Raw genomic sequence first — 57671 nt, forward strand, 5'->3', positions numbered from 1 at the left:
GGTCTCCTGTCGTGAGGCGGGCACGGACCGTCACCCTAGGGGCAACGCCCAGCCGGCTGCCAGGAGCCCTGTGGACGGAGCACTCAGCGCCGGGGCCGCCGGCCGACCGCCGGGGCCAGCACGGCCAGCGCGACGGCCGCCAGCAGGTGCCACAGGGCGTGGCCTGACGCGGGGGTTCCCCACCAGCCGCCTGCGGCGCACCACGGCATGCCCGGTTCTGACAGGCGACCCACGGCCGCGCCGACGGCGAGCAGGGTCAGCGCCATCAGGCTGCGGCGTCGGACCTCGGGCCGGGCGCGGACCCGCAGCAGGGTGACGACGACGGCCACCACCGCCGTGACCGCCTGCGCGGCGGCCGACGCCGGTACGGAGACGGCGGCGAGCCCGACGTCGGCGAGGGTGGGGGCGAGCCACCACCAGGTGCGCAGCGGCCGCCCGGTGAGGTCGGCGACGCCGTCCGCGGCGACGAGGGCGAGCGCGCCGAGCAGCGGCGGGTCGTGCACGAGCGGGTTCCACGCCGGGGCGGGGCCGTGCTGCACGACGGAGCCGGCGCCGATGAGCACGGTGAGCACACCGAGGGCGACGCGGGGCGCGCGACCGTCGTCGTCGGCGCGGGCCGCCCTGAGCAGCACCCATGCTCCCGCGAGCACGAACGCGAGGCTGGTGACGGTGCTGGCCGGCTCGGTCCACGGCCAGTCGCCGGCCGGTTCGCAGCCGGTGGTCGTGGGCGCGTTCGGGAGCACCGTTCCAGTCTCGCCGCGTCCAGAGGTTGACGCCGCCCGGTGTCCAGTGGTTCATTAGTCGAGTAACGAACCACTGAACCACTCAGGAGTCCCCGTGTTCGACGGCCCCGAGCCCATCTACCTCCAGATCGCGCAGATGATCCGGGGGCAGGTTCTCGCGGGCGATCTCGCGGAGGAGGAGCAGGTCATGTCCACCACCCAGCTCGCCACCACCTTCCGCATCAACCCCGCCACGGCGCAGAAGGCGTTCGGGCAGCTCGTCGACGAGGGCGTGCTCTACAAGAGGCGCGGCCTGGGCATGTTCGTCGCCCCCGGGGCCCGTACCCGCCTCCTCGACCAGCACCGCGCCGCGTTCTTCGACGACGTCCTCCGCCCCGCCCTGGCGCAGGCAGACGTCCTCGGCATCTCCGCGGACGAGATCGTCGCCTACGTCCGTGGAGACAGCGGAGACAGCGGAGGCAGCACCCCCCATCCCAGGAAGGACGGCTGAGATGCCCACCCCCGAACCCTTCGGCGCCCGCCTCGACGACGTGGTGGTGCGTTACGGCCGCGCGACGCCCGCGCAGGAACCGGCGCACGATCCCGGGCAGCGCGACGCGGCGACCGCCCTCGCCGGCGCCACCGTGGCCTTCCGCCCCGGCGTCATCACCGGCGTGCTCGGCCGCAACGGCGCCGGCAAGACGACGATGCTGCAGCTCCTGGCAGGGCTCACGCGCCCCACCAGCGGCACCGTCGTCGTCGGCCCCGAGGGCGCCCTGGGCGACCCGTGGGAGGACGCGCGGCTCACCAGCGGCACGCAGCTCGTCCGCGAGAGCGGCGACCTCATGGAGGACGAGAGGGTGCGCACCAGCCTCGGGTACTACGCCGCCGTGCGGCCGTGCTGGGACGAGGAGCTCGCAGGCCGGCTCCTCGACCGGTTCGAGGTGGACGTGCGAAAGAAGCCCACGGCCCTCTCGCGGGGGAAGCTCTCGGCCGTCGGCGCCACCGTCGCGCTCGCGTCCCGCGCACCGCTGACCATCTTCGACGAGGTGTACCTCGGCATGGACGCCCCCACGAGGTACGCGTTCTACGACGAGATCCTCGCCGACTACGCCGCCCACCCCCGCACGATCCTGCTGTCCAGCCATCTGGTCGAGGAGGCCGAGCGCCTCTTCGAGGACGTCGTCGTGATCGACCGCGGCCGGGTGCTGCTCGCCGAGAGCGCCGACGAGATGCGCTCGCGCGGGTTCTCGCTGACCGGCCCGGCCAGCGCGGTGGAGCGCGCCGCCGCCGGACGGCGCGTGCTGCACCGCCAACAGCTCGGCGGCACCGTCCAGCTCACGCTCGAGGGCACGCCCGACGACGGCGAGCTCGCCGCCGCACGCGCCGCGGGCGTGGAGGTCGGCGGGGTAGGGCTCCAGGATCTCTTCGTCCGTCTCACCGAGCCCCGCGCCGAGCACGTCGCCCCCAACTCGAAGGAGACGGTCCGATGACGGACACCGCCGCCCGCCAGATCGACCGCCGCGCGACCCGCGCCGCCCTCGACCACCTCTTCGGTGCCCAGCTCCTGTTCGGCGGTGCCTTCTGGCTCGTCTTCGCCCTCGTCATGGTCACGGTGCCAGTCCTCGTCAGCCGCTCCGGCGGCCAGATGGACACCGGCGTGCTCCACGCCACGGGCTACGCCGCCCGCTGGTTCGCCTTCGCGCTCGGCACCGCCGGTGTCGCCGCCGTGCTGACCATCCACCTGGCAGCCGGCGGCACCCGCCGTGCCCTGCACCGCGCGGCCGTGCTGTCCGCCCTCCTCGTGGTCGTGCTCTACGGCGCCCTGTTCGCCGTCGCACAGCTTGGCGAGCGCGCTCTGTGGGGAGGGCTCGGCTGGACGTGGGTCCGCCCGGGCGGGATCCCCGGCGACGGCGGCACCGGCATCGTGCTCGGTGCCGTGGGGGAGGGCCTGGCCTGCGCCACCTACGCTCTCGTGGGCTCCGCCGTCGCCGTGGCGTACCACCGGCTGCGGGCGCTGCGCGGCACGCTCGCCCTCCTCCCGTCCCTGGTGGTCCTCGCCCTGGCCGACATGGTCACCGGCACCGGGACCGGCGGAGAGACGCTCGGGAACCTCGTCGCCACCGGCGCCGACACCGCACCCGCGCTCGTGACCGGGCTGGCCGGCGGCACCGCCGTCGCCGTGCTCGCCGCCGCCTGGCTCCACCTCTTCCTGCGCCGCGCCCAGCTGCGACCCCGCACCTGAGCGCACCGCACTCACCTGACCGCACCCACCGGACACCGGCCTGACACCCGCCCGGCCGCACCCGCACCGACCGCACCAGAAGGAGCACACCGTGAGCACCTCACCGGTCGTGGAGGTCCACCACCTCCGCAAGCTGTACGGGGACCGGCCCGCCGCCCCGCCCGAGACGTCCCGCCCAGGCGCGGGGACGCGCGAGGGCCCCGGCGTGCACGACGTCTCGTTCACCGTGGCCGAGGGCGAGATCTTCGGCATCCTCGGCCCCAACGGAGCCGGCAAGACCACCACGGTAGAGCTCGTCGCCGGCATGCGCACCGCCGACGGCGGCACCGTCCGGGTGCTGGGCAACGACCCCCAGGCCCACCCGGAGGCTGTCCGCGAGGCCCTCGGCGTGCAGCTCCAGGAGTCCCAGCTCCACGCGAAGATCACCGTGGCCGAGGCGCTGCGCCTCTTCGCCTCGTTCTACCCCGCCCCGGCCGACACCGAGGAGCTGCTGCACGTCCTCGACCTCGCGGACCAGCGCGACACCCGGTTCGACCACCTCTCCGGCGGGCAGAAGCAGCGGCTGTCCATCGCGCTGGCGCTCGTGGGCAACCCCAAGGTCGCGATCCTCGACGAGCTGACCACCGGGCTCGACCCCGCCGCCCGCCGAGCCACCTGGGACTTCGTCGAACGGGTCCGCGACCGCGGCGTCACGATCCTGCTCGTCACCCACTTCATGGACGAGGCCGAGCGGCTGTGCGACCGTCTCGTCGTCATCGACGGCGGCCGGGTCGTCGCCGAGGGCACCCCCGCCGAGCTCGTGGACACCGGTGAGCGCACCGTCCGGCTCCGCGTCGCCGACCGCGACCACGACCGCGCGCTCGCCCTCCTCGTGCGCCTCGCCGACACCGACGACCACGTCTTCACCGTCACCGACGTGCGCACCGACCAGGGGCGCGCCGAGATCGAGGTGCTCGGCTCCCGGCGGGTCCTGTTCTCCGTCGTGCCGGCGCTCGCCGCCGCCGACCTCGTTCCCGACGACGTGCGCACCGTCCCCCGCACGCTCGAGGACGTCTTCGTCGACCTCACGGGGCGCACCTACGAGGAGGTCGGGTCATGACCGCGTCCACCACCACCGCCAGCACCCGCACCGCGCCGTCCCGGGCGCCCCGGGTCGTCGGCCTGCGCGGCTTCCCCACCCTGCTCGCCGTGGAGGCGCGCGTGTGGCTGAGGGAGGTCGGCACCGTGTTCTTCGCCCTCGCGTTCCCCACGGTGCTGCTCGTGGGCGTCGGGTTCGCCATCCCCGGCATGCGGGACGTGCTGCCCGCCGAGGCGTTCGGGCCGGAGTGGGAGGGCCGGCGCATGCTCGACGCGTACGTGCCCGCCGTGCTCGCGGTGGCGGTCGCCACCCCGGCCCTGACCACCATGCCCGTCGGCTTCGCGACGTTCCGCGAGCGCGGGGTGCTGCGCCGCCTGTCGACGACGCCGATGCGGCCGCAGGGCATCGTTCTCGCCCACCTGGTGATCAACCTGGCCGCGACCGTCGTGGCCACGCTGCTGGCGCTCGCCGTCGCGATCCCGCTGCTGGGCGTGGTCGCGCCCGCGAACGTGGCGGTGGTGCTGCTCGGGTTCCTCCTGGCCGTGGTGGCGATGTACGCGATCGGCACTCTCGTGGCCGCCCGTGCACCTCGGGCGGGCACGGCGTCGGCGATCGGCTCGCTCGTCTACTTCCCGATGATGTTCTTCGCGGGGCTGTGGACGCCGGGGCCGATCATGCCGGACACCGTGGAGCGGGTCGCCCAGCTCACGCCTCTCGGGGCGGCGGCGCAGATGATGGGGGCCGGCTGGCAGGGGGAGCCGTTCCCCGCCCTGCAGCTCGTCGTGCTGCTGCTGTGGACGGCCGTGTGCCTGCCGCTCGGCGTCCGGCTGTTCCGCTGGACCTGAGCCGACGCCGTGCTCCTGCCCGTCTCCTGTCCCTGGCGCTCACGGCCCGGGGGCGTCCGGGACAGCACGAGGCGCCCCGGCCCAGCACCGGCCCGGGGCGCTCCGTACGCTGACCGGATGAAGCCGTTCCTGCTGCTGGCCACGCGTGCCGAGGACGTCGCCGCCGACGGCGAGTACGAGGCGTTCTGCCGGTACGGCGGGCTGGTGCCCCAGCAGCTGCACCGGGTGCGGCTCGAGCGGGAGGCCATGCCGTCGGTGGACCTGGACGACTACGCGGGGATCATGGTGGGCGGCAGCCCTTTCAACGCGGCCGACCCGGAGGACACCAAGTCCGACGTGCAGCGGCGCGTGGAGAAGGAGATCGGTGCGCTGCTCGACGAGGTGGTCGAGCGGGACTTCCCGTTCCTGGGCGCCTGCTACGGGGTCGGCACGCTCGGCCGGCACCAGGGGGCCGTCGTCGACGACACCTACGCCGAGCCGATCGGTCCGGTCACCGTGGAGCTGACGCCCGACGGCGCGGCGGACCCGCTGCTGCACGGCCTGCCGTCGCGGTTCGAGGCGTACGTGGGGCACAAGGAGGCGGTGCGCGTGCTGCCGCCGGGTGCGGTGCTGCTGGCGACGTCGTCGGCCGCGCCGGTGCAGATGTTCCGGCTGAAGCAGAACCTGTACGCCACCCAGTTCCACCCGGAGCTGGATCTGGCGGGCATCACCGAGCGCATCGACGTGTACCGCACGTACGGGTACTTCCCGCCCGAGGACGCCGGCGCGGTGCTGGAGCGTGTCCGGTCCCGCGCCGTCACGGAGCCGATGCGGGTGCTGCGCAACTTCGTGCAGCGTTACGCCCGCTGACGCGGCTCGCCCCGGGACGACGACGGCCGGCCGCCCTCCGGGGAGGACGACCGGCCGCCGGGGCCGGTGGTCGCGACAGGCGCGACCGGACGGGTCAGCCCACGACCCGCCAGGGGCCGTACGCGTCACCGGGGGCCTGGTTGCGGGTCCACCACTGGGCCACGTACTTCGTGCCCGCGTGCTTGACGGTCTCGCCGCCGGTGTAGATCCGCGAGGGAGCCCACTCGGAGACGCCCTCGGCATCGGCCGGCTTGAGCTCCTGCCACGGGCCGTAGGGGTCACCGGGCGTCTGGCCCTGGGTCCACCAGGAGGCGAGCCAGGTGGCGCCCGCGTGGGTCACCGTGTCGCCGTTGGTGTAGACCTTCGAGGCGTCCCAGGCCGCGGCGGCCGGGGGCTCGGGAGCGGAGCCCCCGTTGACCTTGATGGTCATGGTGCCCTTGTTGACGTTCTGCTTGACGACCTCGACGCGGGTGCCCGTGCCGGCCACGATCACGGAGTTCTGCGGGTTGGCCGTGTCGTAGTAGGCGTAGGGGTCGGTGTCGTCGAACACGGAGACGGGGTCCTGCTTGCCCACCTTGAGGGTGGTCATGCCGGCCGCCGTCTCGCGGTGCAGGTTGAGCTTGTCGGCCTTCTTGAGGCCGAACGTCGCGTCGAAGGACTGGATGCGGTTGCGGGCCACGGTGCCGTCCGACCAGCGCAGCGCGCCGGGGCGGGCGTCGACAGGCAGGGCCTGACCGGCGCCCGGGTGCTGCGACACGTTGTTGTCTCCGTACAACGAGTTCACGTACCAGATCAGCAGCCCGTCCTGGTACGGGAAGTGCTCGACGGTGTCGGGCTTGCTGAGCGGCCAGCCGAAGTTGTACGGGCCGGTGGCCAGCGTGGAGTCGTACCCGCCGTACACCCGGTTCTCCACCAGGTAGTAGTGCTCGTACTCCTGGTCGTAGGCGCCGTCGGTCACCAGGACGAACCCGTTGCTCGCCCAGTCGCCCGTGCCCTGCTCGAAGTCCTCCACGAGGGCCTCGCCCACGGCGACGTCGTCGACCAGGAAGCCGAGCTCGTTGACACCGCCGTCGGACACGTAGCGGAAGCGGAGCTGCGCGGTGGCCCCGGCGTACGCCGAGAGGTCCGCCGTCAGGTCCACCCACTGCCCGTCGGTGGTGCCGTCGATGCCGTAGCCGGTGTTGCCGCTGCCGGGCGTGGCCGGGCCGGAGCGGTTGGTCTCCACCGCCGTCCACGTCTCGCCGCCGTCGGTCGAGACCTCGACGTAGGCGTAGTCGTAGCCGACCTCGATGGCGTAGTTGGCCTTCGCCGTCAGGGTGGCGGCGTCGGGCACCACGAAGGCGGGCGACGCGATGGTCGAGTCGAGGTTGTTCGCGGTGCCGGAGTACACGTACTTGCCGTCGTGCGGCGCGGCCACCTCGATGCTCTGGACGCCGGGCGGCAGGTTCACGACGGCGGCCTGCGCGCCGAGCGTGGAGGCGTGGAACGCCGGGCCCAGGTCCACCGTGGCGGACTCGCCCGCGTCGACGGTCTCGTAGTCGAGCCAGCCGAGGTACAGCTTCTCGTGGGCACCCATGTGGTTGGGCGTGGTACCGATGGTGCCCTCCCCGTGGCCGAGCCAGGAGCCGGAGCTCATGAGCGTCCAGTAGGCGGTGCCGTTCTCCCCGCCCCGGGTGTCGTAGTAGTCGGGCAGGCCGAGGTCGTGGCCGAACTCGTGCGCGAACACGCCGAGGCCGCCGTTCTCGGGCTCGGTGGTGTAGTCGCGGATCCAGATGTCGGTGTCACCGATCTGCACGCCGCCGAGCTTCTCGTAGCCGGACGGGCCGTCGACGCCGAGGCCGCCCTGGTTGACCGCCCAGCGGTGCGACCAGATGGCCCACGGCGGGGCGCCGGCCTCCTCGCCCTCGCCGGCGTGGATCGCCTGGAAGTGGTCGATGTAGCCGTCGGGCTCGTTGATGATGCCGTCGCCGTCGAGGTCGTAGCGGTCCCAGACGTCGAACGACTGGAGGTAGGCGACGATCTCGTCCTTGGTCTTGCCCTGGGCGAGCTGCTGCTCGTACCAGGCGTTGGCCGTGTCCTGGATGAACGCGGTCATGGAGGCCTGCGTCTCGTCGCCCGCGGCGGAGGCGCCGCCGTAGGTGGCCTGGTTGTAGGGCACCTGGACCCAGTCGGAGACGTCGCCCTGCAGGTCGAAGCGGCCCGAGGACATCTCCTTGTAGACACCCTTGAAGGACTCGCCGCCCTGGTCCTCCAGCCCGGTGAAGAACATCTCCATGTAGTGCTCGCGGGAGAAGTCCTCCTCCCAGTAGGTGGAGTTGTCCTCCGCGGAGGGCTCGGGGATCTCGTTGTGGAGCGGGCCGACGGGCGCGTCGGGGAAGTACGGGGAGGCGTTCTCGTCACCGAACTCCACGAGGATGCTGAAGAGCTGGGCCGTCTCCTGGACGCCGTACTCGACGAACTTGTCCGGGGCGATCTCGACGACCTTGGAGGCGTTCTTGCCGGTGCCCTTGGTCTGGACCTCGGCCTTGCCGGTCGCCACCATCTCGGCGGCCTGCATCTTGGCCTCGCGCTGCTTCGCGGCGAGGGTGTCGGGGCGGTCGTCCTCCTTGTGCGGCGCCGTCTGCGCCGGCGGGACGTCCTGGGTCGGCGCTGCGAACGCCGCACCCGGCGCGACGACGGCGCCCGCGAGCAGCACGGCCGCGGCACCGAAGGCGCATGTCATGCGTGACTTCACTGTTCCTCCGAGGGTTCGATCCCCGTCTCTCGGTGGGCGGGGCCCGGATGGACACCGGTGTGTCCGGCGTCACCGTAAGGTCACGAACTTTTCACCCGCGTTACGAAAGGGCAGCCGTTACCGATACGTAAGGGAAAGGCGGAAAGCCGCCACGACATGTCGCTATCGCGACATCAACCCTCGATCGGCTGCTCTCGGACGAAGACCGCTGCGCCCGAGCCGGCCTCCTCGAAGCGCCGCAGCAGTCCCAGACGCTCCACGGTGGACGGGCTCACGTCGTCGGGCAGTGCGTCCGGGGAGAACCAGCCGACGGCGAGGCTCTCGTCGTCGGCCACGTGCGCCGCCGCCGCGGCGTCCGGTGAGGTGGGCCGGGCCGTGAACAGCAGGTCCAGGTAGGTGGACCGGTCACCGTTCGGGTAGACGACCTCTCCGGTGGTGGAGACTGCGGCCAGCGCCTCGACGACGACGGTCACGCCCGTCTCCTCCAGCACCTCCCGGGCCGCCGCGAGGCCAGGCTCCTCACCCGGGTCCACGATCCCGCTCACCAGCGCCCACCGGTGGTTGTCCGCACGCTGCGTGAGCAGGATGCGGCCCGCGTCGTCGCGCACCACCACGGTCACCCCCGGCAGCCACAGCAGGTCGGTGCCGACGTGGCGGCGCAGGTCACGGACGAACGGAGGGATCGGCATGAGGCCGACGCTATCGCCACCCCTCTGCGCGCCGAGGGCGAAGAAGGAACCCACATCGTGGACTCGGCTGGACGCGTGCCGCGGCGCGACGTACCTTCGTCGTCGTGAACACCCGTTGGTATTGGCGCTTTACGCCGGCTCCGTGCGCGATGCGTGCGGCTCGGCGGGCCAGCGCCTGACCGACCCAGCATCCACCGGAGCCAGCACAGGGCCTTCGACGCCGAGCGTCGGGGCCCTTCGTCGTCGGACGAGGCGCTCCGGTCGCCGCTCGGGAGGTGTCCCGGGGTCATGGAGCCGTCGGTGCGGCGACGGCCGTCGCCCCGCCCGAGCCCGCAGAACCCAGGAGCCACGAGATCATGACCACGACGCGCACCGCCGTCGAGCGCCCCGGCACACCTGCCGAGGGTCCCACCGAGAACGAACGGGCCGAGCTGTTGGCTGAGACCTCCGACCTGCGCATCCGCGCCCTCGACCCGCTGCCCGCACCGCGGGACCTGCGCACCGAGATGCCGCTGGGCACCGCCCGCAGCGACCTCGTGACGACGTCGCGCCGCGAGGTGCGCGACGTGCTCCGCGGCGAGGACGACCGGCTGCTGGTCATCGTGGGCCCCTGCTCCGTGCACGACCCGAAGGCCGCCCTCGACTACGCGCGGCGGCTGGCCGGCGTCGCCCAGGACCTGGCGGACGACCTCGTCGTGGTGATGCGCGTGTACTTCGAGAAGCCGCGCACCACGGTGGGCTGGAAGGGCCTGATCAACGACCCGCACCTGGACGGCACCCACGACGTGCACCACGGGCTGCGTCTGGCGCGGGAGGTGCTGCTCGGCGTGCTCGACGCCGGCGTGCCGGCCGCGACCGAGTTCCTCGAGCCGACCAGCCCGCAGTACATCGCCGACGCCGTCACGTGGGGCGCGATCGGTGCGCGCAACGTCGAGTCGCAGGTGCACCGCCAGCTCGCCTCGGGTCTGTCGATGCCGGTCGGCATGAAGAACGCCACCGACGGCGACGTGCAGATCGCCGTCGACGCGTGCATCACCGCGGCGAGCGAGCACACGTTCTTCGGCGCCGACGCCGAGGGGCGCGCGGCCGCCGTCGAGACCGCCGGCAACCCGGACTGCCACGTGATCCTGCGCGGCGGCCGCAGCGGCCCGAACTACTCGCGGGAGGACGTGGAGGCGGCGCTGACAGTCGCCGCCGGCTCCGGGCTGGGCGGGGCGGTCGAGGCCGGCGTCGTGGTGGACGCCTCGCACGGCAACTCCGGCAAGGACCACGTGCGCCAGGCCGCCGTCGTGCAGGAGATCGCCGCACGGCTGGCCGCGGGGGAGCGCGGCATCACCGGCCTCATGCTGGAGAGCTTCATCGAGGCGGGCGCGCAGGCGCCCGCGCCGCTGGACCAGCTCGTGTACGGCCGGTCCGTCACCGACAAGTGCATGGACTGGGGCACGACGGCGCAGCTCCTGCAGGAGCTCGCCGCGGCCGTGCGGGAGCGGCGCACCGCCTGAGACGACGGCGCCGGCCGCGGCTCGACCCGCGGCCGGCGCGTCAGCCGGCGACGAACGCCTGGAGCTCGCCCCGCGGCACCTGGCGCCCGGAGCGCACCAGACGCTCGACGTCGGCGGTGCGCTCCGGGACGTTGAATGCCATCCCGGCCTGGACCCGTCCGTCACGCACCCAGAAGGCGTACGCCTCCCTGTCGTCGATCGAGCCGCTGACCACCACCTCGTCGTACCCGTCCGGCGCGTCGAACCAGCCCGTGTGCTCCATGCCGACGTCGTACTGGTCGGAGAAGAAGTACGGGAGCGCGTCGTACGGGTCGGTGGCACCCAGCATGGCGCGTGCGGCGTGCGGTCCCGAGTCGTTCGCCCTGCCCCAGTGGGTGACCCGCAGCGGGCGCCCGTACGTGGCCGACGGGATCGAGGCGATGTCACCGGCAGCCCACACGTCCGGGTGGGAGGTGCGCAGCGTCGCGTCCACGGCGACCCCGCCGCCCAGCTCCGCAGGCCGCAGCTCGAGGCCGGCGGCGCGCGCCAGGCCCACGTTGGGGCTGGCCCCCACGCCCACGATGACGATCGCGCCGTCCACGTGCGTGCCGTCGGCCATGTCGACCCCGTCCACCTGGCCGTCCGAGCCGGTGAACCGGACGACGGTGGCACGCCGGTGCAGCCGCACCTCGTGCTGCTCGTGCAGCTGCGCGTACACCTCGCCGATCTCGGGGCCCAGCTCGCCGAGCGGGTGCGCGCCACGGCCGATCAGGGTGACCTCCAGCCCCAGCTCGCGGGCGGAGGCCGCCGTCTCCAGGCCCACCCAGCCGTCGCCCACCACGATCACGCGGGCTGCGCCCTCCAGCCGCTCGGCGCCCTCCAGCGACGCCTGGAGCAGCACGCCCGAGAGCCGGTCCGCGTCGTCGAGGGTGCGCAGCAGGTGCACGCCCCGAAGGTCGTGACCCGGGACCTCCAGCGGCACCGCCGTCGAACCTGTCGCGAGCAACAGTTTGCCGAACGGGATGGCGGTGCCGTCCGCCAGGACGATCTCGTGGTCGTCGAGGGACAGACCCACCGCGGTGGCGTGCGTGCGCAGCTCTACCGACTGCTCGGTGAACCACTCCTCGCTCAGCGGGAAGACGGCGTCGCGGTACGCCTGCCCACGCAGGTAGTCCTTGGACAGCGGCGGCCGCTCGTACGGACGGTGCGGCTCGGTGGTCACCACCAGCAGGTCGCCGTCGAAGCCCTCCTCGCGCAAGGTGGACACGGCGCGGGCAGCAGCGAGGCCACCGCCCACGACGACGAACGGGCCGTTGGCCACGGCAACTCCTCGCTCTTGGCGGCGCTCTCGATCCGGCTACGCAAGGGCAGCGAACCGGGTGCAGGGAGATCACCGAGAGACTTGCCAGTCTGACGCATCAAAGCAAGCTGTGCATCCGCTGCCGGTTCCACCTGGGGAAGCACCGGGCCGGGAACCGGACAGATGGGCTGGCGAAGTTGTGCCAATGACACAAAAGCGCCACCGCACGGCTGCCCATGCCCGCTAGGGTCGGTCCAACGAGCCGGTTCGATCACCCACACCCCGGGTATGTCCAGTGCCGCACTCCCACGCCGTAGCGGATCGTGCGATTCGGGGTATTTTCGTCCAAAGTACTCGCTGAGGAGTAAGGGAGCCCCGCTTTGGTGACAGGCGCCATTGGGCAAGCTGCTGACGTCGTCATCATTGGCGGTGGCATGGCGGGGCTAGAGGTTGCTGGCCTCCTTGCCGAGACAGGTGTTGAGGATGTGCTCGTCCTCGAGTCCGGACCCCAGGCAGATTCACGCCACAACAACATGGCGCTCACCAACCCCGACGCGCTGCGCCGGTGGCTCGCGCCGGAGACCGATCCGTACTTCGAGCGCCGCTGGGTCTCGAGGACGCCCCCGCACTACACCGGTCCTTCCGGGCTCCGCCGTCGGCTCGGCGGCCGGTCGCTCTACTGGTACGGCGTCTGCCTGCCGGTCGATGACTGGGCACGTGCCGATTGGCCCCAGGACGTAATGGCCGATCTAGCCGTCTCCTGGCAGGGCGGACCTTCCCTCTACGACCGGACGCGCGCGATGCTCCGCCGCTGGTCCGGCGGCGACGACACCCCTTCGCGTCCCGACCTGCACCTCGGTGATCTCGCCTTCGCGCCGACCCCCGTCGCGGTACGGGCCGACGGGGACCGCTGGCGCGCCTACTCGCCGCTAGACCGGTGGCGTGACCCCGAGGTTGGCGGGGCGCCGACGCTACCGCCCGGCGTGCGGGTCGCCCTGGGCGCCGACGTCCGCGACGTGCTGCTCGACGCCGGCGGGCGCGCCATGGGGGTCCGGTTCGCCTCGGCCGACGGCGAGACTGAGGTCCGCGCGACGTCGGTCGTGCTCGCGGCGGGCACGCTCGAAAACACGCGCCTCGCGCTACAGGCCGTCGCCGCCGTGGACGCCGGGCGCAGACCGGTCATCGGAACCCTCAACGACCACGTCGTGCAGGGCTTCTTCCTCCGCGTCGACGAGCCCGCCCTCGCCGCCGTCCAGGACCGGCTGCCGCGGGGTGGCCGGTGCTCGCTCGGCGACGGCAGGTCGCGCAGCAACGTCTTCGTGGATGTCTCTGCGGGGAACGACGGCACCGGCCTGGTCGACGTGCGCGCGACCGGCGAGCAGCTGCCCGACGACGCCTGCCGTGTCACCCTCGAGCACACGGCGGAGGGTCGGCGGCTGGAGGTCTTCGCGACGCCGTCGGCCCGCGACCGGGAGTTGATCGCCGCACAGCGGCGGACCCTGGCCGCCGTGTGGGCAGACCTTGCGGCGATCCTACGGCTCCCCGAGGGCCGCCTCGACTTCGGCGACTTCGACTCGCCCGCAAGGGTCAACGCGTTCGTGCTGCCCGAGACGATCGACTCCGCCCCGACCGGGACACCGCTGACCTGGTCGAGCTACTTGGGCGTCGAGGACCACGAGGCGGGCACGCTTCCCCTCGGGTCGTTCCTCGATCTGGACCACGAGGTCCGGCAGGTGCCCGGGTTGTTCGTCGCAGGGCCGTCCTCGTTCCCGCGGATGGGCGCTGCGAACCCGTCGCTCACCACCCTCTCGCTCGCCCGCAGGCTGGCGGGCGTCCTCGCCGAGCGACGCGGTGCGGGCGTCCCGGCCGTGTCCGCGGAGGCCCGAGCGTGACGGCTGCGCCGTCCCGGGGTGTCTCGGCGCTCCAGCGGCGGCTCTCGCATGCCGAGGAGAGGCCGGGCCGGGACTGGACCGTCCTCGTGGAGAACGTCCCCGAGTGGCCGGAGGGGACCGCGCCGCTGCCGAGCGCGGACGTCGTCCGCGCTGCCGCGCTCACGTACCAGCCGTCGCAGGGGCTAGTCGAGCTGCGGGCAGCGTTGGTCAACCGGGAGCAGCTCGTCAACGGCGAGTCCGGCCTCACGGTCGAGCACTTCTTGGTGACGAACGGCGCCATGCATGCGATCGGCCTAGTGCTGCGGACGCTCGCAGCGCGTGGTTTCCGGACCGTCCTCGCGGAGGAGCCGGTGTTCCGGGGGGTCTACGACGCCGTCACGGATGCCGGGCTCAGTCTGCACACCGTCGGACCGGACGGCTGGGACGAGGACTGGCCGCAGGACGATCTCACGGCACTGTACGTCAACCTGCCGGCGAACCCCACGGGCCGCGTCCTGACACCGGACGCCCTGCGCCGCGTGGAGCGTGCTGCGAGTCAGGGCGTCCCGATCGTATTCGATGCCGTGTACGACGCGTTCTCGTTTGCGCCCGACCGGCTGCCGTCCCCTGTCGCTCTCGCTGTGGCGTCGCCAGACGTGTTCGTCGTGAACTCGATGTCGAAGAACTACGGGCGACCCGGCGACCGGGTCGGCTGGATCGTCGCCCACGAGGCGTCCGTCGCTCAGATCGTGCCCCGCCTGGAGTGGGAGACCGTCTCCATCAACAGCGTCGTGCAGTACGCGGCGCTCGACGTGGTCGAGCACGGCAACGACGCACTCGTCGGGGCGGTCCGGCAGGGGCGCGAGCACTACGCGCAACTCGTCGCGGGCCATCCTGTCCTCGACGTGCCCATCCCACCAGGCGGGACCCAGCTGTGGTTGCCGCTGGGCGTCGACGACGTCGAGGCGTTCGCGGACCACGCCCTGGACATGGGTCTGGTACTCACGACGTCGGCGAACTACTTCCCGAGCCCTGAGGGGTACATCCGGTTCCCGACGGGCATCTCACCCCGGACCATGCGGCGCGCGGTGGACGCGCTGGACCTGGCGCTGCGCCGTTGGGGGGGACGATGAGCTCGGGTACGCCACTCGTCCTCGACCTCTTCGCGGACACCGCCGGTCGGCACCCCGAGCGAGTGGCGGTGGACGCGGTAGACGGCACGTTGACGTTTGCCCGCCTCGACGAGCGGGCGCACACGGTGGCCGCCGCGCTCGGCGACCGTGGTGTCCGGCCCGGGGACACGGTTGCGGTACGCGTGCGACGCCGCACCGCCCTTGTCGTGCTCATGATCGGTGTCTGGCGCGCCGGCGCCGCGTTCGTTCTGATCGACCCTGAGGAGCCGGTCGACGTCGCCCAGTACAAGGCCGACCTCGTCGGTGCCCGGCTGACGGTTCGTGATGAGGACGTCCCCGCGTTGCTTGCGGGTCCACCGCGCCGGGCTGCTGTGCCCGAACCCGGGCCGGGCGACCTCGCCTACACGATCTTCACGTCAGGCTCCACGGGTCGCCCGAAGGGCGTCGAGACGGAGCACGGTGGCCTCGCTCACCACGTCGCCACACAACTGACCGAAATCTACTCGGTGCTCCCCGACCCGGACCGGCCACGGCGCGTCGGCGGGGCAGCCCCGGTGACCTTCGACTCGTTCCTCGACCAGGTCCTGCCCACCGTCGCGTTCGGGCACACGTTCGTCCTCTTCGACGAGGCAGGGCGGTTCGACCCCGCCAACTTCCTCGACCTCGGCGAGCGCAGCCTCGACGTGGTCGACTGCGCGCCGTCCCAGCTCTCCGTGCTCGTGCGGCATGGCTTGCTGGAGCGCCGCCGACCGGTCGAGCTGGTCGTGTTCGGCGGTGATAAGCCGAGCGCCGATCTGTGGACGCGTCTGCGCAGCGCCGGGACGCCCGCGTTCAGCATCTACGGGGCGACGGAGTGCTCCATCGGGTCGATGACTGCGGACGTCCGTGACTTCGACGCGGTGACGCTGGGCCGTCCCGCAGAGCACTCGCCGGTCTACGTGCTCGACGACGCGCTGCTCCCCGTAGGCCCAGGTGCTGTCGGGGAGATCTTCCTCGGCGGCCCTGGCGTTGGCCGGGGGTACGTCGCCGCCGCCGAAGAGACGGCTCGCTCGTTCCTGCCAGACCCCTTCGCCGCGGTGACCCGGTCGGACGCGCGGATGTACCGGACGGGCGACCTCGGGCGGCTCGGCGACGACGGCGTGATCGAGTTCGTCGGCCGCATCGACTACCAGGTCAAGGTGCGCGGCTTCCGGATCGAGCCCGCCGAGGTGGAGCACGCCCTCGAGTCGATCGGCTCCGTCACCCATGCGGCGGTGGTCCCGGACGTGCTCGACGGCCCGGCGAGCCAGCTCGTTGCTTTCGTGACCCCGCTCGACGGACCCGGCTGGGCGAGTCTGCGAGAGACGCTCAGCGAGCGCGTCGCGAGCCACATGGTCCCGGCGTCGGGCTACCGGCTCGACGCCCTCCCGCTCACCCCGTCCGGAAAGGTGGACCGCCGGGCGCTGCTCGCGCGGTACCACGAGGAGCTCGCGGCGTCTTCGGCGCTGGAACCCCCCGCCACCGAGGCCGAGGCCGCCGTGCTCTCAGCCTGGAAAGAGGTGCTCGGCCGCGACGAGGTGGGCGTCACCGACCGGTTCGCCGAGATCGGCGGGCACAGCCTCGCCGCGATCGAGATCATCTCCCGGCTGCAGGAGTCGTGGCCGGCCACCTTCAAGGTCGCGGACGCGCTTCTGGCGCCGACGGTCCGTGACATGGCGCGAGTCCTGGAGTCGGCGCGGGCCGGCTCCCTCCCGAGGAGGGTCTGATGAGCACAACCCGCGTAGCAACCCTGACGCGAGCAGTCTGGACAGAGGCCCTCGGGATCGAGGTCGACGAGTCGACCGACTTCTTCCTGGGTGGGGGGCACTCGTTCCTCGCCATCGACATCGTGGCGCGGCTCGGCGACGAGCTCGGAGTGGAGATTCCTCTGCGGGCGTTGTTCGACCAGCCGGTCCTCGGTGAGTTCACCGCGGTCGTCGAGCAGATCGTTCAGAGCGGACCCGCGGCATGACGGTTCTTCTTCCGACTGACCTCAGGACCACCCGCACCATCCCCCTCGGTGACACCGGGTGGCAGCTCTGGCCGGTCGGCGTGCTGCGCAGCGCGGGATTCCCGGCCTCGTTGGCGACGCTCGGGTCGGACCCTGCGCTGCTGGACGCTGCGCTCGCCGCGACGTCGCCCGGTGACCCTACGTACCGGGAGGCATACGGCCAGGCCACGCGGCGCCATCTCGAAGCGCTCCAGCGGGTGGCGCAGCTCCCCCTCCTGCGTGAGGCCGTCACATGGCAGAACCCGGCGCTCGTCGCCTCTTGCCTGGACCCGCTCTCTCGGGCCACGCGCCGCAACTCGCCCGTGAAGGCCAAGGGCCGGACGGTCACGTCATACCTGCAGCGCTACTGCCTGAAGAACGACTCGATCTCATTCTTCGGCCCGATCGCTTGGTTCGGCATTGACCCTGCCGGGTCGGCGCTCGAGGCAGTCCCGGGTGACCACGTCGTCCGCTGCCGCACTACCCACTTCGAGTTGTGGGCGGTCGACGCGGTCGCGGACGCACTCGCCGCCCAGGTCCCCGACCGCGGCATGCTGCCCGTGTGGCGGTCGCTCGGCTCGGTGCTCGACGGCGACGTCCTGCGGCGCCCGAACGGAACGACGGTGCTGCTGTCGGAGGACGAACGCCAGGTCTGGGCGGCGGCGGACGGGACATGTTCCTCTGCTGGGGCCGGTGTCCCTGCCGCCGTCGAGCGGCTCGAACGGCTGCGCGTGGTGCGGGTCGGCTTCTCCGTCCAGGTGGGTGCCTGGCCCGAGCGAGAGCTGCGCGCCCAGGTCCAGGCGCTAGGGGACGCTGACGTACGTGACCGGCTTACCGGCCAGCTTGACGCGCTGTGCCAGCTGAAAGACGCCGTGGGGATGGCGCGCGACAGCGCCACGCTCCAGGCGGCGAACGCCGCACTCGAGGCCGCTTTTGTCGCCCTGACCGGGCGCGCGGCGTCACGCCGTGCTGGGCAGACCTACGCGGGCAGGACCCTCGTTTACCAGGAGGCGACGCGCGACGTTGACGTCCAAGTCGGAGCACGGGTGCTGGACGCGCTGGCCGGCCCCCTGGAGGTGCTGCTGCAGGCCGCCGACTGGCTGGTCGTCGAGATCGCGCAGCGGTATCGGACCTTCGTCGCGGAGTGGGTCGAGCGCGAGTGCGCCCGCGCCGGGCGTGACTACCTGCCGTTCTCCTACGTCATCGCGCGGCTCACCCCTGAGCTGACGGAGACCGCGGGTGGCCTGCCGCGAATCATCACCGAGGTGACGGCGGAGCTGCAGCAGCGCTGGTCCCGGGTCCTGCCTGTCGACCCCGTCGAGCGCCGCAAGACCGTGCGCGCGGCTGACCTCGTGGCGGCGTGCCGCCGGGAGTTCCCGGCGCGAGACTTCCCTGCAGGATTCGGAACGTGCCACTCGCCGGATTTCATCATCGACGCCCCGTCTGTGAAGGCGGTAGCCGACGGCGCGTTCCGGATCGTTCTAGGCGAGCTGCACGTCGGCATCAACTCGATCGAGTCGCGGGCGTTCGTCGAGCAACATCCCTCGCCGCAGTCACTTGTGGCGCTCGCGGAGCGGACCGCGGCCGGGACGCGGACCGTGTCAATCCCGCCGAAGAGCTCGCCGTTCGTCACCTCGCGAGCGGCGCCTCCCACGGCCATGACCAGCCCGCAGTTCCGGTACTTCGCCTGGTACGACGAGGAGGCGCCCCTTCGCCCGGCAGGCGAACACCTGCCGGGCGGCGAGCTGGTCGTTCGCGCGGCAGATGGCGTTCCGGTGGTTGAGTCGGTCGTCGACGGGGCGACATACGACGTCGTGGACCTGCTCAGCGACGCGCTCACCGCGATCACTGTCAACGCCTTCCAGCCCGTGCCGTTGCTGCCGCACTCGCCGCGCATCACGGTCGACGACGTCGTCATCGCCCGCGAGCGGTGGAGCGTCGACGTCGCCGATGCGACCTGGGCCGCCATCGACGACGAGGCGGAGCGCTTCTGGGCGGCGCAGCAGTGGCGCCGCGCCCACGACCTGCCGGTGCGCGTGTTCGTCAAGTCGCCGCTCGAGACGAAGCCGTTCGCCGTCGACCTGGCGAACCTGTCCAGCGTGGCCTCCTTCGCCAGCGCGCTCGGCGCTCTCGCGCGGGCCGGGCGCAGGACGGTGACGCTCACCGAGCAGTTGCCGGAATTGGGGAAGTACTGGCTGACCGACCGGCACGGCGAGGGGTATACGTCCGAGATGCGCGTCGTGGCCCTCCGTTCCCGCCCGGAGGACGAGGCATGACAGTGCAAGAAGGCGTCGGGTCCGTCGTCGACGTTGCGGCCGCGGAGCTGGGACTCGATCCGGCCGCGTTGCGCGGCTCGAGCCTGGCCCAACTCGGCCGGAGCTCGCTCGACGCGGCGCGGCTCGCCGTGGCGCTGTTCCGTGCCACGCGGGTCCGCCTTGCGCCGGTCGAGCTGCTCGGCTCGGAGGACCTGGCCGCGACTCTCGAGCACGCCCAGGCGGCCCCCGAGCCGGAATCTAGGAGCGTCGCGTCGCCCGCCGACGGCGACCTTCTGCCGCTGACCTGGCAGCAGCGGCTGATCTGGTTCCAACAGGAGCTAGAACCTGGCGCTCCGACCTACCTGTTCCACGCCCTGCTCCGGTTCGACGCCCCGCCCGTGGTCGGACGGCTGCGCCGAGCCCTCGCCCGTGCTCTGGAACGGCACCCGGTGATGCGGACCCACCTCGTACGTAGCCCCGGTGACGTCCGCCAGCGGGTGGTCCGCGGACCAGTCGACCCCGCAGGACTACCGTGGACCGAGGTCGAGCTGCCGGTGGTCCCACCTGACAGCCGTGCGCTCGTCGAGGCTGCAGCGGCCAACCGGCCCTTCGACGTCGAGTCCGACCTGCTCGTACGTTGGACGCTGCTGTACCTGCCGGACGGGTCCGCCGTCCTCGTCCACACCGAGCATCACCTGGTGCACGACGGCATGTCGTTCACCTCCTTCCTCCGGTCGGTCGCCGAAGCCGACGCTGGTGAACCTGCCCCGGAGGAGCTTGGGTACTTCGACCACGCCCGGAGCGCGCGGCCACCGGCGCCGGAGGCGCTGGAGGCCGCGGTGGCCGAGCTGGCGGGCGCGGGCCTGGCTCCGTTCACCGGCCGCGGCTGCACGGAGCAGTCCGCAGACCTCGGACTGCGGATCCCCGTGCCGGCCCCGCTGTTCCAGGCGGTGGAGCGCCGCGCACGCGAGATCGGCGTCTCGACGTTCACAGCCTTTTTCGCCGCCTTCACTGCCGCGATGGCAGCGCACCGGAGAGGTGACCGGTTCGTCGTGGGCACCGGAATGGCGAACCGCCCGCTGGAGCACCTCGACACGGTGGGCATGTTCGTGTCGATGGTTCCCGTCGTCGTCGATCGTCCACGGGACGACGCCGTCGCCCACGTCATGGCCACCCGTGCCGCACTCGAGCGCGCAGAGGCACGCTCCGACGTCCCGTTACAGGAGCTCGTCCGCGCACTGGGACCGGCCGTACGCGGCGGGAACGCGCTCCTGTCGACCGGCTTCAGCCTGTTCGAGCAGACGGTCACCACCCTGGACATCGCGGGGTCACGCGCGCGCTTGGAAGTCGGTCCTTTCACGGGGTCCGCAAAGTTCCCGCTCGACTGCGTTCTCGTTGTCCGCCGTGCGGAAGACGATACCGACGCGGAGCTGCTCGTCGAGGGCTCAGCCGCGGCTGTCGGCGCGGACGACATGTGGGCGCTGTGGACGGCGATGCTCCGGTGGCTGACCGCGTTCGCCGGTCTGGAACCTGCCGCCGCGCCGCCGGCGGCTGTTAGCGCTGTGGTCACGGCTGCCGAGTCCGTGGCGTGCGCCCACCCCGATCGAGTCGCGTTCGCTGACGACACGGAGGCAGTCCAGTACGGCCGGCTACCGCACCTCGGCATGGCGCTCGCGGAGCTGATCGGCGAACGACGCCGGATCGGCCTTCTCGGCGGCGGGTCAGCCGCGTTCTTCGCGGCCGCGTACGCGGTCGCGCGCACGGGTGGCACATACGTGCCCCTGCCACACGACCAACCCGTGGCGCGCCTCGCAGCCATGGTTGCAGCGGCGGGGTGTGACGTTGTTGTGGCCTTGCCGGGGTGCCTGCCGGAGGCGTCGGCCGCCATGGCAGGCGTGCCCGTCTACGGGTGGGATCAAATAACGGCGCTTGCGGACTCGGGCGTGCCGGCGGGCGAGCCGGTGCCGTCCGCCTTGCCCGCGTATGTCATGTTCACGTCGGGGAGCACCGGTGTGCCGCGCGGAGTGGAGGTGCCACGTCACGCGCTCGACGCGCGCGCTGGCGTCTACGCCGGCTGGTGCTCACTCGGTCCCGACGACGTCGTCGCGCAGTGGTCCAGCGTGGGGTTCGACGCGTCGGTGCTAGAGCTGTGGCCAGCGCTCCTGGCGGGAGCGGAGCTGCGGGTGGTGCCGACGTCGATAAGGACAGACCCGTTCGCGCTCGTCGGCTGGCTGGCGAGCACGGCGGACGTAGCCTTCGTCTCCGCGAGCGTGGCCGACCTGCTCGGGTCCTTGCAGTGGCCGGACACGTGCCGTCTGCGGGTATTGACCACTGGGGCCGAGCCGCTCCACCCGCTCGTGCGCGAACTGCCGTTCGAGGTGCGGAACATGTATGGGCCGACGGAGGTCACGATCGTGGCGACGTCCTGCCTGGTGGACGTCGGATCGACGAGGGTCCCGCCGATCGGCGCAGCACTGCCCGGCGTGGTTCTGCGGATCGTCGGGGAAGACGGCCGCGAGGTGCCCGACGGCGAGCCGGGGGAACTGTGGGTCGGCGGACCGGACATCGCGGCGGGGTACGCCGGTGACACGGCCGGTACGGACGCCCGGTTCGTGCCTGACCCGTATGGCGACGGGCTGGCAGTCGTGTACCGGACAGGTGACGTCGTGCGCCGTCGCCCAGGCGGCGACCTGGAGTTCCTCGGCCGCCGCGACCGGCAGACGAAGGTTAACGGTGTCCGGATCGAGCCAGTCGAGGTCGAGGCCTCCGTGCTTGCCGTCCCTGGTGTGCGCGCGGTCGCCCTCGCCGCTGGACCTGAGGGTACGGCGCCGGTGATCGTCGTCGTGCCGGACACGTCAGCGGAGCGCGAGCAGCTCGTCGCCGCGGTGCGCGCGGTGCTGGTCCCGCAGCTGCGCCACCTGCCCGTCCGGTTCACCAACGCGCTCCCCGTCACCCCGAGCGGCAAGGTGAGCCACGCCGCGCTGGCGGACCTGCTGCGGGTGGAGGACATGGATGGTTGAGGTCACCGCACCGCTGTCGATGCAGCAGATCGACATGCTGGGGCAGATCTCCCTGGTGCCCGAGACCGCGCGGTACTTCGACGGCTTCGTCGCGCTCGAGCTCTCCGGCGACATCGACCACCAGGCGCTCGTCGCGGCCCTTGACCGGCTCGTAGCTCGGCACGGAGCGCTCCGGACGACGATCGTTCACGGGACGGATGGTCTTGCGCAGCGGGTCCACTCAGGGCCGCCCAACGGTCCGCATCGGGTGTCGGAACGGGCTGGTTGCGCCGCGGCCGATGTGGCGGCGGACCTACGCGCGGGCGCCCTCACACAGAACGATGTCATCGCGGGCGCACCCCTGGCGCGCGCTCACGTCGTTCGCCTAGGGGGGACGACGCTCCTGGTCCTGCAGGTGCATCATCTGGTCACCGACGGGTGGTCCGACGGCGTCCTGCTCCGTGACTTGGCGGAGCTCTACTCCGCGCGAGTCGAGGGCCGGGAGCCGCGCCTGCCGGAGCTGACGCTGACCTACGCCGACCTTGCTCGGGAGCAGCATGCGGCATGGCCCGTACTGCGGGAGCTGGTCGTGCCGTATTGGGAGCGTCGGCTGGTGGGCCTGCCAGCGGCGCTGTGGTGGCCACCTTCGGGCGACGCGGTCGCGCACGAGCACGACTGCGGTTTCGTCACCGGCGAGGTCGAGGTCTGGCGCGCCGACGTTCTCGCGGCGGAGGCGCGAAGGCTTCGCACGTCGCCGCTCGCTCTGTTGGTCACTCTCACGGCGCGCAGTGTCGCAAGAGTCGTCGAAGGGCGGCCCGACCTTCTCGTGGGTTCGAACACTGCCAACCGCGAGCGGCGCGACAGGCGCGACGTAGTCGGATACCTCACGAACACGCGCCTCGCGCGGGTCCCCTGTGACCCGGCGTTGCCGGTCGACGAGGCGGTGCTCGGGGTGCGGGAGCAGTGGCTGGACGGTGACGAAATGCGCGAGGCGTACGCGGACCAGGTACTGGCGGCGGTGGGGAGACCACCTGTGGTGAAGGTCGACTCGACGGACCTGCCACTGGGCCTGGGCTCGGCGCGGTTCGCACTTCCGGGGATTGCGGTTCGAGCGGTTGCGCTCCCCCGTTCCGGTGACCCGGTGCGGCACTGGCGCGACCTGAACGTGACCTGGTCACGGACGCAGGACGCGCTGACGGTCGAGATCCGGCACCGGCGGGCGGCAGTCGACAAGGTGGCCGCCGAGCGTGTGATGAGCCTGATGGTCGAAGCGGTGCGTGAGTACACCGGCGGTGCCGCATGACGGTGCTGCGAGTGAACGTCGCGGCGGACGACGTTGCGGACTCGCTGGCTCTGGCGGCGGCCGCTGTTGGGGACAGTCTGGTCGACCACGGCGCGGTTGTGCTGCGTGGAATCCCACCGACGGTTCCGCTCGTGCGGGTGCGCGCCGCCCTGGGCCTGGAGCCTCACACGCCGGGCGAGCGGTTCGGCATCCGTCCCGGGCGGAACGGCGTGCTCGGTCCCTTGGCATGGCCCGCGTCCGAGCAGCTGTGTCCGACCCAGGAGGAGACGTTCGGGGTCGCGGCGCCGCACGTGCTGATCACCCGGTGCACGGCGGTCCCGGCTGTAGGCGGCCGGACGCTCGTCGCGCCGGTCGCGGCACTGCGCGGCGTGCTGGCGCCGGAACTGTACGAACGGGTGGTCACGGACGGTTGGCGGCTGCGCCGGGTGTTCCGGGAGCGGTTCGGGATCACGTGGCGGGAGGCGTTCGGCGTCGACGACGAGGTGGCCCTCGAGCGGCGGCTTGCGGCGGCCGGGATCGACTGGACGTGGACGGCGGACGGCACCTTGACGACCGTGCGCCGCCTGCCGGGCGCGGTCACGCACCCGCTGACACAGGAACTGACATGGTTCAACCAGTTGACGTTCCTCAACGCCCTTAGCGTGGACGAGCGGCGCCGCGCGGTCCTCGCGGCAGCGTTCGGCGACGAGCTACCGACGGACACTACGCACGGGTCGGGCGAGCCGGTCTCGCCACACGAGATCGTCGCCCTCCAGGACGCGCACGACGCGATCGCCGAACCAGTGGCCACCGCCGTGGGCGACATAGTTGTCGCCGACAACTACCTCGTCGCACTCGGCCGGGAGGCGTACGAGGGCCTGGCCGGGTCAGAGACCGTCCTGGCGACGCGTGAACCCGAGAGCCCAGTCGAACCGAGGAACTAGGAGCATCTGTGGAAGACATCGAGCTGCGTCTGGTCGAGGCTCTGCAACCCGTGCGAGGGATGTTCCTCGCACAGGTTGTCGAGTTCAGCCTGCGCTCCGGGTTGCTGGAGCGGGTCGACGGGCCCGGCGTGCCGGTCGACGAGCTTGCCAGCGCCCTCGGCTGGTCCGGGGAGCGACTGCGCGGCCTGCTACGGTACCTCGCGGTTGAGGGCGTCGTCACCGACCCCGAGGGTAGCCCGGCGCTCACAGCCCGCGGCCGGGAGCTGCTGATGTTCCGCGCCTGGTACGAGTTGCTGGTCGGAGGGTACGGGTCGAGCCTCTCGGACCTGGACACGCTGATGCGCAGCGACCAGGAGTTCGCCAGCCGTGACAGCGCGATGGTCGGCAAGGGCAGCTGCGGCATCAGCCGGTACGACGCAATTCCGATGGTGCGCCGCCTCCTCGCCGGTGCAGATGCGGAGCGGCCGAGCGTGCTGGTGGACCTCGGCTGCGGGGACGGGACGTTCCTGCTCGACCTGTGCGCGGAGCTCGGTCTCCCCGGCGTCGGGGTGGACCCGCACGAGCCATCCGTCGTGACCGGGCGGGAAGAGGCGGTGCGGCGCGGTCTCGCGGACCGGGTGCGGTTCGAGGCCGCCACCGCGGAGAACTTCGTGAAGTCCTCTGTCGAGGACCGTGATCCGACATTTGTCGCTGCGTTCTCGCTGCAGGAGGTGCTGGAGCAGCAGGGCCGCGGTGCGGTGGTGAGCACCGTTCGGACGATCCTCGCCGTTCCCGGCTCCCAGCTCGTGGTGGTCGAGGTCGACCACCGCCCCACGGACCCGTCGGTCATGCACCACGGGCTGGGCATCGCGTACTACAACCCGTACTACCTGCTGCACCAGGTGACGGAGCAGCGGCTGGAGACGCGCGCGTTCTGGGCGGACGTATTCGCGGAGGCGGGCGCGACCGTCGTCGCCGAGGCGACGCCCGACCCGCGTGTGGACTCCACGGGGCTCGAGCTGGGGTACCTCCTCAGGGGGACGGGCCAGTGACGCGGTACGTGCGGCGGGCCGTGCGGCTGCTGCGGACGCTCTCCGACCTGGGGCCGGGCCCGACGGCGGCAGTGGTGGCACTGCTGGTCGTCGCGGCGTTGATGCCGTCAGGCCTCGCGGTCGCCCTCGGGCTGTTGGTCAACGCGGTCGAGTCGTCCGCGGGCACGCAGGGCAGCGGGCCGGCCGGCGTGTCCGCGGCCGCGATGCTCCCTCTCGTCGGGTTCGCGGCCGTGTACCTGCTGGGCTACTTCGCAGAGTCGCTCGTCGGCCCGCTGGAGTACCTGGCTGTGAGCCGGGTGGACCGCGCCCACCGGGCCCGGGTCGCCCAGATGGTGGCTGAGGCGCCGACCCTCGACCTGGTCGAGGACGCCGACACGCAGCGGATGATCCGGGAGGTGGAGGCGGACCCGCGCATGGGGTTCGACCGGACGCCCGGTCAGGGCGCGCTTGGCCAGGTGCGAGCGCTCGCCGGCCTGGTCGGTGTGCTCTGCGCGGCCGCGGTGCTCGCCGTCCACGCCTGGTGGCTGCCTCTGGTAGTGCTCGCGCCCGCGACGCTCAACCGGTTCCTGCGCAACCAGCAGGCAGTCGTCATCACCCGGCACTGGCAGGCCGCCATGTCTGGCGAGATGCACGCCGACGTCTGGCGCCGCGCGACCGTCGACGCCGGCGCGGGCAAGGAGACGCGGGTCCTCGGGCTCGCGCAGTGGATGACCGACCGGATGCAGCGCCACATCCGGGAGGCGAACACGCCGCTGTGGCGGTACGTGAACCGCCTCGTCCTCGACGAGTGGAGCCAGTTGCTCCTCGTCGTCGTCGGGCTCGCGCCCGCACTCCTGCTCGTCACCCTCGCGGCGGCCGACGGCAGCGGCTCGCTCGCCGTGCAAGCCACTGTCCTCTCGGCGGGGACCGCGGTGTTCCAGCTGCTCGGCTCGAGCGGCGCGGCCCACCGCATCGCCGGAGGAGACGCAGTCCTGACGACGACGGCGAAGCTCGCCGAGCGCCTGCGCCCGACCGACGGCGGGGGTCACGGCCCACGGGTGCCGGGTCGGGGCCTCACCGCCTCGGCCCTGTCGGGCGCGATGCCCGTGGTCACGTTCGAGCGGGTGAGCTTCCGTTACCCGGGTACGGAACGACTGGTCCTGGACAGTCTGGACCTGACCGTCGGCGGCGGGGAGAACCTCGCTCTCGTGGGCCTCAACGGTTCTGGGAAGTCCACGCTGGTCAAACTGCTCTGCGGCCTCTACCGGCCGACGGCGGGCCGGATCTTGGTGGACGGGACCGACCTCGCCGACCTCGACCCGGGAGCGTGGCGGTCCCGCCTCGCCGTGATTTTTCAGGACTTCGTCCACTACCCGCTCTCCCTGGCCGACAACGTGACGCTCGGGCACGGCACCCCCGACGAGGCCCTGGGACGGGCGGTGAGCCAGACGGGGATCGCCCGGGTCGTGGACCGGCTCCCTGACGGCTGGCGAACCCCACTTTCCCGGTCGCGTGACGGCGGGGTGGACCTGTCGGGCGGGCAGTGGCAGCAGGTGGCGCTCACCCGGGCCTGGCTGGCTGTCGAGCGTGGCGCGCGGCTCCTCGTGCTCGACGAGCCGACCGCGCACCTCGACGTCCGCACCGAGGCGGAGACTTACGAGCGCCTCGCAGGCCTGCGCGGAACGACGGGAAGTCTGCTCATTACGCACCGGCTCGCGACCGTCCGCAGCGCCGACCGGATAGTGCTGTTGGAGCACGGCGCGATCGTCGAGTCCGGGGACCACGACGCCCTGATGAGGCTGGACGGCCGCTACGCCGAGATGTTCCGGGCACAGGCGCAGCGCTTCGAGAACGACCTGAGTGGCTCGCGTGGAGGTACCGAGTGATGCGATACATTCGGCTCTGGCTGAGCCTCATGCGTCTGTCTTTCCGGGGCGCCCCGGTTCTGACTGCAGTCACCCTGGCCGTCAGCGTGCTGGACGTCTTCGTCGTGGCCGGGTACGCGATCGCCGCCCGGCACCTCGTCGACACGACCGTAACGGGACCAGCGAGCGTCGCCGGTCTGGTCGCCCTCGGCGTCGCCGTGGCGTTCGCGCTGACGATGGTGACCCGCGACATGCTGTTCAACCTGGTCGGCACGGTGGCGGACCGCGTAGGTCGGCTGGAGCTAAACCCGCGCCTACACGTGGCCATCGCCGGCATCGACGGCCTGGAGCACCTTGAGCGCCAGGAGTACCTGGACCGGGTGACGGTCTTGCGCGGCGCGGCCGGATCCCTGATGCGGGGCTGCTGGGGCGTCGTCGCGACCGTGTGCGGCATCGGCAAGCTCGTCGTGACCGTGTCGCTGCTCGGTTCGGTGAGCCCGTGGATGCTCGCGCTGCTCGCGTTCGCCTTCGCCCCGATCTTGGCCGACGCGCGGGGCCAGGCCGCCGTCGCGCGCGCCGAGGTGCGCAGCGCGGAGGACTACCGCCTCCAGCAGGACCTGTTCGACCTGCAGGTCCGCCCGGCCAGCGGCAAGGAACTGCGCCTGTACGGCAACGGCGACCGGGTGGCCCGGGCGCAGGCCGAGGCGTGGGACCATGCCGTGTCCCAACGCGTGAGGGCGCGGCTCGCCGCAGGTGCCTGGCGGTTCGCCGGCTGGGCGGTCTTCACCCTCGCGTTCACCGGCGCGCTCGCGCTCGTCGTGCGGCAGGTCGAGGCCGGAGCCGGGACCATCGGCCAGCTCGTGCTCACGGTAACGATCGCCGCGACCCTCCAGCAGAGCGCCCAGGCTGTCGTCACGACCGCGACGGACACGGCCGGGGTGCGCCGCTACGTCGAGCCGTATCTCTGGCTGCAGGACTACGTCGCCGAGCAGCGGCAGGAACCGGCCGGGACGACGCCGATGCCGTCCCGCCTCGACGCCGGCGTCGCGGTGGAGGGCGTCACCTACACCTACCCGGGGACGACGACGCCGGCGGTGCGCCACGTCGACGCGACCTTTCCTGCCGGGACAGTCACGGCGATCGTGGGGGAGTACGGGTCGGGCAAGTCCACCCTCGTCAAACTGCTGTGCCGCTTCTACCGGCCCGGCGCGGGGCGCGTCACGGTCGACGGCCAGGACATCGCCGGCATCGCCATGGCCGGGTACCGGCAGGGCATCGCGGCGACGTTCCAGGACTTCGGCCGGTTCGCGGTGGACTACCGCACCGGTGTCGCAGTCGGCGACCTCCCCGCCTTCGACGACGACGACCGGGTCGGCTCGGCAATCGAGGCGGCGGACGCTGCCGGGGTCGTCGCGGCCCTCCCCGACGGCGTCCGCACCCAGCTCGGCAAGGACCTCGGCGGCGTGGAGCTCTCCGAGGGCCAGTGGCAACGGACCGCGCTCGCCCGGTCCTCGATGCGTGACGCGCCCGTCATCCTGGTCCTGGACGAGCCGACCGCCTCCCTCGACGCGCTGAGCGAGCAGGTGGTCTTCGAGCGGTACGCGAGCCGCAGCAGGCGGCTCGCGAGCCAGAACGGGGCGGTCACCGTGATCGTGTCGCACCGGTTTTCCACCGTGTCCACCGCCGACCAGATCCTCGTCATGCACGACGGCGAGATCGTCGAGCGGGGCACGCACACGGAGCTGATCAGGCTCGGTGGCCGCTACGCCGAGATGTTCGAGCTGCAAGCTCGGGGCTACGAGAACAAGGAGAAGAAGAAGTGAACGCCGTCGTCAACGCGCACAACGAGTGGGACCCCCTGGAAGAGGTGATTATCGGCCGGATCGATGACGCCCAGATCCCGGCCCCCGGCCCGGATCTGTTCGCCATCGAATACGCGGACCACGGATCGCCCGAGAACATCCCGTCGGGCCGCCTGCCCGCCGACGTGATCGAGCAGACCGCCGTCGAGCTGGACCTTCTCAGCGACACCCTGCGTGACCTGGGGGTCACGGTGCGCCGCCCGGCAGCCACCCCGCACGCAAGCCGCTTCGGCACCATGAACTGGCAGACTGATGGCTTCTACAACTACTGCCCCCGCGACGTGCTGCTCGCGATCGGCGACTTGCTGGTCGAGACGCCTATGGCGCTGCGCTCTCGGTTCCTCGAACCGTTCGCCTACAAGGACCTCCTCCTGGAGTACTTCGATGCCGGTGCGCGCTGGATATCGGCCCCCAAGCCGCGCCTGCTCGACGAGCTGTTCGATGCTGACGCCGCGGCGGGCAGCCGGCTGCGCGACCTAGAACCAGTGTTCGACGCTGCGAACGTGCTCAAGCTCGGGCGCGACATCCTCTACCTGGTGTCGGACAGCGGCAATGAGATGGGCGCCCGCTGGCTTCAGCGGGCGCTCGGCGACGAGTACACGGTCCACCCCGCACGCGGCGTGTATGCGTCGACGCACGTGGACTCGACGATCGTGCCACTCGGTCCCGGCCGCGTGCTGCTCAACCCTGAGCGCGTGAACGATCGCAACATGCCGGAGTTCTTGCGGTCCTGGGACGTGATCTGGGCGCCGGAGATGGTCGACACCGGCTTCGTCGGCGAACGCCCTTACTGCTCGACGTGGATTGGGATGAACTTGCTGGTCGTCCGGCCAGGTCTCGTCATCGCAGACGACCGGCAGAAGCCGCTCATCGCGACCCTGGAGGCACACGGGATCGACGTCGTGCCCCTGCGACTGACGCACTCGCGGACGTTGGGCGGCTCCTTCCACTGCGTTTCCCTCGACGTGCGCCGCAACGGGACGCTCGAGCGCTACTGATGGATACGACGACGGCGGCCAGGGTCGACGACTCCGATCTGGCCCTTGCCCTTGAGGTCGCGCTGATCGCTGACCGGGTGTCCACCGGGATGCTCGCCGACGGGCTCACCGCCCGACGCAAGAGCGATGGGACGGACGTTACCGACGTCGACCTGCGTGTCGAGCGCGTCCTCGTCGACCTCTTGCGCGAACGCCGGCCCGGCGACGCCATCCTCTCCGAAGAGTGCGGTCTCGTCGGAGAGGATGGCGCCGCCCGCCGATGGGTGATCGACCCGGTCGACGGCACCGCAGACCTCCTCGCAGGGCGCGTCAGCTGGGGCACCCACATCGCTCTCCAGCGGGACGGGCGGGTCGTCGCAGCCGTCGTTACCCGGCCGGTCCTGGGCCTGCGGTACTGGGCGGGACTTGGCAGAGGGGCGTACCAGGACAGAACTACCGCCGACGGCGTAGTGCGCACGTCCCTGCGGATGTCCGGTCGCTCATACCTCGACGGTGCCCGGGTGGCAACGTTCGTCGATCCAGAGTCGGCCGGCGAGGCAGTCCTCCGTGACCGAGGGCTTCTCGCCGACGAGCGGCCGGACGTCATAGGGGACCTTCTGCGGGGCGATCTCGACGCTCTGCTCGACGAGGGCGGACACACATGGGACATCGCCCCTCTCAGCCTGCTCGTCCCTGAAGCGGGCGGAGTCTTCGCCGGGCCGGATGGCGGACCCTCGTGCGACATGGAGTGGGCGCTCTCGGCTGCGGCGGGGATCGCCGCCGAACTGTATGGACTCCTGCGGCCAAGGGCGGAGACCCGAACGTGCTGATGCCCCACCCCACGATCGGCCCGGCGGACCTCCGCGACCTCCTGCGTTGCCGGTACGGACGCGACGTCGGCCAGGTGACGTTCGTCCCCGCGGGCGAGGACAGCTGGGCCTTCCGCAGCGACGACCTGTGGATCAGCGTCCGCCGCGACGTACGTGGCCACATCGCGGCCGCGTACGAGGGGGCCCGCCGCCTTGCGGACGACGGGCTCGACTTTGTGCTCGCCCCGCTTCGGGGCGAGACGGGCGAGGTCGTGTACGAGGTGCGCGGGACGCCCGTCGTGGTCTTCCCGTTCGTCCCGTCCGAGCCGCTCAGCGCCAGGCCGCCCGACCGGCGTGAGGCGGACGAGGTCCGGGTCGCTCTGACGAGGCTCCACGAGGCTGTCGTACTGCCCGGTCTCGACCTTCCGCGCGAGCGCTTCAGCTTCTCGTTCGACCGTGATCTGGACGCCGCGGCCCTCCGCGCGGAGGAAGACCAGCCGCCATCGGGCCCGTTCGACCTCCCGTTCCGGGCGCTGTACCGGAGGCACCGGGCGCTCGTCGCCAGCCTGCGCGCTGAGGCCGCAGACCTCGGCGCTCGCCTCGTCGTCCGGGGCAACCCGCCGGTGCTGACCCACGGTGACCCGAGCGCGCAGAACTGGATCCGCACCCACGACGGCATCCGGCTCGTCGACTGGGGTGGCCTTGCCCTCGGCCCGGCCGCCCGCGACCACTTCCACCTGGCCCGCACCATGGGGGCAGCGGGTGGCGACGACCCCGAGGCTCTCGCGTTCTACGAGATCCGCTGGAGACTCAGCGAGATCGCCGAGTACGGTTCGGTGTTCGCCGCGCCGCACGAGGACGACGACGAGTCCCGTGCGATGTGGCACAGGCTGCTGCGCTATCTGCCCGGCGACGTACCGGCCGGCGGGAAGGCCGGCCGATGAGGACGATAACCCCGACGACGCGGCAGGACATCCGGACCCGCACCTCACAGGCCACGTGCTGGCTCGCGTCCGGACCCGGCGTGCCGCCGGACGAGGCGAGGGACGTCCTCGACCACGAGGAGCTGCTCCGCGCAGCCGCGTTCACCACCACGAGCGCGCGAGAACGCTTCGTCAACGCCCACGTGGTGCTCCGCCGGGTGCTGAGCGAGGTCACGGGACGTGACCCCGCCGCCCTCCGGATGACCAGAGACCGGTGCCCCCGCTGTCTGGGCCCGCACGGTCGTCCGCGGCTCGCGGGTGTCGGCATGCCGGAGTTCTCGCTGTCGTACTCCGGGAGCGTGGTTGCGGTGGCGGTGAGCGTCGACCCCGTCGGCGTCGACGTCGAGCGGCTCCCGGACGGGCCGACCGTGCATGCGGTGGCCTGCCTCCTCGACCCGCGGGAGGCGGGCGAGCTCGCCGCCTTCGCGGACCCGGACGAGCGTCGCCGCCGCTTCGCGCGGCTATGGGTCATGAAGGAGGCCTACCTGAAGGCCACGGGGACCGGGATCACTGACGGCGTCGCCCAGCCGTACTTCGGGACATCGATCGGCACGCGCTGCACCAGTGGCTGGCTTCTCGCGCCCCTCGACGCGCCCGCCGGGTACGCGGCGGCGGTAGCGGTCCGATCTGGTGACGTGGGGGAGGTAGAGGAGTGACGATGCGGCTCGCGGCTGACGGACAGGGCGTCGCCACGATGCGGGCGCGGCTTGCAGGGCTGGGCGTGGGGATTACGGGAGAACCCGAGGTGGTGCGCCGCTGGGCGTTGTCGCTGGTCGTGCGTGTTGCGACCACCGACGGCGTGCTGTGGTACAAGGCTGTCCCCGGAATCTTCGAGCAGGAGGGCGCCACCACGGGCTGGCTCCACGGCCGCGTGCGTGGGCTCGTGCCTGAGGTCGTCGGGTGGGGAGACGGATGGCTCGTCACGCGCGACCTCACCCCCGGCGCGGGGAGGGCGTCCGCACACCCTCTCGGCGCGCTCGCGCGTCTTCAGCGCGAGGTGGCGGACATCAACCCTAACGACGTGCCGGGCCTGGCACGTCGGTCGCCGAGCAGCATGGCTGCGGAGGTGCAGGCTCTGCTGGCGAGGTCGGACGCGTTCGACGCACGGCGTGCCGACCGCCTGGCGGCGGCCCTGCCGGTGCTGGACGCGATCTGCCGGGCCGTGGAGGAGTGTGGTTTGCCCGACACGGTGGTGCACGGCGACTTCCAGCTCGGCAACGCCCTGTGGACCGATAACGGCTGGCGGCTCATCGACTGGACCGACGCGTTTGTCGGGTTCCCGCTCGTGGACCTGGCGCAGCCTGTCGCCGACGGCGAACCGGGCGCCCTGAGCGCCTGCGCAGAGCAGTGGCTCCCGGTCCTGGAGGCCGACCGCCTGAGACGAGCCGTCCGGCTCGCCCCCGCCATCGGCGCGGGATTCCACCTGCTGATGCACCGGCGGATTCTCGACGAGGTCTCCCGCGACCAGCACTTCATCGAGTCATACCACATGTGGCATGCCCGCCTTCTGGGCGCCCTGTCGGAGGAGCACTTCAGATGACGACATACCTCGCAACGGCCATGCCGTCCCCGGAGGCGGGCACACTCGTCGAGGTCGACTTCCCCTTCGGACACGAGACCACCCCACTCGCCTACGGCGTCGACTGCGAGGATCGCTTGGTCGACCGCGTCGCTGAGGTCGTTCCTCCGGGGCTTGTGGTCGTCGTCGCCGACCGGAACGTCGCCGGCGTCGCCAACCGGGTACGGAACCTGCTCGCGGCCCGGGGCCGTCGATCGGCGCTGCTCACGGTGGACGCGACCGAGTCCGCGAAGAGCCTTGCAACTGTCGACGAGCTCGCCCGTCGGGCGCTCGCCGCGGGCATGTCCCGGTCCTCGTCGGTGGTCTCGGTCGGGGGCGGCCTGGTCGAGAATCTCGCGGGGATGCTTGCGGGACTCGCCTTTCGCGGTGTGCCGATCGTGCACCTGCCGACCACGCCCGTAGGCGCATTCGACGCCGTCCTGTCGCGCAAGCAGGCAGTCAGCCTCGACGGCGTGAAGAACGCGCTGGGCCTGTTCCGAACCCCGACGTTCGTCGGCGTGGACCTGCGATGGCTGGAGACGGTGGACCGCACGCTGCTCATGACGGGTCTCGCCGAAATGGCGAAGAACGTCGTCGCCGTCGTGCCGGAGGACGCAGGCAGGTTCGTCGCGGCCGTCGAGGGCCTCGACGCCGACCCATCCGGCTCCCTGATGACCCTGCTCGACATCGGCATCCGGGCAAAGGCGCCGTTCCTCGCGGCCGACCCGGATGAGAAGGGCGTCGCCCTCGTGTTCGAGTACGGCCACACGGTCGGGCACGCCATCGAGACATCGGCCGTGACGCCCCGGCCGCACGGGGAGAGCGTCGGCTGGGGGATGCTCGTGGCCGCCGACGTCGCCCGGGTAATGACCGGCCTCAATGTCGACGCATACGCACTGCACGACGAGCTGCTGCGGCCCCTCGGCGTCGTCCGGAACGCGCCGCCCGACCTCGACGTCGCCGTCGTTGTCGAGCGTGCGCTGCGCGACAACAAGCGCGGCTACCGCCCCCTCGCCGAAGACGAGGTCGGCATGGTGCTCCTCGCCGACGCTGGTCGCGTCGCGGGCGAGACGTCCGTGCCGATCGTCCCGGTGCCCGCCGACCTAGTGCGGCGGTGCCTGGCCCAACTCATGGAGGAACGTTGAACGATCTCGACACCGTGCGGGAGGCCTGGGGCGCATGGCCGATCGTTCCGCCGAACGCGGACCGCTACGTCATCCAGGCGCTGCACAGCAGACGGTGGGCGATTAGTAGCATCGTCACACAGGACGCGCCGGAGCTGTTCGAGCAGCGGTTCGCGCGGGAGTTCGCCGCGTACTTAGAGGTTCCGACGGTCGTGCCGACGGACCACGGGTCGAGCGCGCTGGTAATGGCATTGACGGCGCTCGGGCTCCCGTCGGGGTCGCACGTCGTCGTGCCCGCGCTGACCTGGGTCGCAACTGCGACAGCGGTCTTCCGGGCGGGATACGTCCCGGTGGTGTGCGACGTCGACTCCCGCACCGGCACCATGACTGCGGAGGCCCTGCGTGCCGCGCTGACGCCGCGGACCCGTGCGGTGATCGTCGTGCACTGGGCCTGCACGATGGCTGACATGGACGCCCTCCTCGCCGTCGCCGCGGAGGCCGGCCTGCCGGTAGTCGAGGACGCCGCCCAGGCGCATGGCGCCCTCTGGCGCGACCGTGCCGCGGGGGCGCTCGGCGACCTGGGCTGCTTCAGCCTTCAGCAGGCCAAGGTGCTCAGCGTCGGCGAGGGCGGCGCGGTCGTCTCGCGCCACGCGTCGTGGCGGACGCGGCTGGAGGAGCTGCGCGCGGACTCCCGCAGTTGGCGGCCGGCCGGAGAGGTGCGGGTCGGCGACATGGCCCTCGCCGAGACGGCCGGGATCATGGGCTCTAACTTCGGCATGAACGACCTCGCCGCGGCGCTGGCCTGCGCCCAGCTTGAGCTCTTGGATGCGCAGCACGACATCCGCAACGGCAATTATCTCCGCCTCGTCGAGGAGTGCGAGCGCATACCGGGTGTGTCGGTCCCAGTGCCGCCCGAGCAACAGACCCGGCTGTCCCTGTACGAGATCCCCATCCGATTCGCCGACGCCGCACCGGGCGAGGCTGCGCGGCTTGCTGGGCGGCTGCGCGAGACGACCGGGCTCCGCTCCTACCTGCCTAGGCACCCGCTCGTCGGCAGCAGCCTGCTCAACGTCGGTTCCGTGCCCGCGATCGCGGACAAGGCGGCCGAGTTCGACGAGCTGCACCGTGACCGCAATTACCCTGCGGCGGAGGCGATCGCCGCGTCGAGCGTGGTGCTGCACCACAGCGCGTTCCTCGCGACGGACGAGGAGATGGACACGCTGGTCAGCGCGCTCGCCGCACTCGCGGGAGAGCGGCGGCGATGACGCTCGACCTGCGCATCTTCACCGAGCCCCAGCAGGGGGCGACGTACGACGACCAGCTGCGTGCCGCGAAGGCCGCGGAGGCGCTAGGGTTCGGTGCGTTCTTCAGGTCCGACCACTACCTGGCCATGGGCGGGGAGGGCCTGCCCGGTCCGACCGACGCGTGGACGACCTTGGCGGGCCTGGCCCGTGAGACGTCGACGATCCGGCTCGGCACGCTGGTCTCCGCTGCGACGTTCCGCCACCCGGGGGTGCTGGCGATCCAGGTGGCGCAAGTGGACCAGATGTCCGGCGGCCGGGTTGAGCTCGGCCTGGGTGCCGGTTGGTTCGAGGCCGAGCACCGGGCGTACGGCATCCCGTTCCCCGCCCGCCGGTTCGGGCTGCTCGAGGAACAGCTCGAGATCCTCACGGGCCTGTGGGGTACGCCCGTGGGCGAGACGTTCTCGTTCTCCGGGACTCACTACACCCTCGTGGATTCGCCCGCGTTGCCCAAGCCCGTCCAGCCGCACGTCCCTCTCGTCATGGGCGGCCAGGGCCGACCGCGCTCCGTGGCCCTCGCGGCCAGGTTCGCGGACGAGTTCAACCAGGACTTTCCGGACCCCAGTACGATCGCGACCCGGGTCCGGTCGGTTGACGACGGCGTGCGAGCCACCGGACGGGAGCGGGGGCGGCTGGTCCACTCGGTGGTACTCCCGGCCGTGGTGGGAGCGACTGAGGCGGACGCCGCGAGGCGTGCGGCCCGGACCGGGCAGGACCTCACTGACGTACGACGTCTCGGCATCGGTGGAACCGTCACGGAGGCTGTGGACCGGCTGCACGAGATCGCGGCCGCGGGGGTGTCGCGCGTCTACCTGCAGATGCTCGACATCCACGACCTGGACCACCTGGACCTTGTCGCCCGGGATGTCCGAGATCGGCTCTGACTCGAACTTGGGCCGGCGAGCGACCCGGCTCGCAAGCTCCTGACTTGGCCAAACGCGCCGGATGGCGCAGCGGCGAAGCGGTCGCGTGCTCTCGATAGGCCCCCAGTCAAGCCAGCAGCGGCCACGAAGAGGTCTCCCGGGCCAAACCGCAAAGACCGCTGACCCGAGCAAATACCTAGGTCAGCGGCCCTGACTGGCTGGTCGGGGTGACAGGGTTTGAACCTGCGACCTCTTCGTCCCGAATGAAGACTGACCTGCGAAAATACAGGTAGATCCGCGATTCTCCGGCTGTCGCAGTACGCAGAAGTCCGCCCACGGTCGAGCCGGTAAGCCGGCAGCGGGTCGCGGAGCGGGCGGGCGAACAAGGCTCGGGACCTGCCGGTCCGGACTGTTCTTGCTCCGCTCCGTCGTGGGTGGACTAGGTCTCGACACTGTCGTGGTCCAGGCGGGCACGCCGGTGCCGAAGGGAGTCGTTGTCCGCGGTCCCGCTGTCGGTCGCGCTTCTCGACTCGCGTCAGGGACGTCCCTCCGCCTGGAGGCGTCCATCTGCTCTGTGACGTGCACCGCCAGTCCGAGTGCGGCGGCGCCTTGGTTGACGGTTAGTTGTCGCCCTCCTGGCCGGTCGAGGCATCGATGTGCCGGTGTTAGTGGAGCATCACGAGGCGGGCGACTGGCTGGACTGGCAGGGCCTCGAGGAAGAACGCGATCGTGAAGTTGCCCGGCCACAGGTGCGTGAAGTAAGTCACCACGCCACGCGGCGAGGCAGCGGGACGGCTACGTTATGCCGCGGGCCCCGGCACACCGAGAGTTCTCGACCGGCGGGGCTGTCTCGCATGCGATTTTCGAGCAACGGCGGAACCGTCGGCCGCCACGGGAGTGGCGGCCGACGACCGAGGCCCGAACGTCAGCCGTTCGACGGAGGGGTGCCACCGCGGCCGCCTCCGCGGCCACCTCCGGGGCCGCCTCCGGGGCCGCGCATCCCGCCTGACGCGGCCTGCTGGGTGACGCTGCCGGCGTAGTCGTTGGTGGGGTCGCGGTAGATGGTGTGGACGTGTCCCCAGCCAGAGGTGGTCACGCCGTCGACGTCTGCGCCGGCGGAGCCCTGCTGGGCCTGGAACGCGATGTACACGTTCGGGCCCGAGATGGAGAACGAGATGCCGTCGCCGGTGCTCATGTCGTACGTGGTCTCGCCGGACCATGCGATGACCGTCTCGTCGAGGGTCGCCTCGATCTCGTCGAGAGCGGCCGCGGTGGTCTCCTCGTCGGCCATGCCGGCCCAGTTCGCGACGAGTTGGAGGAGCAACTGCTTCTGCTCGTCGGTGAGGTCGGCGCCCGTGAGCCCGGAGCCGGTGGCGAAGTCGCAGGTGTCGCTCGGCGAGCACATGCTCACGTCTCCTGACGTCAAGGTGGCCTGCTGCTCGGCGGTGAGGCTGTCGAAGAACGCGAACGCATCGGTGTAGATGCCGTCGAACGGCTGCACCTCTTCGCCGTCCTCGGCGGTGTAGATCGCAGGCTGGACGCCGAGGTGGGTCGGCGCGAAGGTGACCTCGCCGACGGAACCGTCGAGGCTCGCGTTGATGCCGAGGTGGTGGCCGCCGAACTGCACCTCCCACGCGCTGGTGTCGGAGGGGTCGCCGAAGAACGCGATGTAGTACTGCCCGAGCGAGTCCTCGGTGCTCGAGCTGTTTTCGAGCAGGTACTCGTCGCCGCCCATGATGCCCGTCACTGTCGCGTAGGCCTCGTCACTGAGCAGCGACTCCAGCACGGCGAGAGCGGCGGTCCTCTGCTCCTCGGTGAGGTCGGCGAGGTTCAGGCCGGCGCGCTCGACGAACGTGACCGGGAAGTTGGACCACGAGGTGGTCTTGGTCTCGTCGTCGTAGGCGTAGAGCACCTGCTCGCGCTGTTCCTCGCTCAGCGTGGCGAGGAGTGCTTCGGCGGCGGCCGTGGTGCCGGTGATGGTGTCGGCGGTGGTCGTCGCCGAACCCGTGCCGGTGGTCGTCGCGGAGGTTGCACCGGTGGTGGTCTCCTCCTGCGACGTGGAGGTGCTGCTGCTCGTCGTGACCGACGTGCTGGTCTGTGATCCGACCGCGCAGCCGGTGAGGGCGATCGACATTAGGGAGATGCCGGCGACGAGGGTCGTGACGGGACCGGCGCGGCGGGTCGTCGAGGAGGGGCGGATGCGGCGGGGGCGGGAGAGTGGGTTCGTCGTGTGCATGTCCACTATGGTGGTCGGCTCCGCCAAGCGGACCCTTGCACGAACCTTGGACGTTCCTATGAAACCCGGGGCGGTTCCTGTGCCGCCGTCGTCGGGCTGGATGAAGCCTCCCGTAGTGGTAGACGGACGGTGAAGACGGTGTGACCGGGTGCGCTGTCGACGGTGATGGTTCCGTTGTGCGCGGCCGTGATCGCGTGCGCGATCGAGAGACCGAGCCCCGTACTGCCCGTCTCGCGGTTTCGTGCGCGGTCGCCGCGCGCGAAGCGGTCGAACAGGCGGTCCGTCACGGCCGGATCGACGCCCGGTCCGGTGTCGGTCACTCGCAGGATCGCGTGGTTGGTGTCGTGGCCGAGCGATGTCGTCACCGTCGTCCCCTGCGGGGTATGGACAGCAGCGTTGCGCAGGAGGTTAGCCAGCACCTGTCGGATGCGGTTCGCGTCCCCGGGCACGGAGATGAGGTCTTCCGACACGTCGAGCCTCCAGTCGTGAGTCGGGTTGGCGGCGTGGGCGTCGCTGACCGCGTCGACGGCGAGCAAGGTGAGCTCCACGTCCTCGACGCTTAGCGGCTGACCGGCGTCCAGCCGTGCGAGGAGCAGCAGATCGTCCACGAGGGCGGCCATCCGTTCGGCCTCGGACTCTATCCGGTCGAACGATCGCCGCTGGGTGAGAGTCATCGGTGCGTCCTCGCGCAGCGACAGCTGCGCATACCCGCGGATGCTGGCCAGCGGCGTGCGAAGCTCATGGCTGGCGTCGGCGATGAACCGCCGAAGCTGATCCTCGCTGTGCTGACGCGAGGTGAGGCTCGCCTGGACGTGGCCGAGCAGGTCGTTGAGCGAGGTCCCGACCCGACCGACCTCGGTGTCGGGGTCGGTGTCTCTCGGGTCCACCCGGTCGGGGATGTCGACGTTGCCGTCGTCGAGCTGCCGGGTGGTGACGCGCTGCGCGACGTCGGCGACACGGTCCAGGGGGCGAAGGTTCCGCCGGACGAGCAGCGACAGCCCGACGACGGCAAGGAGCAGGGTGAGGCCGGCGACACAGGCGAGGATCGCGATGAGCGCGTTGGTCGTCGCGGTGACGTCGTCGAGTGAGCTCCCTGCGATGACCGTCTGGTCGTCCACGGTCTGCGCCGCCACGCGAAACGAGCCGATGCGTGCGCCCAGGTCCACGGTCGCCGGGATGCGGTCGCCCTTGACGCCGGCGGAGAGGATCGCGACCTCACCCTCGGTGAGCGCGATCTCGACGCCGTCGGCGCGCGTGTAGCTTGAGCTGACGGCGACATCGTCCGGGCCGAGCACGGCCTGCAAGGAACCCACTCGCGGCGCCGGCCCCTCGTCCGGCAGGCTCCCGCCGGTCTGGCCTGGCGCTCCCTCGCCGGGCGGCTCGGTGTCGTCCGGGACACCGTCGGCGCCACCGGGGCCGATGGCCAGGTCGACGGACTCGAGCACCTGCTCGTCCAGCCGATCGAGCATGAACGACCGCAGGGCGAGGATCGTGGCGAAGCTCGTGACCAGGAACCCGGCAGCGACGAGTGCGCTCGTGCCCACGAGGAGCTTGCGGCGCAGCGTCCACCTGCGGCCCGTCATGGCACCTTGATGGTGTATCCGACGCCTCGCACCGTGTGGATCAGCGGATCGCCCAGGGTGTCGATCTTCTTACGCAGGTAGGAGATGTAGATCTCGACGACGCTGCCGTTCCCGCCGAAGTCGTAGCTCCACACCTGGTCGAGGATCTGCGTCTTGCTCAGCACCCGGCGCGGGTTCTGCATGAGGTATCGGAGGAGCTCGAACTCCTTCGCGGTCAGCCTGATGGGCGTTCCCCGTCGCTCGACTTCGTACGCCTCCTCGTCCAGGGTGAGGTCCCCGACGCGCAGGCGACGGTCACTGTCCGCGATCGCGGCTATGTGACGGCGCGCCATCCCCCTGAGCCGGGCGATGACCTCCTCCAGGTTGAACGGTTTGGTGACGTAGTCGTCGCCACCGGCGGAGATCCCGGCGATCCGGTCTTCCACGGCGTCCTTGGCGGTAAGGAACAGCACCGGGACGTTGTTGCCTGCGGCGCGCACCCTCGTGAGCACCTCCATGCCGTCCAGGCCGGGCATCATGATGTCCAGCACGAGGAGGTCCGGGCCGAACTCCCTGATGACGTTCAACGCCTCCTGCCCGTTGCCGGCGGTCCGCGCGTCCCACCCCTCGTTGCTCATGGCCATGCGCAGCAGCTCGCTGAGGTTGGCCTCGTCGTCGACGACGAGCGCACGGATCGGCGATCCATCCGGTCGGGTCAGCGGTGTCGGGCGCGAGGATGGTGACGTCATGAGCAGGCTTTCCGATCTCCTTGGATTTGCCACCAATCTGCGGCACGCCACGAGGCATCTGCACGGTCATGAGAAGCCTAGTGACGCCCGCGTCGGGAGCACTGCATCCCTGACGCACGATGTCGAGGAGCAGCCGAGCGTCGTTCTCGAGACTGCCGCCCCACCAGTCCCGAGGTCCGCGCGAAGAAGTCGTATGCCGCTTCGCAAGCCTCTGACCTTGGTTGATGCACCTTACACGGGGACGCGCAAGAAGGCTACGCCTCAGAACTAGATACCCAGATATGTGCCCAGCGAGCGCGAAGAGGTCGCTCCGCGGCAACGCGAATGGGATCCAAGTCGCCAACCACCACTGCGCCGCCCACCTGGCCGCCACCGAACCAGGCCCGCTCGCCGGCGTCATCAACGCAGTCGCCGCCAGGACCGAGATCTTCCGCACCATGCCCGGCTACGTCCGCGTGATGTCCACGCTGCTCGCCCCGCTGATGGCCGCGGCTCTCGGACGCGTGCGAAGGGGTGGTTGCCTGCCGCTGAGCGATCTCCTGGCCGACGTCATCGATGTTCCTCCAGGGCCCCTTGTTGCGCACGAGTTCGGCCTTGAACAGTGAGTTCAACGCCTCTGCGCCGGCATTGTCATACGAGTCGCCCGTGGATCCGACCGAGGCGACGACGCCGGCCTCGGCGAGACGCTGGGTGTAGCGAATGGTGACGTATTGAACGCCCTTATCGCTGTGGTGCGTCAGACCGGTCACGTCCTGCCCGTCGCGGGTGCGGGTCCAGATCGCCATCTTCAGGGCGTCCAAGGCGAGGTCGGTCCGCAGGGACCTCGACAGCTGCCAGCCGACCACCCGGCGGGAGAAGACGTCCGTGACAAAGGCGGCGTAGACCCAGCCGGAGAACCTGCGGCAGTACGTAATGGCTCGACCCCGAGGGGCGCCCCTCGATCACCTCGCGGCGGCGGGCGTCGATGTAAGCGACTACTTGCTGGACGGGCGGTCGAGCTCCGCCGCGAAGAAAGCCGACGCGGTCCGCAGGATGCGGTTCGCCCGCCGCAGCTCACGGTTCTCCCGCTCCAACTCCGCCAGCCGCTGCGCACCACTCGTCGTCGTTCCCGGCCGGTACCCCTCGTCGACCTCGGCCTGCGTCACCCAGTTGCGCAGCGTCTCTGGATTGATCCCGAGCTGCTCACCTACCCGTGCCAGCGCGCCCTTGCGGGTCGCCGGGTCACGTCGCAGATCGATAGCCATCCGGATCGCACGCTCGCGCAGCTCGTCCGGGTACTTCCTCGGTGCAGCCATGACTCTCATCCTTCCGTGGAATGAGAGGCTCCATAAGACCCGGGGGGCGACACCTTTCGGCTGGTCGGGGTGACAGGATTTGAACCTGCGACCGCTTCGTCCCGAATCAAGTCTGACGTGCGAGAACGCTCGTCGAATGGCGCAACGGCGCGCGTGGGCGTTCGTCGGTGTGCGCCCGCGGTCAGAGTGGTAAGCCCCCAGTTGCGCCCCCAGCGGGACGAGCCGTCGCGGTTCATGATCGCTAGCAGTCGAACTGATCGGGCAGTTTTGGCGGACGGGAGACGTCGGCCAGGTATTGCCCGGCTTCAGTCCTCCGCGAGCCGCTCGGCCAGCTCTGCCAGGAAGGCCTCGGCCTCGGCCTGCGCAGGGTCGTCCTCGGGCGCGCGGCGGAGTGCACCCTGGAGGATGCGGGAGGCCTGGGGCACGTCGCCTTTGCTGTCCGCGAGAACGACGGCGTTCTGGACGGCCTCACCCAGCCTGCTCATTGCGGCGGTCGCGTCCTCGGCGTTGCCGTCGCGGAAGAAGCGGATCCAGTTGCCGGCCGGGTCGACGAGGCTGAACCCGCTCAGCCCGCCGACGTTCTTCCGGGCCCTGGGCCGCGTGATGCGCGGGAAGCCTTTGACCGGCAGGCGGCCGTAGGCCTCGCGCAGCCCGGTGGCCAGCTCATCCCAGATCGGCCCGGTGTCCTCGACGATGACGATACAAGAGCTGTGCGAGGCCTCGGGCGTGTGACCCTCCAGGCCGTAGTACTGCAGGTCGATGCCGTGACCGGCTACGGCGAGCGCTTGGTAGGGGCGCACCTGACGGTAGGTGGTGCGGAACCCCATGGCGGCGAAGAACGGCTCGATCTCGTCGATGTGGGAGCAGGGCAGCAGCGGGATCGTGCGGGGAAGCGTCATCGCGCCACATTACGTCCCGCACAGATAGGACCACCCGGCGCACACGGTCCTGACCGCTGCAGCCATCCGCGCGATCTCTAGGCCTAGTAGTCCGGGCCTCGTTGTCCGCGATCGTGAGTCCGTCAGCTCACCGGTGAGCCAGGATGCGTCAGACCGGGGGGAGACCACGCGGCGACGGAGGACGCCCGTCACGACTGCCCGGAGTGCGATCGCTGCGACGGTCCCGCCGAGGATCCAGATGGTGGGCGAGGCGGTCGTCCGTCCTGGACGACGTCGGATCCTGCGGAAGCACCTGCTGATCTGTTGCGGAGGTTCCCGGCTCTTGCGGGCCCGCCGCCATCTCCGCCGGCGAAGGCGGGGCAGGAGACGAGGGCGGCGCCTGCGCAGCGGACCGTTCTGGCGCGTCGTAGGTGAAGGAGTATCTGCCGTCGATCGGTGCCGGTCGAAGGACACGACGCGCCAGGTGACGGTCTGCGTCCCATCGGTCAGCTCTCCGGTGACGGTCTTCGATGCACCGTCAGCGGTCGGAGCCCCGGTCTCGACGACGGCGCCGCAACTGCCCGCCCTGCTGGCCGTCACCCTGGCCGCCGTCGCGGCGTTCATGAAGGAAGGTCGTGGTGGGAAGAGGTCGACGCCCTGGGTGGCCCCTCGGTCTCCTGCGCTCTTTCCGAAGGGTTGCTGGATGCTTCCGATGTGGCCTGCCGCGTCCTACTCGAACCACCGGGCGGCGAGCAGGGCGAGTTGGGTGCGGTTCTCGCGTTCGAAGCGGCGCATGAGCCTGGAGACGTACTGCTTGACGGTCGCTTCGCTGAGGTAGAGGTTGCGGGCGATGGCCGCGTTGGAGGCGCCGGTCGATACCAGGCGGAGGATCTCTCGCTCCCGGTCAGGGAGGTCTGGCATAGCCGGACGGTCGTGCGGGTCGTCGCGGGGCATGTGCGCGGCCGTGGCGGCAAGCTCCTCGAGCCGTCGGGTAAGGGTGTCGATGGCTCGTTGCGCTGCCTCGGGCGCCCCCGGACCGGGGTGGGGGCGGTGCGTGGCGGGTGTCGCGACGGTGGCGGCGGGGCCGTGCTGGCGGCCCACCCGGTCGGTACGAGCGTCGTGCAGGTGCAGCTGCATCGCGATGAGCATGCCGAGTAAGAACGGCACGCTGCCGGCGAGGACTGCCTGGGTCGGCGGGGTGCCTTCGCGGATGCTCACTGCGACGATGCTGACTGAGCCGAGCACCAGGGCGCACGTTCCCATGCTGATTGCGAGCCAGTCGTCGGCGCGGCGGTACAGGTTCAGGGCGGCCATGGCGATGGCGAGGGCGATCCAGGGGACCGCGCCGCTGTATACGAGCTCGGACACACGCGGGTCGAGGAGCGTCGAGGCAAGCGACACGACCGCGACGACCACCGCCCACAGCACTGGGCGGTGAGGCGTCAGGTATCCGAGCGTCGTGACGGCCAGGTGCACCACCGTCATCGCGATGAGGATGGGTGCTGCCGTGGGGAAAGCGACGAGGCCTATGACCAGGCTTAGGAGGGCGGCGACGGTCAGGCCGAGTGCCGGCCAGGTCCTCTCCCGGTCGACGCGAGTGCCGACGTCGGCGTCCTTGGCCGTCGAGGTCGTGTGACTTTCTCTCACGCGTTCAGGCTGCCAGACCGGCGGCGGCGAGGTCCTCGCGCGTCGCCTTGACCATCTTGCGGAATCGCTGCCCGAGGCGGACGAAGAAGAAGCCGCCGCCGGGCGTGCCGGCCGCGTATGCGGCGCCGAGGGTCTCGCGGGTCAGGTGGAGCGTGTCGGAGCCGGGGTCGAGCTGCACGGCCACGCGCAGGCGCTGCGAGACCGGAATCGCGGACGTCTTGACGGGCCTACCGCCCTCGCTCGCGGTCGCGCGCCCCGGCTCGACCTCCTGCCAGTGGTAGTCGCGCGCCTCGAATGTCTCACGTACGCGATCGATCACCTGCTCGTGGTCCGCGGCGGGGTTGAGCTTGATACTGGCCATGGGGAGTTTCGTCCTGTCGTTTCGTGGTGGGCGGGTCAGCGGATGTCGGTGCGGGGTAGGCGCCATCCGGCGGCCGTCGACGCCATGGCGAGCCAGGCGAGCACGCACAGTGCGGCGAGGGGCATGGCGAGGTAGCCGTACGAGCCTGGTTCGGCGACGCCGGCCAGGGACTCCACAGCCGCGCCCGGCAGCCAGCGCGGGACCGTCGCGGAGTACGTCTCCCCGAGGATGGGTGCGATCCGCACCGGCAGGATCGAGATCAGACCGGTGACGACGACGGCGAGCGCCGCCGAGCGCACCAGCACCGCGAAGGATGCGGCGAGAAGCCCTTGGACGGCCATCGAGACCGGAACCAGGACGAGTAGGGCGCGGATGACGGCGGGGTCGCTCAGGTCGAGCGTCTGCAGCCCTCGCGCTGTGAGCACGCTCTGGATGGAGGCGAGCGACAGCGCGGAGGTCAGCAGGCCCACGACCAGCCCACCGATGCCGATCAGGACGAGCTTGGAGACCAGGACGCGTCCTCGACGGGCCGTGGCGACGAACGTGGACTCGCCCGCCCCCTGGAACTCGATCGCCAGGAACGTCGCGGCGAGGAACGCGTACGCCCAGATGGTCAGGCCCGAGCTGAAGAACACTGCGGAGTACTGGCTCTGCCCGTCTGCGACCTCGACGTCGGCCGGGTCACTGACGGTCGCCATGAACAACCCCACCACCACCGCGACGGCCAAGATCGCCCCGACCCCGAGCAGCACGCCCCGCAGAGCCACGAGCTTGCGCCACTCCGAGCGCAGGGTCACCGGCCACCCCGGTGAGGGCACCCGCTCGGCCGGCATCTTCCGGGCGTTCACCGGGCCATACCCGCTGTGAGACGGACGTAGGCATCCTCGAGCGACGTGCCCTCGTCCAGATCCGCGATGTCGAGCTCGCCCAGCAGTCGCCCGGCGCCGATGAAGACGACCCGGTCGGCCGTCAGCTGCATCTCGGCCATCAGGTGGCTGGAGACCAGGACGCTGCGCCCCTCGGCGGCCAGGCTGCGCACCAGGTGCCGCACCCAGCGCACGCCGTCCGGGTCGAGCCCGTTGACCGGCTCATCCAGCAGGAGCGTGCCGGGGTCACCGAGCAGGGCCGCTGCGATCCCCAGTCGCTGCCGCATGCCCAGGGACAAAGCACCTACCCGGCGCCGTGCGGCGTGCGCGAGACCGACCGCCTGCAGCACGGTGTCCACCCGCCGGTCGTCGAGGCCTCCGGCCGCAGCCAGCCATCGCAGGTGCGCGCGTGCCGTCATGCTCGCCGGGATGCGACTCGCGTCGAGCAGCACGCCGAGCGTGCGCTGTGGCACCGGGTGCTCACGCAACGGTGCGCCGTCGACCGTGGCGTTTCCGGCCGTGGGTCGGTCCAGCCCGGCGACGGCCCGCATCGTCGAGGACTTGCCTGACCCGTTCGGTCCGATGAAGCCGGTCACCTGGCCGTCGGGAGCCTGGAACGACAGGCCATCGACCGCCGTCACCGCCCCATACCGTTTCGTGAGGCGGTGGACCTCGATCATGGTCACCCTCTCCGTTCGTGCGTCGCGTCTGAGCTTTGTCGCTGCCGTTCATGGAGACCTCCACACGGGTCTGGCCTGAACGTCCGTCGCAGCCCAGTCCAGCCGGACCCAGGTCCTGCCGCTAGAAACGTTGGTAGGTGCGGGGATCACGAAGGTCGAAAGCGCACGCACGACACACGTGGTGCACGAGCGTTCGAGCCAGCTCGTCGAGGTATGCGACGCCAGAGCCGTCGGGCTCCCGGACACGGCCTACGCCCGCGGGCGTAGGCCGGAAGATTCCCTGCGGCGGATGATGGCGACGCGGCGACCCCGGAGGCTGGCAGCACCATCTGTCACGGGAGGAGCGCACTATGCCGGGATCGTCCCGCTACCGGCTCTCGCCTCGCCTACGCAAGGTCGCACTCGTCGCCCACAACCAGGATCTGGTGCGCATCGGCTTGCGCACGCTGCTCGAGCTCGTCATCAACGGCTGACCCGCGCGATCTTGCCCGGCAGGCGTGGTCAGCCGATGATCATCCGGGCCTCGGGCATGCGGTAGAGCCGTTGCCGCTCGCGCAGCGCCAGGCTCGAACCGAGGGTGATGGGGCCGAGGCGGCCGAGGAACATCAGGGCGACGAGCACGAGCTGGTGCCAGCCGGGCAGGTCCGCGGTGATGCCGGTCGACAGTCCGGTGGTGCTGAACGCGGAGGTGACCTCGAAGAGCATCTGGTCGAGCGTGAACGTCGTGGTCGTGGCGGTCATGATCATCGTCGGGACGACCACGGCGGCCACCCCGACCAACGCCACGGTGAGCGCCTGCCGGATGGTGGCCGACGCGACGCGCCGGTCGAGGACGGTGACGTCCGGGTCGCCGCGCAGCTCGGCCCAGATGGCGAACGCCAGCAGGGCGAACGTGCCGACCTTGATGCCGCCCGCAGTGCCGGCGCTGCCGGCGCCGATGAACATCAGGGCGTCGGTGACGAACCAGGTCCCGTTGTTCATCTGCGAGACGTCCACGGAGTTGAACCCCGCCGTGCGGGGCATCACGGCCTGGGTGAACGCGGCCAGGAGCTTGCCACCGGCGTCGAGCGGGCCGAGGGTCCCCGGGTTGCCCCATTCGGCCGCGAGCACGAACAGGGAGCCGAGGACGAGCAGTGCCGCCGTCGTGCCCATCGTCAGGCGGGCGTGGATGCTCCACCGGTGCCAGTGCAGCACGCGGCGTCGTCCGGACCGGTGCAGGCGCCACAGCTCGAGCAGGACCGGGAACCCGAGCCCGCCGACGATCACGGCCGCGCAGATCGGAAGGCACACCCAGGGGTCGGCGACGAAGCGGACCAGGGAGTCGGAGTAGAGGGAGAAGCCTGCGTTGTTGAACGCGGAGACGGCGTGGAAGAACCCGGACCACAGGGCGTGCCCGGGGCTCTCGCCGTAGGCCGTGGCCAGCCGGCCGGCGACGCACAGGCCGACCAGCACCTCGGCGACGATCGTGAACTGCAGGGCGCCGAGCATGACGGTTCGGACCTCGCCCAGGCCTGCGCCGTGCGTCGACTCCGCCGCGACCATGCGGGTGTTCAGCCCCAGGCGCCGGGAGACCAGCAGGCCGAGGAGCGAGGCCACGGTCATCACGCCGAAGCCGCCGACCTGGATCAGCACCAGGATCACCGCCTGGCCGAAGGGGGTCCAGAACGTCTCGGTGTCGACGACGGCGAGTCCCGTCACGCACGCCGCCGAGGTCGCGGTGAACAGCGCCTCCAGCAGGGATGCGGATCGGCCGGCGGCCGAGACGGGGAGCGTCAGCAGCAGCGTTCCGACGGCGATCGTGGCGAGGAAGCCCACCGTGACGGCCTGCGCGGGTCGTCGTCGGATCCCGGGGGTGGAGGAGGGCAGACCTCGTCGCCTCCGGGGGCGGACGGGTTCTTCGGACACGAAGGATCAGTCTCCACGCAGACCAGCCGTGCGGAGGGGCCCCGGCGCCCGTGGACCCCGTCAAGGTTCCGTCAAAGTTGCGCGGCGGGCCGTGGGGGCCGCCCCGGCGGGGGACCGCGCGCCGCCCACCCGCAAGGCTTCCGTCAAGGCCGCCCGGGCCGGCGTCAGGGAACCGTCAGTGCGACCCGGCAGCGGACGCGGGCGGGCATAGACCTGGGGCCATGACAGCCATGACAGACCTCGTCTACGCCCTGCTCACGGTGACGTTCTTCGTCACCGTGGCTCTGGTCGCCCGCCGGGCCGACGCCACCACCGCCGTCTCCCGGGGCACCGCCTCCCGTGAGAACGGGAGCGAACGATGACGGCGCTGGACTGGGTGAGCCTGGCCGTCACGTGCGGCCTCCTCGGCTACCTGTTCGTCGCTCTCCTGCGCGGCGACAGGGTGAGGTGAGCCGGTCATGACGTCGACCGTCTGGATCACCCTGGGCCAGGTCGGGCTGCTCCTGGCCGCTCTCGCGCTCGTGCACGCGCCGTTCGGGGCGTACATGGCGCGCGTCTACGCCTCGCCCCGCCACACCCGTGCCGAGCGTGCCTGGTACCGCCTCGTGCGCGTGGACCCCGACGCCGAGCAGCGGTGGAGCACCTACCTGTTCTCGCTCCTGGGCTTCTCGCTGGCCTCCGTCCTCCTGCTGTACGGCCTCGGGCGGCTGCAGGAGCACCTGCCCGGGAGCCTCGGCCTCCCGGGCCTGGACCCGGACGGGGCCTGGAACACCGCGGTCAGCTTCACCACCAACACCAACTGGCAGTGGTACTCGGGCGAGGCCGCCGCGGGCCACCTGCTGCAGATGGCCGGCCTGGCCGTGCAGAATTTCGTCTCGGCCGCCGTGGGGATGGCCGTGGCGATCGCGCTGGTGCGCGGGTTCGCCCGCTCGGGCACCGACGCCCGCGTCGGCAACTTCTGGGCCGACCTCACTCGTGGGGTGGTGCGCATCCTGCTGCCGATCGCCGCGGTGGCGGCCCTGGTCCTCGTGGCGAACGGCGTCGTGCAGAGCCTCGACCCGCACACCGCGATCACCACGGTCGAGGGCGGGACCCAGCACGCGCTCGGCGGGCCGGTCGCCTCGCAGGAGGCGATCAAGGAGCTGGGCACCAACGGCGGCGGGTTCTTCAACGCGAACTCGGCCCACCCGCTGGAGAACCCGAACCCGCTGACCAACCTGCTCGAGATCTTCCTGCTGCTCGTCATCCCGTTCTCGCTGCCGCGCACCTTCGGCCTGATGGTCGGCGACCGCCGCCAGGGCTGGGCGGTCCTCGGCGTGATGGCAGGGCTGTGGGCCGTCGCCGTCGGACTGACGACGTGGGCCGAGCTCGCCGGCCCCGGCGCGGCGCCGGCCGCGGCCGGGGCAGCGATGGAGGGCAAGGAGACGCGGTTCGGCCTGGCGGCGTCGGCCCTGTTCGCGGCCTCGACCACCGGCACCTCGACCGGGGCGGTCAACGCGATGCACGACTCGCTGACGGCACCGGGAGGCGGCGTCGTGCTCTTCACCATGCTGCTGGGCGAGGTCGCACCGGGCGGAGTCGGCGCCGGCCTGTACGGGATGCTCGTGCTCGCGATCGTCGCGGTGTTCGTCGCCGGGCTCATGGTGGGCCGCACGCCCGAGTACCTGGGCAAGAAGATCGGCCGCGGCGAGATCACCCTCGTGGCGCTCTACGTCCTGACGACCCCCGCCGTCGTGCTAGTGGGCAGCGCCCTCGCGGCGGTGCTCCCGGCCGGCCTCGACGGCATCCAGGACGCCGGCCCGCACGGTCTGTCGGAGGTGCTGTACGCCTTCGCCTCGGCCGGCAACAACAACGGCTCGGCTTTCGCCGGCCTGACCGTGAGCACCCCCTTCTACAACACGCTGCTCGGCCTGGCGATGCTGATCGGCCGGTTCGTCCCGATCGCGCTCGTGCTCGCCCTGGCCGGGCGGCTAGCGGCCCAGAGGGCCGTCCCCGCCTCCGCCGGCACCCTGCCGACCCACCGCCCTTTGTTCGTGGGCCTGGTCGGGGCGGTCGCCCTCGTCGTGGTCGGCCTGACCTTCGTGCCCGTCCTGTCCCTAGGTCCCGTCGTGGAGTCCCTGTCATGAGCATCCTGACCAGCACCGTACCCACCGCGCCCGCGGGCGGTGGCGGCCCGCACCACCCGACGCGGGTGCCCTCCGGCCGCGGGCTGAGTTGGGCGCAGGTCCGTGCGGCCCTCCCGGGCGCGCTGCGCAAGCTGGACCCGCGCTCGCTGGTCCACCAGCCGGTGATGTTCGTGGTCGAGGTCGGCGCGGTGCTGACGACCGTGCTCGCGATCCTCGAGCCCACCGTGTTCGCCTGGTGGGTCGCGGTCTGGCTCTGGTTCACCGCCGGCTTCGCCACCCTGGCCGAGTCGGTGGCCGAGGCGCGCGGGAAGGCGCAGGCCTCGACGCTGCGCGCCACGCAGCACGCGACGACGGCGCGCAAGGTCGTCGCTTCGCAAGACACCCTCGACACCGGCACCCGCCTCGACCTGCTCGAGACCACGGTCGTCCCGTCGTCGACGCTGGGCGTGGGCGACGTCGTCGTGGTCGAGGCGGGGGAGACGATCCCCGGCGACGGCGACGTCGTCGAGGGCGTCGCATCGGTGGACGAGTCCGCGGTGACCGGCGAGTCGGCGCCGGTGATCCGCGAGTCCGGCGGTGACCGGTCCGCTGTGACCGGCGGCACCGTGGTGCTGTCCGACCGGATCGTGGTGCGCATCACCGCCCCGGCCGGGTCCACGTTCGTGGACCGGATGATCGCCCTGGTCGAGGGCAGCGAGCGGCAGAAGACCCCGAACGAGATCGCCCTGAACATCCTGCTGACCTCGCTGACGATCGTGTTCCTCCTGGCCGTGGCCACGCTGCAGCCGTTCGCGGCCTACTCCGGGCACAAGCAGCCGGTGCTCGTGCTCGTGGCCCTGCTGGTGTGTCTCATCCCGACGACGATCGGTGCCCTGCTGAGCGCGATCGGCATCGCGGGCATGGACCGGCTCGTGCAGCGCAACGTGCTGGCGATGTCCGGCCGCGCCGTCGAGGCCGCGGGCGACGTCGACGTCCTGCTGCTGGACAAGACCGGCACCGTCACCTACGGCAACCGCCGGGCCGTGCGCCTCCTGCCGGTCGGCACGGTGCGCCACGACGAGCTCGCCGCCGCCGCGCGCCTCGCGTCGCTGGCCGACGAGACCCCCGAGGGTCGCTCGATCGTCGAGCTGGTCGACGACGCCCTGGAGCCGGGACAGGCGCTGCCCGCCGGCGCCGAGCTCGTCCCGTTCACCGCGCACACCCGCATGTCCGGCGTCGACCTCGACCTCGGCACCGACGACCAGCCGGAGGCCTACCGGCTGCGCAAGGGCGCCGGCTCCGCGGTCCGCCAGTGGCTGCACTCGACCGGCGCGCACGTCACGGAGGCCGACGCCGCCCAGCTCGCCGGGTACGTCGACGACGTCTCCCGCTCCGGGGGCACCCCGTTGGTGGTCGCCGAGCAGACCGGCCAGGCTCCGGCGCGGGTGCTGGGCGTGGTGCACCTCAAGGACGTCGTCAAGGAGGGCATGCGCGAGCGGTTCGACGCGCTGCGCGCCATGGGGATCCGCACCGTCATGGTCACCGGCGACAACCGGCTCACGGCGCAGGCGATCGCGGCCGAGGCCGGGGTCGACGACTTCCTGGCCGAGGCGACCCCGGAGGACAAGCTGGCCTACATCCGGCGCGAGCAGCACGGCGGACGGCTGGTCGCGATGGCCGGCGACGGCACCAACGACGCCCCGGCCCTGGCGCAGTCGGACGTGGGGGTCGCGATGAACACCGGGACGTCGGCCGCGAAAGAGGCCGGCAACATGGTCGACCTCGACTCCGACCCGACCAAGCTCATCGAGATCGTCGAGATCGGCAAGCAGCTGCTCATCACCCGCGGCGCGCTGACCACGTTCTCGGTGGCGAACGACGTCGCCAAGTACTTCGCGATCCTGCCCGCCATGTTCGCCGGCGTGTTCCCCCAGCTCGAGGTGCTCGACGTGATGCGGCTGTCGTCGCCCGAGTCGGCCATCCTCTCGGCCGTCGTCTTCAACGCGCTGATCATCGTGACGCTCATCCCGCTGTCCCTGCGCGGCGTGCGCTACCAGCCCGCGGCGGCCGACGCCCTGCTGCGCCGCAACCTGCTGGTCTACGGCCTCGGCGGCCTGGTGGCCCCCTTCGTCGGGATCAAGCTCCTCGACCTCCTCGTCTCGCTGATCCCCGGAGTCTGACCATGACCACCACCTCCGTCCCGGCCCCGACCGTCGCCTCCGGGCTGGCCGCCCTCTGGCGGCACTCGCTGGCCGGCCTGCGCGTGCTGCTCGCCTTCACCGTCCTGCTCGGCCTGGCCTACCCCCTGGCGGTCACCGGCATCGCCCAGGCGGTGTTCCCCTGGCAGGCGAACGGGTCGCTGCTCGACGCTGCTGGGGAACGCACGACGACGCCCGCCGACGCCGCCGGCTCCGCCCGCCTCGCCCAGGCGTTCACCGGGCCCGAATGGTTCCACCCGCGGCCCTCGGCCGCGGGCGACGGGTACGACTCCCTCACCTCGGGCGGGTCCAACCTCGGACCGAACAACCCCGACCTCGTGGGGGCGATCACCGAGCGCCGAGCCGCCGTCGCCGCCGCGGAGGGCGTCGACCCCGCCGCGGTGCCCGCCGACGCCGTCACGGCGTCCGCCTCCGGGCTCGACCCGGACATCAGTCCCGCCTACGCCGCGCTGCAGGTCGAGCGCGTCGCCGCTGCGCGCGGGCTGACCTCGCACGACGTGCGGGAGCTGGTCGCCGAGCACACCGTGGGCCGCACGCTCGGCGTCCTGGGCGAGCCGCACGTGAACGTGCTGCGGCTCAACCTCGCGCTGCAGGGCCTCGGGTGAGGCACGATCACCCCATGACCAGCGATGTGCCGGGCGCGACGCCGAGGAAGGGCCGGCTGACGGTCTACCTCGGCGCCGCGCCCGGCGTCGGCAAGACCTACGCCATGCTCGACGAGGCCGAGCGTCGCCGCGCCCGCGGCACCGACGTCGTCGTCGGCCTCGTCGAGACGCACGGCCGGGAGGCCACGGCGGCCAAGCTCGGCGACCTCGAGGTGGTCCCGCGCCGCACCGTGACCTACCGCGGCACCGCCCTGACCGAGCTGGACACCGACGCCGTCCTGCGGCGCGCACCCCAGGTGGCGCTCGTCGACGAGCTCGCGCACACCAACGCACCGGGCTCTCGGCACGCCAAGCGCTGGCAGGACGTGCACGACCTGCTCGAGGGCGGGATCGACGTCGTCACCACCGTCAACGTGCAGCACCTGGCGTCCCTGACCGACGACGTCGAGGCCATCACCGGGGTGCGGCAGCGCGAGACCGTACCGGACCAGGTGGTGCGCGAGGCGGACCAGATCCAGCTCGTCGACCTGTCCCCGCAACAGCTGCGCCGCCGCCTGGCGCACGGCAACGTCTACCGGCCGGAGCAGATCGACGCGTCCCTGCGCTCCTACTTCCGCGAGGGCAACCTCACAGCGCTGCGCGAGCTCGCCCTGCTGTGGCTGGCCGACCGGGTCGACGACGCCCTGACCCGCTACCGCTCCGACCACGCCATCACCGGCACCTGGCCGGCGCGGGAGCGGGTGGTCGTCGCCGTCACCGGCGGGGCCGAGGGGGAGACGCTGCTGCGCCGCGGCGCCCGCATCGCGCAGCGGGCCGCGGGCTCCGAGCTGCTCGCCGTCTACGTCCTGCCCACCGACGGGCTGCCCTCGGCCACGCCCGCCGCGATCGCCCGTCAGCGGGAGATCGCTGAGTCCCTCGACGGCACGTTCCACACCGTCGTGGGGGAGGACGTTGCGACCGCCGTCGTCGACTTCGCCCGCGGAGTCAACGCCACGATGGTCGTCGTCGGCGTCTCGCGGCACTCGCGCTGGCGGCAGGCGTTCCTCGGGTCCACCAGCGCCGAGATCGCGCGGCTGTCGGACGGCATCGACGTGCACCTGGTCGACCACGAGGGCGCCGGCGCCGGGCGACGGTCGCGGGCGCGGTGGTCCACGCTGTCGCCGGTGCGGCGCGTGCTCGGCTGGGCCGGCGCAGCGCTCGGGCCCATCGGTCTTACCGCGCTCCTCCTCGCGGCCGACCGGGCGCCGCACGACCTGTCCAGCCCGCTGATGTTCTTCCTCGCGCTCGTCGTCGGCGTCGCGCTCCTGGGCGGGCTGTGGCCCGCGCTGGCCGCCTCGCTGGTCTCGTTCGGGTGCCTCAACTGGTTCTTCACCGAGCCCACCGGCCGCTTCACCGTGGCCCGCCCGAGCGAGCTGCTCGCGCTGGCGGTCTTCGTCGTCGTCGGCATGGCCGTCGCCTCCGTCGTCGGCCTCGCCGCCCGGCGCACGGTCGAGGCCTACCGCGCCCGCGCCGAGGCCTCGACGCTGGCCGCGCTGTCGCGCTCGGTCCTGTCCGGCGACGACACCGCGCAGGCCATCGTGCAACGGCTCGCCGAGACGTTCGGGCTCGACGCCGTCCGGCTCCAGGAGCGCTCCGGCGAGCGGCGCGCGTGGGACACGGTCGCCGCCGCGCACCGCACCGCCGGTGCGGCCGGGCACCACGACGCCGACACCGAGATCCGCATCGACGACGACCACCGGCTCGTGCTGCAGGGTCGGGCCCTGCCGGCCAGCGACCGGCAGGCCGTCGAGGCGTTCGGCGCCCAGGCGGGCATCGTGCTCGAGCACCGGCGGCTGCGCGAGACGGCCGCCCACGCCGCCGCGCTCGAGCAGGCTGAGGCCACCCGCACCGCCCTGCTGGCCGCGGTCTCCCACGACCTGCGCACCCCGCTGGCCGCCATCCGCGCCGCCGTCGACGGCCTCACCGCCCCCGACGTCACCCTCGACCCCCAGGACACCGCCGCCCTGGAGCGGACCCTCGCCGAGTCCACCCGCCGGCTCGAGCGGCTCATCGACAACCTGCTCGATCTGTCCCGCCTGCAGACCGGAGCCGTGCGCCCCGTGCTGCGCGCGACGTCCCTGGAAGAGGTGGTGCCGGTCGCGGTCGAACCCTGGCTGGCGCACGTCCACCTCGACGTGCCCGAGGACCTGCCGCTCGTGCGCACCGACGCCGGGCTGCTCGAACGGGTCGTCGCCAACCTGGTGTCCAACGCCGTCCGGCACGCACCGGCCGGCACCCGCGTCCGGGTCGCGGCGGCGCAGGGCCCCGACGACGTCGAGCTGCGCGTCGTCGACACCGGCCCCGGCGTACCCGACGAGCGCAAGGAGACCATGTTCGTGCCGTTCCAGCGCCTCGGCGACACCACCGGCGGCGGCCTCGGCCTCGGCCTGGCCGTCGCCGACGGGCTCGCCCGCGCGGTCGGCGCCACCGTCGCCGCCGAAGACACCCCCGGCGGCGGGCTGACGATGGTCGTCACCGTCCCGCGTGCGAACGTGCGCACGCCGGCGCCGCTCGGGAGCGCCCCATGAGCAGCCACCGGGTCCTCGTCGTCGACGACGATGCCGGCCTCGCTCGCGCGCTCGCCATCAACCTGCGCGCCCACGGCTGGGACGTCACCACCGCGGCCACCGGCACCGCGGCGCTCGACGCCGCCGCGACGACGCAGCCCGACGTCGTCGTCCTCGACCTCGGCCTGCCCGACCTGGCCGGCCTCGACGTCATCGCCGGGATCCGCGGCTGGAGCCGCGTGCCGATCGTCGTGCTGTCGGCGCGCCAGCTCGGCGAGGACAAGGTCGACGCGCTCGACGCCGGCGCCGACGACTACGTGACCAAGCCGTTCGCGATGAACGAGCTCTTCGCGCGCCTGCGCGCAGCCGTGCGGCGGGCCGCACCCGTCACCGAGGACGACGAGCCCGTAGTCGAGGCCGGAGACCTGCACATCGACCTGGCCCGCCGCGTGGTCGAGCGCGCCGGCACCGAGGTGCGGCTCAGCCCCACCGAGTGGGCGATGCTCGAGGTCCTGGTCCGCCACCGCGGCCGGATGGTCGGGCGCACCCAGCTGCTCCAGGAGGTCTGGGGGCCCGCGTACGAGACCGAGACCCACTACCTGCGGGTCTACTCCGCCCAGCTGCGCCGCAAGCTCGAGAAGGACCCCGCCCACCCGCGGCACATCATCACCCACCCCGGGGCCGGGTACCGATTCGAGGTGTAGCCGAAGCGGCCGAGTCGCCGGGCGACAACCCCAGACAGCGGCCGGACCGAACGGCCTCGACGTCACCGCGAAGAAGTCGACGGCGCCTCGCGGGCCTTCGACCTCGCCCGATGTGGCCACCGGCAGAGTCTGCGAAGAGGTCTCACACCAGAGTTCGTCACCCAGCTAGTCACCCAGACCTCTTCGCGAGGCCTGTTGGCACGACGGAAGGACCGCTGAGCCCGAGCGTTTGCCCAGGTCAGCGGCCCTCTTTTGCTGGTCGGGGTGACAGGAATTGAACTGCGCCCTCTTCGCCCCGAATCAAGATCGACCTGCAAGAACGCTGCCGAAACCGCGTGATTCCGGGCGCCGTCGTTCGTCGTTGTCCGTCGGCGGTCAGGGCGGTATGCCCCCAGTGGTCCACGCGATCCGCTGTGCAAGATCGGGTTGACGGCCCCTGTTAGTCTTGGCGTTGCGAGGGAGCATTACCTCCTGAGAAGTGAGCCCGATACCCGGCCGGACGACCGTGGTGTCGGGCTTCGCGCTT

The 57671-nt window shown here is 71.5% G+C and carries 49 protein-coding genes; 34 read left to right on the forward strand and 15 right to left on the reverse strand.

Annotated elements, in window-relative coordinates; all coding sequences use genetic code 11:
- Nucleotides 1–83 precede the first annotated feature (83 nt).
- Nucleotides 84–743 (reverse strand): hypothetical protein, encoded by a 660-nt coding sequence (locus tag DNL40_RS11800; protein WP_111251467.1) that lies wholly within the window; start codon nucleotides 741–743, stop codon nucleotides 84–86.
- A 94-nt stretch (nucleotides 744–837) separates the two neighbouring features.
- Between DNL40_RS11800 and DNL40_RS11805 the strand changes: the two genes are divergently transcribed.
- The 6 genes from DNL40_RS11805 (at nucleotide 838) to DNL40_RS11830 (ending at nucleotide 5739) form a co-directional block, all read left to right on the forward strand.
- Complete coding sequence (locus DNL40_RS11805) at nucleotides 838–1233, forward strand: GntR family transcriptional regulator (protein ID WP_111251468.1); 396 nt, start codon at nucleotides 838–840, stop codon at nucleotides 1231–1233.
- A 1-nt stretch (nucleotide 1234) separates the two neighbouring features.
- On the forward strand, nucleotides 1235–2215 hold the full coding sequence (locus tag DNL40_RS11810; protein WP_111251469.1) for an ATP-binding cassette domain-containing protein: 981 nt from the start codon (nucleotides 1235–1237) through the stop codon (nucleotides 2213–2215).
- Nucleotides 2212–2967, forward strand: coding sequence for a hypothetical protein (locus tag DNL40_RS11815; protein ID WP_111251470.1), 756 nt, complete (start codon nucleotides 2212–2214; stop codon nucleotides 2965–2967). The genes DNL40_RS11810 and DNL40_RS11815 overlap by 4 nt, the downstream gene beginning before the upstream one ends.
- A 91-nt stretch (nucleotides 2968–3058) precedes the next feature.
- Nucleotides 3059–4066, forward strand: coding sequence for an ABC transporter ATP-binding protein (locus DNL40_RS11820; protein ID WP_111251471.1), 1008 nt, complete (start codon nucleotides 3059–3061; stop codon nucleotides 4064–4066).
- Nucleotides 4063–4890, forward strand: a complete 828-nt coding sequence (locus DNL40_RS11825) for an ABC transporter permease (protein ID WP_111251472.1) — start codon at nucleotides 4063–4065, stop codon at nucleotides 4888–4890. The genes DNL40_RS11820 and DNL40_RS11825 overlap by 4 nt, the downstream gene beginning before the upstream one ends.
- A 117-nt stretch (nucleotides 4891–5007) precedes the next feature.
- Nucleotides 5008–5739 (forward strand): glutamine amidotransferase, encoded by a 732-nt coding sequence (locus DNL40_RS11830; RefSeq protein ID WP_111251473.1) that lies wholly within the window; start codon nucleotides 5008–5010, stop codon nucleotides 5737–5739.
- A 94-nt stretch (nucleotides 5740–5833) separates the two neighbouring features.
- Here the strand turns inward: DNL40_RS11830 and DNL40_RS11835 are convergent, their stop codons facing one another.
- Both DNL40_RS11835 and DNL40_RS11840 read right to left on the reverse strand, forming a co-directional pair.
- Nucleotides 5834–8461 (reverse strand): immune inhibitor A domain-containing protein, encoded by a 2628-nt coding sequence (locus DNL40_RS11835; RefSeq protein ID WP_111251474.1) that lies wholly within the window; start codon nucleotides 8459–8461, stop codon nucleotides 5834–5836.
- Nucleotides 8462–8646: 185 nt separating this feature from the next.
- Nucleotides 8647–9162, reverse strand: coding sequence for an NUDIX hydrolase (locus tag DNL40_RS11840; RefSeq protein ID WP_111251475.1), 516 nt, complete (start codon nucleotides 9160–9162; stop codon nucleotides 8647–8649).
- Nucleotides 9163–9518: 356 nt separating this feature from the next.
- Between DNL40_RS11840 and DNL40_RS11845 the strand changes: the two genes are divergently transcribed.
- The gene (locus DNL40_RS11845) at nucleotides 9519–10664 is read left to right on the forward strand and encodes a 3-deoxy-7-phosphoheptulonate synthase (protein ID WP_111251476.1); all 1146 of its coding nucleotides are present in this window, start codon (nucleotides 9519–9521) and stop codon (nucleotides 10662–10664) included.
- A gap of 40 nt (nucleotides 10665–10704) precedes the next feature.
- Here DNL40_RS11845 and DNL40_RS11850 read toward each other — a convergent pair whose 3' ends face one another.
- A complete protein-coding gene (locus DNL40_RS11850; protein ID WP_111251477.1) occupies nucleotides 10705–11964 on the reverse strand; it encodes an NAD(P)/FAD-dependent oxidoreductase in 1260 nt (419 codons plus the stop codon).
- Nucleotides 11965–12326: 362 nt separating this feature from the next.
- Here DNL40_RS11850 and DNL40_RS16630 point away from each other — a divergent pair, with 362 nt between their 5' ends.
- The 19 genes from DNL40_RS16630 (at nucleotide 12327) to DNL40_RS11945 (ending at nucleotide 36808) form a co-directional block, all read left to right on the forward strand.
- Nucleotides 12327–13835 carry a GMC oxidoreductase gene (locus DNL40_RS16630; RefSeq protein ID WP_111251478.1) on the forward strand — a complete coding sequence of 503 codons (1509 nt, stop codon included), beginning with the start codon at nucleotides 12327–12329 and terminating at the stop codon, nucleotides 13833–13835.
- Entirely contained in the window at nucleotides 13832–14947 is a 1116-nt protein-coding gene (locus DNL40_RS11860) for a beta-methylarginine biosynthesis bifunctional aminotransferase (protein ID WP_111251479.1), read from the forward strand. Before DNL40_RS16630 ends, DNL40_RS11860 begins: the two co-directional genes overlap by 4 nt.
- Nucleotides 14944–16692, forward strand: coding sequence for a non-ribosomal peptide synthetase (locus DNL40_RS11865; RefSeq protein ID WP_111251480.1), 1749 nt, complete (start codon nucleotides 14944–14946; stop codon nucleotides 16690–16692). The genes DNL40_RS11860 and DNL40_RS11865 overlap by 4 nt, the downstream gene beginning before the upstream one ends.
- Complete coding sequence (locus DNL40_RS11870) at nucleotides 16692–16937, forward strand: phosphopantetheine-binding protein (protein WP_111251481.1); 246 nt, start codon at nucleotides 16692–16694, stop codon at nucleotides 16935–16937. Before DNL40_RS11865 ends, DNL40_RS11870 begins: the two co-directional genes overlap by 1 nt.
- A gap of 80 nt (nucleotides 16938–17017) precedes the next feature.
- Complete coding sequence (locus tag DNL40_RS16790) at nucleotides 17018–19231, forward strand: lantibiotic dehydratase (protein WP_245885880.1); 2214 nt, start codon at nucleotides 17018–17020, stop codon at nucleotides 19229–19231.
- Nucleotides 19228–22230, forward strand: coding sequence for an AMP-binding protein (locus tag DNL40_RS11880; protein WP_111251483.1), 3003 nt, complete (start codon nucleotides 19228–19230; stop codon nucleotides 22228–22230). Before DNL40_RS16790 ends, DNL40_RS11880 begins: the two co-directional genes overlap by 4 nt.
- A complete protein-coding gene (locus DNL40_RS11885; protein ID WP_111251484.1) occupies nucleotides 22223–23512 on the forward strand; it encodes a condensation domain-containing protein in 1290 nt (429 codons plus the stop codon). The genes DNL40_RS11880 and DNL40_RS11885 overlap by 8 nt, the downstream gene beginning before the upstream one ends.
- Entirely contained in the window at nucleotides 23509–24435 is a 927-nt protein-coding gene (locus DNL40_RS11890; protein ID WP_111251485.1) for a TauD/TfdA family dioxygenase, read from the forward strand. The genes DNL40_RS11885 and DNL40_RS11890 overlap by 4 nt, the downstream gene beginning before the upstream one ends.
- An 8-nt stretch (nucleotides 24436–24443) precedes the next feature.
- The gene (locus DNL40_RS11895) at nucleotides 24444–25466 is read left to right on the forward strand and encodes a methyltransferase domain-containing protein (RefSeq protein WP_218926054.1); all 1023 of its coding nucleotides are present in this window, start codon (nucleotides 24444–24446) and stop codon (nucleotides 25464–25466) included.
- Nucleotides 25463–27331 carry an ABC transporter ATP-binding protein gene (locus tag DNL40_RS11900; protein ID WP_111251486.1) on the forward strand — a complete coding sequence of 623 codons (1869 nt, stop codon included), beginning with the start codon at nucleotides 25463–25465 and terminating at the stop codon, nucleotides 27329–27331. The genes DNL40_RS11895 and DNL40_RS11900 overlap by 4 nt, the downstream gene beginning before the upstream one ends.
- A gap of 86 nt (nucleotides 27332–27417) precedes the next feature.
- Nucleotides 27418–29133, forward strand: coding sequence for an ATP-binding cassette domain-containing protein (locus DNL40_RS11905; RefSeq protein ID WP_218926055.1), 1716 nt, complete (start codon nucleotides 27418–27420; stop codon nucleotides 29131–29133).
- A complete protein-coding gene (locus DNL40_RS11910; RefSeq protein ID WP_111251488.1) occupies nucleotides 29130–30170 on the forward strand; it encodes an inosamine-phosphate amidinotransferase 1 in 1041 nt (346 codons plus the stop codon). Before DNL40_RS11905 ends, DNL40_RS11910 begins: the two co-directional genes overlap by 4 nt.
- Nucleotides 30170–30979: an inositol monophosphatase family protein gene (locus tag DNL40_RS11915; protein ID WP_111251489.1), complete on the forward strand. Its 810-nt coding sequence runs from the start codon at nucleotides 30170–30172 to the stop codon at nucleotides 30977–30979. Before DNL40_RS11910 ends, DNL40_RS11915 begins: the two co-directional genes overlap by 1 nt.
- Nucleotides 30979–31902, forward strand: coding sequence for a phosphotransferase (locus DNL40_RS11920; protein WP_179951059.1), 924 nt, complete (start codon nucleotides 30979–30981; stop codon nucleotides 31900–31902). Before DNL40_RS11915 ends, DNL40_RS11920 begins: the two co-directional genes overlap by 1 nt.
- 305 nt (nucleotides 31903–32207) lie before the next feature.
- Entirely contained in the window at nucleotides 32208–32597 is a 390-nt protein-coding gene (locus tag DNL40_RS16475; protein WP_179951060.1) for a 4'-phosphopantetheinyl transferase family protein, read from the forward strand.
- 2 nt (nucleotides 32598–32599) lie between these two features.
- A complete protein-coding gene (locus tag DNL40_RS11930; RefSeq protein WP_245885892.1) occupies nucleotides 32600–33481 on the forward strand; it encodes a phosphotransferase family protein in 882 nt (293 codons plus the stop codon).
- 20 nt (nucleotides 33482–33501) lie between these two features.
- Nucleotides 33502–34644 carry a 3-dehydroquinate synthase family protein gene (locus tag DNL40_RS11935; protein ID WP_179951061.1) on the forward strand — a complete coding sequence of 381 codons (1143 nt, stop codon included), beginning with the start codon at nucleotides 33502–33504 and terminating at the stop codon, nucleotides 34642–34644.
- Nucleotides 34641–35888 (forward strand): aminotransferase class I/II-fold pyridoxal phosphate-dependent enzyme, encoded by a 1248-nt coding sequence (locus DNL40_RS11940; RefSeq protein ID WP_179951062.1) that lies wholly within the window; start codon nucleotides 34641–34643, stop codon nucleotides 35886–35888. Before DNL40_RS11935 ends, DNL40_RS11940 begins: the two co-directional genes overlap by 4 nt.
- Nucleotides 35885–36808 carry an LLM class F420-dependent oxidoreductase gene (locus tag DNL40_RS11945; RefSeq protein WP_111251495.1) on the forward strand — a complete coding sequence of 308 codons (924 nt, stop codon included), beginning with the start codon at nucleotides 35885–35887 and terminating at the stop codon, nucleotides 36806–36808. Before DNL40_RS11940 ends, DNL40_RS11945 begins: the two co-directional genes overlap by 4 nt.
- Nucleotides 36809–37712: 904 nt before the next feature.
- Here the strand turns inward: DNL40_RS11945 and DNL40_RS11950 are convergent.
- The 10 genes from DNL40_RS11950 to DNL40_RS11995 form a co-directional block, all read right to left on the reverse strand.
- Entirely contained in the window at nucleotides 37713–39023 is a 1311-nt protein-coding gene (locus tag DNL40_RS11950) for a DUF3500 domain-containing protein (RefSeq protein ID WP_245885882.1), read from the reverse strand.
- Between the two features lie 56 nt (nucleotides 39024–39079).
- On the reverse strand, nucleotides 39080–40468 hold the full coding sequence (locus DNL40_RS11955) for a sensor histidine kinase (protein WP_245885883.1): 1389 nt from the start codon (nucleotides 40466–40468) through the stop codon (nucleotides 39080–39082).
- 134 nt (nucleotides 40469–40602) lie between these two features.
- Complete coding sequence (locus tag DNL40_RS11960) at nucleotides 40603–41334, reverse strand: response regulator transcription factor (RefSeq protein WP_111251498.1); 732 nt, start codon at nucleotides 41332–41334, stop codon at nucleotides 40603–40605.
- A gap of 254 nt (nucleotides 41335–41588) precedes the next feature.
- The gene (locus DNL40_RS17040) at nucleotides 41589–42248 is read right to left on the reverse strand and encodes a DDE-type integrase/transposase/recombinase (protein WP_111251499.1); all 660 of its coding nucleotides are present in this window, start codon (nucleotides 42246–42248) and stop codon (nucleotides 41589–41591) included.
- A gap of 60 nt (nucleotides 42249–42308) precedes the next feature.
- Nucleotides 42309–42629: a transposase gene (locus DNL40_RS11970; RefSeq protein ID WP_179951063.1), complete on the reverse strand. Its 321-nt coding sequence runs from the start codon at nucleotides 42627–42629 to the stop codon at nucleotides 42309–42311.
- Nucleotides 42630–42934: 305 nt separating this feature from the next.
- Complete coding sequence (locus DNL40_RS11975; protein WP_111251501.1) at nucleotides 42935–43528, reverse strand: VOC family protein; 594 nt, start codon at nucleotides 43526–43528, stop codon at nucleotides 42935–42937.
- Nucleotides 43529–44236: 708 nt separating this feature from the next.
- On the reverse strand, nucleotides 44237–44992 hold the full coding sequence (locus DNL40_RS11980) for a helix-turn-helix transcriptional regulator (protein WP_218926056.1): 756 nt from the start codon (nucleotides 44990–44992) through the stop codon (nucleotides 44237–44239).
- A 166-nt stretch (nucleotides 44993–45158) separates the two neighbouring features.
- Complete coding sequence (locus tag DNL40_RS11985) at nucleotides 45159–45515, reverse strand: hypothetical protein (protein WP_111251502.1); 357 nt, start codon at nucleotides 45513–45515, stop codon at nucleotides 45159–45161.
- Between the two features lie 35 nt (nucleotides 45516–45550).
- Nucleotides 45551–46363 carry a hypothetical protein gene (locus DNL40_RS11990; RefSeq protein WP_111251503.1) on the reverse strand — a complete coding sequence of 271 codons (813 nt, stop codon included), beginning with the start codon at nucleotides 46361–46363 and terminating at the stop codon, nucleotides 45551–45553.
- Nucleotides 46360–47022 carry an ABC transporter ATP-binding protein gene (locus tag DNL40_RS11995; protein WP_245885884.1) on the reverse strand — a complete coding sequence of 221 codons (663 nt, stop codon included), beginning with the start codon at nucleotides 47020–47022 and terminating at the stop codon, nucleotides 46360–46362. Before DNL40_RS11995 ends, DNL40_RS11990 begins: the two co-directional genes overlap by 4 nt.
- A gap of 389 nt (nucleotides 47023–47411) precedes the next feature.
- Between DNL40_RS11995 and DNL40_RS16905 the strand changes: the two genes are divergently transcribed.
- Nucleotides 47412–47534 carry a hypothetical protein gene (locus DNL40_RS16905; RefSeq protein ID WP_281268459.1) on the forward strand — a complete coding sequence of 41 codons (123 nt, stop codon included), beginning with the start codon at nucleotides 47412–47414 and terminating at the stop codon, nucleotides 47532–47534.
- 28 nt (nucleotides 47535–47562) lie between these two features.
- On the opposite strand, the gene DNL40_RS12000 is transcribed toward DNL40_RS16905, so the two are convergent.
- Nucleotides 47563–48876 carry a TrkH family potassium uptake protein gene (locus DNL40_RS12000; RefSeq protein WP_342766649.1) on the reverse strand — a complete coding sequence of 438 codons (1314 nt, stop codon included), beginning with the start codon at nucleotides 48874–48876 and terminating at the stop codon, nucleotides 47563–47565.
- 311 nt (nucleotides 48877–49187) lie between these two features.
- On the opposite strand from DNL40_RS12000, the gene DNL40_RS16480 reads away from it, so the two are divergent.
- Genes DNL40_RS16480 through DNL40_RS12030 form a run of 7 tightly spaced genes read left to right on the forward strand, consistent with a single transcriptional unit; the run spans nucleotide 49188 to nucleotide 57145 of the window.
- Nucleotides 49188–49328: a hypothetical protein gene (locus DNL40_RS16480; RefSeq protein ID WP_179951064.1), complete on the forward strand. Its 141-nt coding sequence runs from the start codon at nucleotides 49188–49190 to the stop codon at nucleotides 49326–49328.
- Nucleotides 49325–49417 carry a K(+)-transporting ATPase subunit F gene (gene kdpF, locus DNL40_RS12005; RefSeq protein ID WP_111251504.1) on the forward strand — a complete coding sequence of 31 codons (93 nt, stop codon included), beginning with the start codon at nucleotides 49325–49327 and terminating at the stop codon, nucleotides 49415–49417. Before DNL40_RS16480 ends, kdpF begins: the two co-directional genes overlap by 4 nt.
- A 7-nt stretch (nucleotides 49418–49424) precedes the next feature.
- A complete protein-coding gene (gene kdpA, locus DNL40_RS12010; RefSeq protein WP_111251505.1) occupies nucleotides 49425–51092 on the forward strand; it encodes a potassium-transporting ATPase subunit KdpA in 1668 nt (555 codons plus the stop codon).
- Nucleotides 51089–53251 (forward strand): potassium-transporting ATPase subunit KdpB, encoded by a 2163-nt coding sequence (kdpB, locus tag DNL40_RS12015; RefSeq protein WP_111251506.1) that lies wholly within the window; start codon nucleotides 51089–51091, stop codon nucleotides 53249–53251. Before kdpA ends, kdpB begins: the two co-directional genes overlap by 4 nt.
- Nucleotides 53252–53253: 2 nt before the next feature.
- Complete coding sequence (gene kdpC / locus DNL40_RS12020) at nucleotides 53254–53895, forward strand: potassium-transporting ATPase subunit KdpC (protein WP_111251507.1); 642 nt, start codon at nucleotides 53254–53256, stop codon at nucleotides 53893–53895.
- Nucleotides 53896–53909: 14 nt separating this feature from the next.
- A complete protein-coding gene (locus DNL40_RS12025; protein WP_111251508.1) occupies nucleotides 53910–56462 on the forward strand; it encodes a DUF4118 domain-containing protein in 2553 nt (850 codons plus the stop codon).
- Nucleotides 56459–57145: a response regulator gene (locus DNL40_RS12030; RefSeq protein ID WP_111251509.1), complete on the forward strand. Its 687-nt coding sequence runs from the start codon at nucleotides 56459–56461 to the stop codon at nucleotides 57143–57145. The genes DNL40_RS12025 and DNL40_RS12030 overlap by 4 nt, the downstream gene beginning before the upstream one ends.
- Nucleotides 57146–57671: the final 526 nt, after the last annotated feature.

This window comes from Xylanimonas oleitrophica (genome assembly GCF_003244315.1).
Taxonomy (GTDB): domain Bacteria; phylum Actinomycetota; class Actinomycetes; order Actinomycetales; family Cellulomonadaceae; genus Xylanimonas_A; species Xylanimonas_A oleitrophica.

Coding starts and splice junctions, on each gene's coding strand:
- DNL40_RS11810 (WP_111251469.1), top strand. CDS start 1,235: ATGCCCACCCCCGAACCCTTCGGCGCCCGCCTCGACGACGTGGTGGTG.
- DNL40_RS11945 (WP_111251495.1), top strand. CDS start 35,885: ATGACGCTCGACCTGCGCATCTTCACCGAGCCCCAGCAGGGGGCGACG.
- DNL40_RS16475 (WP_179951060.1), top strand. CDS start 32,208: ATGCCGGAGTTCTCGCTGTCGTACTCCGGGAGCGTGGTTGCGGTGGCG.
- DNL40_RS11960 (WP_111251498.1), bottom strand. CDS start 41,334: ATGACGTCACCATCCTCGCGCCCGACACCGCTGACCCGACCGGATGGA.
- DNL40_RS11885 (WP_111251484.1), top strand. CDS start 22,223: ATGGTTGAGGTCACCGCACCGCTGTCGATGCAGCAGATCGACATGCTG.
- DNL40_RS11975 (WP_111251501.1), bottom strand. CDS start 43,528: ATGACGCTTCCCCGCACGATCCCGCTGCTGCCCTGCTCCCACATCGAC.
- DNL40_RS11845 (WP_111251476.1), top strand. CDS start 9,519: ATGACCACGACGCGCACCGCCGTCGAGCGCCCCGGCACACCTGCCGAG.
- DNL40_RS12025 (WP_111251508.1), top strand. CDS start 53,910: ATGACCAGCGATGTGCCGGGCGCGACGCCGAGGAAGGGCCGGCTGACG.
- DNL40_RS11835 (WP_111251474.1), bottom strand. CDS start 8,461: ATGACATGCGCCTTCGGTGCCGCGGCCGTGCTGCTCGCGGGCGCCGTC.
- DNL40_RS11865 (WP_111251480.1), top strand. CDS start 14,944: ATGAGCTCGGGTACGCCACTCGTCCTCGACCTCTTCGCGGACACCGCC.
- DNL40_RS11985 (WP_111251502.1), bottom strand. CDS start 45,515: ATGGCCAGTATCAAGCTCAACCCCGCCGCGGACCACGAGCAGGTGATC.
- DNL40_RS11920 (WP_179951059.1), top strand. CDS start 30,979: ATGCCCCACCCCACGATCGGCCCGGCGGACCTCCGCGACCTCCTGCGT.
- kdpB (WP_111251506.1), top strand. CDS start 51,089: ATGAGCATCCTGACCAGCACCGTACCCACCGCGCCCGCGGGCGGTGGC.
- DNL40_RS11825 (WP_111251472.1), top strand. CDS start 4,063: ATGACCGCGTCCACCACCACCGCCAGCACCCGCACCGCGCCGTCCCGG.
- DNL40_RS11935 (WP_179951061.1), top strand. CDS start 33,502: ATGCCGTCCCCGGAGGCGGGCACACTCGTCGAGGTCGACTTCCCCTTC.
- DNL40_RS11880 (WP_111251483.1), top strand. CDS start 19,228: ATGACAGTGCAAGAAGGCGTCGGGTCCGTCGTCGACGTTGCGGCCGCG.
- DNL40_RS11980 (WP_218926056.1), bottom strand. CDS start 44,992: ATGACGGTGGTGCACCTGGCCGTCACGACGCTCGGATACCTGACGCCT.
- DNL40_RS11840 (WP_111251475.1), bottom strand. CDS start 9,162: ATGCCGATCCCTCCGTTCGTCCGTGACCTGCGCCGCCACGTCGGCACC.
- kdpA (WP_111251505.1), top strand. CDS start 49,425: ATGACGTCGACCGTCTGGATCACCCTGGGCCAGGTCGGGCTGCTCCTG.
- DNL40_RS11950 (WP_245885882.1), bottom strand. CDS start 39,023: ATGCACACGACGAACCCACTCTCCCGCCCCCGCCGCATCCGCCCCTCC.
- DNL40_RS11930 (WP_245885892.1), top strand. CDS start 32,600: ATGCGGCTCGCGGCTGACGGACAGGGCGTCGCCACGATGCGGGCGCGG.
- DNL40_RS11915 (WP_111251489.1), top strand. CDS start 30,170: ATGGATACGACGACGGCGGCCAGGGTCGACGACTCCGATCTGGCCCTT.
- DNL40_RS16905 (WP_281268459.1), top strand. CDS start 47,412: ATGCCGGGATCGTCCCGCTACCGGCTCTCGCCTCGCCTACGCAAGGTC.
- DNL40_RS11970 (WP_179951063.1), bottom strand. CDS start 42,629: ATGGCTGCACCGAGGAAGTACCCGGACGAGCTGCGCGAGCGTGCGATC.
- DNL40_RS11815 (WP_111251470.1), top strand. CDS start 2,212: ATGACGGACACCGCCGCCCGCCAGATCGACCGCCGCGCGACCCGCGCC.
- DNL40_RS12030 (WP_111251509.1), top strand. CDS start 56,459: ATGAGCAGCCACCGGGTCCTCGTCGTCGACGACGATGCCGGCCTCGCT.
- DNL40_RS11870 (WP_111251481.1), top strand. CDS start 16,692: ATGAGCACAACCCGCGTAGCAACCCTGACGCGAGCAGTCTGGACAGAG.
- kdpF (WP_111251504.1), top strand. CDS start 49,325: ATGACGGCGCTGGACTGGGTGAGCCTGGCCGTCACGTGCGGCCTCCTC.
- kdpC (WP_111251507.1), top strand. CDS start 53,254: ATGACCACCACCTCCGTCCCGGCCCCGACCGTCGCCTCCGGGCTGGCC.
- DNL40_RS16480 (WP_179951064.1), top strand. CDS start 49,188: ATGACAGCCATGACAGACCTCGTCTACGCCCTGCTCACGGTGACGTTC.
- DNL40_RS11890 (WP_111251485.1), top strand. CDS start 23,509: ATGACGGTGCTGCGAGTGAACGTCGCGGCGGACGACGTTGCGGACTCG.
- DNL40_RS11830 (WP_111251473.1), top strand. CDS start 5,008: ATGAAGCCGTTCCTGCTGCTGGCCACGCGTGCCGAGGACGTCGCCGCC.